Source organism: Fervidicoccaceae archaeon, from assembly GCA_038734945.1.
Classification (GTDB): Archaea; Thermoproteota; Thermoprotei_A; order Sulfolobales; family Fervidicoccaceae; genus ARK-14.
The window spans coordinates 1-42,358 of the sequence record JAVYOA010000004.1; the positions used below are offsets into that span (position 1 = coordinate 1).

43 protein-coding genes, 5 tRNA genes and 1 other RNA gene are annotated in these 42,358 nt (G+C 44.6%); 23 read left to right on the top strand and 26 right to left on the bottom strand.

Features of this window, described 5'->3' with window-relative positions:
- The 4 genes from QXR92_04040 to QXR92_04055 all read right to left on the bottom strand — a co-directional run.
- Positions 1–2,572 (bottom strand): DUF499 domain-containing protein (locus QXR92_04040; GenBank protein MEM0319174.1); only part of this gene is annotated, 2,572 nt, incomplete at its 3' end.
- A gap of 13 nt (positions 2,573–2,585) precedes the next feature.
- Positions 2,586–5,558, bottom strand: coding sequence for a DUF1156 domain-containing protein (locus QXR92_04045; GenBank protein ID MEM0319175.1), 2,973 nt, complete (start codon positions 5,556–5,558; stop codon positions 2,586–2,588).
- Between the two features lie 1,373 nt (positions 5,559–6,931).
- Positions 6,932–7,006: transfer RNA gene (locus QXR92_04050), tRNA-Arg, on the bottom strand.
- A 37-nt stretch (positions 7,007–7,043) separates the two neighbouring features.
- Positions 7,044–7,340 carry a hypothetical protein gene (locus tag QXR92_04055; protein ID MEM0319176.1) on the bottom strand — a complete coding sequence of 99 codons (297 nt, stop codon included), beginning with the start codon at positions 7,338–7,340 and terminating at the stop codon, positions 7,044–7,046.
- 121 nt (positions 7,341–7,461) lie between these two features.
- Between QXR92_04055 and QXR92_04060 the strand changes: the two genes are divergently transcribed.
- Positions 7,462–7,776, top strand: a complete 315-nt coding sequence (locus QXR92_04060) for an MGMT family protein (GenBank protein ID MEM0319177.1) — start codon at positions 7,462–7,464, stop codon at positions 7,774–7,776.
- On the opposite strand, the gene QXR92_04065 is transcribed toward QXR92_04060, so the two are convergent.
- On the bottom strand, positions 7,773–8,675 hold the full coding sequence (locus QXR92_04065) for a P-loop NTPase (GenBank protein MEM0319178.1): 903 nt from the start codon (positions 8,673–8,675) through the stop codon (positions 7,773–7,775). The two genes, QXR92_04060 and QXR92_04065, sit on opposite strands and share 4 nt — an antisense overlap.
- An 88-nt stretch (positions 8,676–8,763) precedes the next feature.
- Between QXR92_04065 and QXR92_04070 the strand changes: the two genes are divergently transcribed.
- Positions 8,764–9,579, top strand: a complete 816-nt coding sequence (locus QXR92_04070; protein ID MEM0319179.1) for a hypothetical protein — start codon at positions 8,764–8,766, stop codon at positions 9,577–9,579.
- Here the strand turns inward: QXR92_04070 and QXR92_04075 are convergent.
- Entirely contained in the window at positions 9,530–9,991 is a 462-nt protein-coding gene (locus QXR92_04075) for a DUF371 domain-containing protein (GenBank protein ID MEM0319180.1), read from the bottom strand. The two genes, QXR92_04070 and QXR92_04075, sit on opposite strands and share 50 nt — an antisense overlap.
- Before the next feature lie 42 nt (positions 9,992–10,033).
- Between QXR92_04075 and QXR92_04080 the strand changes: the two genes are divergently transcribed.
- The gene (locus QXR92_04080) at positions 10,034–10,723 is read left to right on the top strand and encodes a protein-L-isoaspartate(D-aspartate) O-methyltransferase (protein ID MEM0319181.1); all 690 of its coding nucleotides are present in this window, start codon (positions 10,034–10,036) and stop codon (positions 10,721–10,723) included.
- Positions 10,724–10,728: 5 nt separating this feature from the next.
- Here QXR92_04080 and fen read toward each other — a convergent pair whose 3' ends face one another.
- The 6 genes from fen to QXR92_04110 form a co-directional block, all read right to left on the bottom strand.
- Positions 10,729–11,772, bottom strand: a complete 1,044-nt coding sequence (gene fen / locus QXR92_04085; protein ID MEM0319182.1) for a flap endonuclease-1 — start codon at positions 11,770–11,772, stop codon at positions 10,729–10,731.
- Entirely contained in the window at positions 11,763–12,020 is a 258-nt protein-coding gene (locus QXR92_04090; protein MEM0319183.1) for a hypothetical protein, read from the bottom strand. Before QXR92_04090 ends, fen begins: the two co-directional genes overlap by 10 nt.
- A 25-nt stretch (positions 12,021–12,045) precedes the next feature.
- Positions 12,046–14,256 (bottom strand): CDC48 family AAA ATPase, encoded by a 2,211-nt coding sequence (locus QXR92_04095; protein MEM0319184.1) that lies wholly within the window; start codon positions 14,254–14,256, stop codon positions 12,046–12,048.
- 100 nt (positions 14,257–14,356) lie between these two features.
- Positions 14,357–14,432: transfer RNA gene (locus tag QXR92_04100), tRNA-Gly, on the bottom strand.
- Positions 14,433–14,470: 38 nt separating this feature from the next.
- Positions 14,471–15,025, bottom strand: coding sequence for a nitroreductase family protein (locus QXR92_04105; protein MEM0319185.1), 555 nt, complete (start codon positions 15,023–15,025; stop codon positions 14,471–14,473).
- Positions 15,026–15,134: 109 nt separating this feature from the next.
- Positions 15,135–16,046 carry a thiamine-phosphate synthase family protein gene (locus QXR92_04110; GenBank protein ID MEM0319186.1) on the bottom strand — a complete coding sequence of 304 codons (912 nt, stop codon included), beginning with the start codon at positions 16,044–16,046 and terminating at the stop codon, positions 15,135–15,137.
- 138 nt (positions 16,047–16,184) lie between these two features.
- Here QXR92_04110 and QXR92_04115 point away from each other — a divergent pair, with 138 nt between their 5' ends.
- From QXR92_04115 to QXR92_04130, 4 genes are all read left to right on the top strand, one after another.
- A complete protein-coding gene (locus QXR92_04115) occupies positions 16,185–17,873 on the top strand; it encodes a cation:proton antiporter (protein ID MEM0319187.1) in 1,689 nt (562 codons plus the stop codon).
- A gap of 321 nt (positions 17,874–18,194) precedes the next feature.
- Positions 18,195–19,175 (top strand): 2-hydroxyacid dehydrogenase, encoded by a 981-nt coding sequence (locus QXR92_04120; GenBank protein ID MEM0319188.1) that lies wholly within the window; start codon positions 18,195–18,197, stop codon positions 19,173–19,175.
- A 90-nt stretch (positions 19,176–19,265) separates the two neighbouring features.
- A complete protein-coding gene (locus tag QXR92_04125) occupies positions 19,266–19,931 on the top strand; it encodes a Snf7 family protein (protein MEM0319189.1) in 666 nt (221 codons plus the stop codon).
- Positions 19,932–20,033: 102 nt separating this feature from the next.
- Complete coding sequence (locus tag QXR92_04130; GenBank protein ID MEM0319190.1) at positions 20,034–21,005, top strand: hypothetical protein; 972 nt, start codon at positions 20,034–20,036, stop codon at positions 21,003–21,005.
- A 78-nt stretch (positions 21,006–21,083) separates the two neighbouring features.
- On the opposite strand, the gene eno is transcribed toward QXR92_04130, so the two are convergent.
- Positions 21,084–22,367, bottom strand: coding sequence for a phosphopyruvate hydratase (eno, locus tag QXR92_04135; protein ID MEM0319191.1), 1,284 nt, complete (start codon positions 22,365–22,367; stop codon positions 21,084–21,086).
- A 119-nt stretch (positions 22,368–22,486) separates the two neighbouring features.
- Between eno and QXR92_04140 the strand changes: the two genes are divergently transcribed.
- The gene (locus QXR92_04140; GenBank protein ID MEM0319192.1) at positions 22,487–22,798 is read left to right on the top strand and encodes a chromatin protein Cren7; all 312 of its coding nucleotides are present in this window, start codon (positions 22,487–22,489) and stop codon (positions 22,796–22,798) included.
- Positions 22,799–22,842: 44 nt separating this feature from the next.
- Positions 22,843–22,933: transfer RNA gene (locus tag QXR92_04145), tRNA-Thr, on the top strand.
- A gap of 542 nt (positions 22,934–23,475) precedes the next feature.
- Here QXR92_04145 and QXR92_04150 read toward each other — a convergent pair.
- Positions 23,476–23,628, bottom strand: a complete 153-nt coding sequence (locus QXR92_04150; GenBank protein ID MEM0319193.1) for a hypothetical protein — start codon at positions 23,626–23,628, stop codon at positions 23,476–23,478.
- A 76-nt stretch (positions 23,629–23,704) separates the two neighbouring features.
- Here QXR92_04150 and QXR92_04155 point away from each other — a divergent pair, with 76 nt between their 5' ends.
- Both QXR92_04155 and QXR92_04160 read left to right on the top strand, forming a co-directional pair.
- Positions 23,705–23,950 carry a hypothetical protein gene (locus tag QXR92_04155; protein ID MEM0319194.1) on the top strand — a complete coding sequence of 82 codons (246 nt, stop codon included), beginning with the start codon at positions 23,705–23,707 and terminating at the stop codon, positions 23,948–23,950.
- A 433-nt stretch (positions 23,951–24,383) separates the two neighbouring features.
- Positions 24,384–24,680 carry a hypothetical protein gene (locus QXR92_04160; GenBank protein MEM0319195.1) on the top strand — a complete coding sequence of 99 codons (297 nt, stop codon included), beginning with the start codon at positions 24,384–24,386 and terminating at the stop codon, positions 24,678–24,680.
- Positions 24,681–25,104: 424 nt separating this feature from the next.
- Here QXR92_04160 and QXR92_04165 read toward each other — a convergent pair whose 3' ends face one another.
- From QXR92_04165 to QXR92_04180, 4 genes are all read right to left on the bottom strand, one after another.
- Positions 25,105–26,373, bottom strand: coding sequence for a glycosyltransferase family 4 protein (locus tag QXR92_04165; GenBank protein MEM0319196.1), 1,269 nt, complete (start codon positions 26,371–26,373; stop codon positions 25,105–25,107).
- A gap of 788 nt (positions 26,374–27,161) precedes the next feature.
- Positions 27,162–27,464: a CRISPR system precrRNA processing endoribonuclease RAMP protein Cas6 gene (cas6, locus tag QXR92_04170; protein MEM0319197.1), complete on the bottom strand. Its 303-nt coding sequence runs from the start codon at positions 27,462–27,464 to the stop codon at positions 27,162–27,164.
- A gap of 245 nt (positions 27,465–27,709) precedes the next feature.
- The gene (mtnA, locus tag QXR92_04175; protein ID MEM0319198.1) at positions 27,710–28,795 is read right to left on the bottom strand and encodes an S-methyl-5-thioribose-1-phosphate isomerase; all 1,086 of its coding nucleotides are present in this window, start codon (positions 28,793–28,795) and stop codon (positions 27,710–27,712) included.
- Between the two features lie 8 nt (positions 28,796–28,803).
- The gene (locus QXR92_04180) at positions 28,804–29,820 is read right to left on the bottom strand and encodes a hypothetical protein (GenBank protein ID MEM0319199.1); all 1,017 of its coding nucleotides are present in this window, start codon (positions 29,818–29,820) and stop codon (positions 28,804–28,806) included.
- 154 nt (positions 29,821–29,974) lie between these two features.
- On the opposite strand from QXR92_04180, the gene QXR92_04185 reads away from it, so the two are divergent.
- The gene (locus tag QXR92_04185) at positions 29,975–31,177 is read left to right on the top strand and encodes an amidohydrolase family protein (GenBank protein MEM0319200.1); all 1,203 of its coding nucleotides are present in this window, start codon (positions 29,975–29,977) and stop codon (positions 31,175–31,177) included.
- On the opposite strand, the gene QXR92_04190 is transcribed toward QXR92_04185, so the two are convergent.
- Positions 31,170–31,427: a hypothetical protein gene (locus tag QXR92_04190; protein MEM0319201.1), complete on the bottom strand. Its 258-nt coding sequence runs from the start codon at positions 31,425–31,427 to the stop codon at positions 31,170–31,172. The two genes, QXR92_04185 and QXR92_04190, sit on opposite strands and share 8 nt — an antisense overlap.
- Before the next feature lie 63 nt (positions 31,428–31,490).
- Here QXR92_04190 and QXR92_04195 point away from each other — a divergent pair, with 63 nt between their 5' ends.
- Entirely contained in the window at positions 31,491–32,540 is a 1,050-nt protein-coding gene (locus tag QXR92_04195) for a TIGR00269 family protein (protein MEM0319202.1), read from the top strand.
- On the opposite strand, the gene QXR92_04200 is transcribed toward QXR92_04195, so the two are convergent.
- The 3 genes from QXR92_04200 to QXR92_04210 all read right to left on the bottom strand — a co-directional run bounded on the left by QXR92_04200 (position 32,467) and on the right by QXR92_04210 (position 34,210).
- On the bottom strand, positions 32,467–32,757 hold the full coding sequence (locus tag QXR92_04200) for a DUF211 domain-containing protein (GenBank protein ID MEM0319203.1): 291 nt from the start codon (positions 32,755–32,757) through the stop codon (positions 32,467–32,469). The two genes, QXR92_04195 and QXR92_04200, sit on opposite strands and share 74 nt — an antisense overlap.
- A gap of 25 nt (positions 32,758–32,782) precedes the next feature.
- Positions 32,783–33,823 (bottom strand): hypothetical protein, encoded by a 1,041-nt coding sequence (locus tag QXR92_04205; protein MEM0319204.1) that lies wholly within the window; start codon positions 33,821–33,823, stop codon positions 32,783–32,785.
- Positions 33,824–33,910: 87 nt separating this feature from the next.
- On the bottom strand, positions 33,911–34,210 hold the full coding sequence (locus QXR92_04210; protein ID MEM0319205.1) for a hypothetical protein: 300 nt from the start codon (positions 34,208–34,210) through the stop codon (positions 33,911–33,913).
- Positions 34,211–34,286: 76 nt separating this feature from the next.
- Between QXR92_04210 and QXR92_04215 the strand changes: the two genes are divergently transcribed.
- Positions 34,287–35,000: an alanyl-tRNA editing protein gene (locus tag QXR92_04215; GenBank protein ID MEM0319206.1), complete on the top strand. Its 714-nt coding sequence runs from the start codon at positions 34,287–34,289 to the stop codon at positions 34,998–35,000.
- 5 nt (positions 35,001–35,005) lie between these two features.
- Here the strand turns inward: QXR92_04215 and QXR92_04220 are convergent, their stop codons facing one another.
- Positions 35,006–35,923 carry a metallophosphoesterase family protein gene (locus tag QXR92_04220; GenBank protein ID MEM0319207.1) on the bottom strand — a complete coding sequence of 306 codons (918 nt, stop codon included), beginning with the start codon at positions 35,921–35,923 and terminating at the stop codon, positions 35,006–35,008.
- Entirely contained in the window at positions 35,920–36,894 is a 975-nt protein-coding gene (locus QXR92_04225) for a DHHA1 domain-containing protein (GenBank protein ID MEM0319208.1), read from the bottom strand. The genes QXR92_04220 and QXR92_04225 overlap by 4 nt, the downstream gene beginning before the upstream one ends.
- 182 nt (positions 36,895–37,076) lie before the next feature.
- Here QXR92_04225 and QXR92_04230 point away from each other — a divergent pair, with 182 nt between their 5' ends.
- Together QXR92_04230 and QXR92_04235 are read left to right on the top strand one after the other, a co-directional pair.
- Entirely contained in the window at positions 37,077–37,298 is a 222-nt protein-coding gene (locus tag QXR92_04230; protein ID MEM0319209.1) for a hypothetical protein, read from the top strand.
- A gap of 19 nt (positions 37,299–37,317) precedes the next feature.
- Positions 37,318–38,325, top strand: coding sequence for an FAD-dependent oxidoreductase (locus tag QXR92_04235; protein MEM0319210.1), 1,008 nt, complete (start codon positions 37,318–37,320; stop codon positions 38,323–38,325).
- A 25-nt stretch (positions 38,326–38,350) separates the two neighbouring features.
- Here the strand turns inward: QXR92_04235 and QXR92_04240 are convergent.
- Positions 38,351–38,427, bottom strand: a tRNA-Ala gene (locus tag QXR92_04240).
- 56 nt (positions 38,428–38,483) lie between these two features.
- On the opposite strand from QXR92_04240, the gene truD reads away from it, so the two are divergent.
- Positions 38,484–39,449, top strand: a complete 966-nt coding sequence (gene truD, locus QXR92_04245) for a tRNA pseudouridine(13) synthase TruD (protein ID MEM0319211.1) — start codon at positions 38,484–38,486, stop codon at positions 39,447–39,449.
- 134 nt (positions 39,450–39,583) lie between these two features.
- Positions 39,584–40,102 (top strand): transcription elongation factor NusA, encoded by a 519-nt coding sequence (locus QXR92_04250; GenBank protein ID MEM0319212.1) that lies wholly within the window; start codon positions 39,584–39,586, stop codon positions 40,100–40,102.
- Here QXR92_04250 and pth2 read toward each other — a convergent pair whose 3' ends face one another.
- Complete coding sequence (gene pth2, locus QXR92_04255; GenBank protein MEM0319213.1) at positions 40,103–40,462, bottom strand: peptidyl-tRNA hydrolase Pth2; 360 nt, start codon at positions 40,460–40,462, stop codon at positions 40,103–40,105.
- A gap of 90 nt (positions 40,463–40,552) precedes the next feature.
- Between pth2 and QXR92_04260 the strand changes: the two genes are divergently transcribed.
- The 5 genes from QXR92_04260 to QXR92_04280 all read left to right on the top strand — a co-directional run bounded on the left by QXR92_04260 (position 40,553) and on the right by QXR92_04280 (position 41,998).
- Positions 40,553–40,765, top strand: coding sequence for a zinc finger domain-containing protein (locus QXR92_04260; GenBank protein MEM0319214.1), 213 nt, complete (start codon positions 40,553–40,555; stop codon positions 40,763–40,765).
- Positions 40,766–40,778: 13 nt separating this feature from the next.
- Positions 40,779–41,057, top strand: a complete 279-nt coding sequence (locus tag QXR92_04265) for an elongation factor 1-beta (GenBank protein ID MEM0319215.1) — start codon at positions 40,779–40,781, stop codon at positions 41,055–41,057.
- A 47-nt stretch (positions 41,058–41,104) separates the two neighbouring features.
- An RNA gene (ffs, locus tag QXR92_04270) (signal recognition particle sRNA) lies at positions 41,105–41,409 on the top strand.
- A gap of 29 nt (positions 41,410–41,438) precedes the next feature.
- A complete protein-coding gene (locus tag QXR92_04275; GenBank protein ID MEM0319216.1) occupies positions 41,439–41,858 on the top strand; it encodes a CBS domain-containing protein in 420 nt (139 codons plus the stop codon).
- Positions 41,859–41,914: 56 nt separating this feature from the next.
- Positions 41,915–41,998, top strand: a tRNA-Ser gene (locus tag QXR92_04280).
- Positions 41,999–42,358: the final 360 nt, after the last annotated feature.

A 42,358-nucleotide genomic window follows, 5' to 3' on the forward strand; every position in this document is an offset into this window, starting at 1 on the left:
CTATTTTTTCGATCCTGCTTTCTTTTATTAAATCGTCTTTTAGAATTGTTGCAGCTATTTTGTATGGAAGAATTTCTGCATCGTCTTTGATTTTGGGGGGAATTTCCGCACCGTTATGGGGGTCTATTTGTTTCCAGTATAGTTTTCCATCCATCCAAATTCCAATATCGAAGTTTTCTATTCCTCTTTTTATTGATTGTTCAATAGCATTGCGTGTGGTGAGTGGGGCAGATGTTACTGTGTAAAATGTGTCTATTATGCTTCTGAACGTGTATCTGTTTGTTCCTTCGATTAGATCCCAGTTTTGGTTCATTTTTAGGAATTCAGCTAGGTCCCTGAAGCTTATGTCCGTTCTTAGTTTTGGGCCTGTAGCAGGATTCTTCAATCCGGTTTCTACCTGTGGTATTATTGCTGAAGCCGGAGATGTTGTGATCCATTTTATTCCGTCTTTCCCGCCCTCTTTTGTTGGGTATGCGATTCTAGTTAATGCTGAGAGAAGATGCTCGCTTAGCAGCCTTTCGTTGTCTTGCTTATAGTCTTTCAACTTTTTCTCTTGTAAGTTCCTTATGTCCTTATCTGTATAGTATTCTGTCAGGCTATCCATGACTTCTTTTGCAGATTTTATCTTTGCTGCGAAGGATAAAAGTGTATTAAAGTCAGCTTGTTTGTGTGGACATACTACAACTACTGTATTTCTGTAAGTTCTTCTACCTTCTTTGCCTTTCATTAGTATTATGTTTCTTACTTCATCTTCGTGTATTTCTGGTTTAACAAGGACTACTAATTTGGGAGATGGATTGTCATCTATTTTGATTTCTTGGAGGAAATCTCCATAGCCTATTACCGTGGTATTTTTCTCTTCGAAGACTTCGCCCTGTTCTTCTTCTCCTTTTTTTCCTTTTTTGGTGAGTAATTCTTTTGCGTATTCTGTTAAAGTTCCGTAAAGTTCAAGTTTTGGCTCATGTAGTTTCTCTTCGGCTTTTCTCTCTACATATTCTATTACGGATGGGTATGGTGTGAACCAATAGCGTCCATTTTCTGTTGTGAAGTGGGGCAGTTTGCTTGCCATTTCCTCCAGCATGTCTTTTATGTCTAATGGTGTCCATTTTTCAGTTGCGAATGTTTCTGGATCAAAAACCATTAGGGCAACTTCCTTTGTATCTGGAAAAACTTTTAAGGGTTCTTTGAAGGTTTCGTAAGTATAGGATTTTAGGAAAATTGCCGTTGCGATCTTGTATGCTAGTTCACTCTTTGAGCACTCTGATACTGAGCCTAGGTGTCCTTCTTCTGTGACTATGTCTCTTGAAACAACATCTCTGAATTCTCTGTATCTTTCTGTTAGTACTATATTTCTTATGTCGTTGTCTTTTAGGTCTATATGCCATGGCATAATGAAACTTGCTTCTTTTTTAATGCGCAGGAATTTTCGAATAACTTTTCTTGTTATTCTTATGGCGTCTCTTGTTTTTTGGAGGTCTCGGTTTCTTGTTACAAATTCCTGCAGGACTTCTATATATTTTGGGTGAAAGGGGTATGTGTCCATGGCTGAGGATTTTTGTCCAGTTTCTGTGGAATATTGCCAGTCTGATTCTACACCGAACAGTTCTGGATGTTCACGGTATTTTCTGTGGAGTTCGTCTTTTGCTTTCGATGCCTCCTCTTTCGGGATCTTTTTGAATATCCTTTTTTGAAGGACCTTTGCTACATCATCTGGTGAAACTGGAACGACTCTTTTTGTTGATTTTCTTTCTAGGCTTCCTAGGACTTTTTTTGCATAGTCCTTGAACATATCTTCTTCTATAAGTTCTTCCTGTTCTCCTCTCTTTCTGTATTCAGCCTGTATGGAAACAACTAACACTGTTTTTGGTGTATCTTCTATGGCTCTGGAGAGGTAATCTAGAAATAAAAGAACTTTACTTCCGTAGTCTTTAAGGCCTTTGGATTTGTCCACGTTTAATATATAATGAAGTATTTCGTCCATTAAAATCAGAATTGGCTCTTTTGTTTCAGCTAGTATGCTTTTTAGAAGAGTTACGTCTGGAGCTGGAGCATCTTCGTTGTCGAGATGTTTAACTTTGCTGTAGGCGCCGAGCTTGTAGGCTAGCATACCCCATATCGTTTTTATGGTGAAGTCTTCAGCTTTGTAAGGTTCTTTTGGGTGGGGAATTAGGTCTGCCCTGCTTCCATCCATGACTATTATTGTTGGTTTGCCAGCTTCGGCTATTTTTGCAGCCAATTGTGGGTTAATTTCTTTTAATGTATCTGGGTTGTTAAAGGCGTGGTATAGAGTTATTTGTGTGTGAGTTTTTCCTCCGCCAAATAATGAAGTTAGAAGGTATATGCTTCCACCTTTTTCATCTTGGAGGTCTTCAGCTATATCTTCTATCAGTTTTTTCATGTTTTCTGTTAAGTATGTTCTTGCGAAGAATTCCTTTGGATTTGCATATATTGGTTCTTCTTTGCCTTTGAGCAGATCGCCTAAGTCGGGAGCTGCTTTATCGTCTAGTCTTACATCGTTTATATCATCCCATACTTCCATTAAGCCGTTTTTAATGTAGTTTAATATTCCCATTTCTATTCACTTTTTATGGGAATAGAGTTTTATCTCTGGGTGACAAGTAGTCAATCATGCGATTACATAAGCTATATTCCGGGTCTTCTTTTGAAAGGGTTTTTACCAAGATTTTGGCTAATGTTAGAGCTTCTTCTACATATGTGGGGTAATCATTTTTTAATTGTTCTAATTTGCGCTTGAACTCTTCTCTTGAGAATGTTGCTACATAATATTCTAACATGTGAAGTGCGTCTATTGTGCATCTTATTTCCGGTTTTTCTGGGTTTATTCCCCTAATTTCTAGGATTTCGGCTAGGCTCGAGCGTTCCGTAGATGGAGGCTCAATTAGAGTGTATGTTTTGGATTTTGCCACTTTTGCCCCAGTTTCTTCTTTTCCTTTCAATATCTTCCATGTTTTTATTGCGGTGTTGAGGTCTAAGGATGTGCCTATGGAAAACAACCTCAGGTCTGTGCTTTCAAGGATCTTATTCTTTGCTCCTGGCAATATTGATTTTATTAGTAAGTAGAACATAGCGTCAGGATTTTTCACCCCCTCGTTTAGCTCAGCCTTTTTTGCTAGGGCTGTTGCCAAGCCTAGATAAGTTGCTGGGTAAACATAATTGTCAACAAGTGTTTTGATGTCTAATTTCCCCATGGCCTTTATTTCGCGGTATTTTGTGGCTGCGGCTAAAGAAGCGGCGAGGGTCCCAATAACAAGATCTCTACCAGTTACGCCGAGGTCCATTAACTCTCTTGCCCTTTTTGCTGATTCTTCAACCATTTGGTTGTAAAGCTCTGAGGCTTCGATTGAACCTTGACAGCCCTTCCTCCAAACAACAACTATACTTGTATCCATGGATAGCTTTTCTCTTTTGACTACACTTTGGGCTGACTCAGTTGTTATTGGAAAAGCATTTGTAACCATTAGACCCGTAGCTTCCCATCCTGCCTCTAGAAGAGCTTTCCAAGCGTCTGGATCTGTGTGGGCATAGTATGTAACTAGCAAACCGTTATCCTCAAGCCTAGAAGCCATAGTAATAAATGAAGAGTTGAGGAGGTTCTGGAAATGCTTAACACCATCTTCTTTCTTGGCATCTGCGCCAAGTCTAGGCGGGTTAAGGCTGACCTCACTTAGGGCATACTTCTCCCACTGTGTCGAAACCTCAACCCAACCATCACCAACTTTCTCAAAGAAGGCTTCTGGCAGGAAGCGGGGAACAAGCCTGCCGTTCTCAACATCGCTCAAAGCCCTCTTAAGCCAAACATAATAGAAATCACTAAGCTCAGCATAAGGAACATCATCATAATAAGGCGGATCGGAAACAATCAAGTCGAACTTTTCGTCCCCAAGCTTGCCGAGTACTGTGGCATCATCCAACACAACTTCAACATGACTAGGACTACCAGAAATAGCGTTGAAAAGGTATTGGATACTTTTCACAATAGTGCTTAGATTCGCGCTATAAGAGCCGGTAGTATTTGTCCAAGGTGAAAGCTCGGAAAAATTCCATTGCATGGCAATACCTCTAACAGCGAGCGTATGTTGTACTATTTCAAATCCTGGATTCCAAGCAGTCGAAACCGAATTAAAATCTACAAATTTGATGAGAGATGCTGCTAGGTATGTTGTTACTGCTTCTGCGTATTTGTATGCTTTCTGTTTGTCCCAGCCCTGCTCCAGCTTCTCCTCCTCTACTCTTCTACCGGCTTCGCGTATTAGCTTAACGAGTTTAGTAAGCGTTAGAAGCTGACGCGGATTAAACAGCTTATACCACTTGTCAAAACCATAAAAAATAACCCACATGCTTCTTGCTTCGTAGACAGGTAATGCTTCTCTTGGTACGTCTGGGTCGCCTTCTTGTAGCAATTTCTTCACTTCACTTCTTGCCAATTCAAGTTTTTCCTGGTCTTTTTCTGTACATGGCTCGAACTCCAGATTACCATTCTTCATTTTAACTTTTACAAGCAGTCTCTGTCTCGCTAAAACTTCTGTGCTCCCCCCTTCCATGCTTTGGTTATATGTTTTTATAGCATATTTCACGTAGCTCTCAAGTCTCTCCCTAACCTCTTTAGGTAAACTCTTTGTTTCAGTATAGTGCCTTCCATTCTGCAGATCCACTTTCATTATTGGTTGATGGCAGAATAAGCACACGGCCTTTTCACGTCGTGCTTCAATGTTGCTTTCTGGAACATAAAACTCTCTGCCATTGGTTTGAATTCTTAAACCAGAAACCTTTGCGCTTTTAACAGCCCTATTCCCTAACTCCCTATTCAAATCAACGACTCTAATCCTAACATTATCACCTTCTATAACTGGCTCCATCCAAGCAAGCCTTTCATAGCCATTATTGCTCTTGACCCTTGCAAGCCACCAGTTCCCAACAAGTGGAGTCCAACGCCCACAATGCGGGCACTTAATTTCCCAAGAACCAATGTAGACAGCTGTCTCTTTATCATACAACTCCTGAATAAGTGGATCCTCTTTAAGACGCTCAATAATCCACTTGCCCCACTTCTCTACATCACGCACAAGTCTTTCGCCATAATTGTTAGGATATTCCAAAACAGTCTTCAAAAAAATATAAGCCACAGGCAAAAGGTCCGTGGCAGTAACATTTAAACCTAACCTTAAACCCTCAAGCGGAATGGAGCCAAAACCCGCAAAAGGATCCAATAGCTTAACGCCCTCAAAACGGTAACGAGGCTTAACCCTATGAGGCGTTTCTTCAAATTTTATACGTCCATTAGCCTGCTTCTCCTTACGCCTAATGCCGATATTATGTAAAAATTCGTTAACATTTGTCTTCTCAGGCAATAAGCTACCTGCAGTAATAGCCCTAGCAGAAATCAAAGGTTTTCGAGTCCACCAAAAGACCATTTCCCAATGAGGAGGTCTCCCAGGGCCTTTCTCAACAGCAGAAGCCTCACTAATAACACTGAAGGGAAAATTAAAAGACTCAATAAAGCGCCTGTCTATCTTATTATCATTATCTTTAACTATCAACCAGCATCACATCCCAATAATATGATCCAGGACATTATATATAAACCTTAAAATATAGTTGATGACACGTAGTCGGCAAATCAATAAGTAAAGACATATCAAAATATCCAAGTTCTTAAGTGGCAGGAAGGGCAAACTATAAAGGGAAAACTTCTAACAAAAATGATTCTCCTTAAAACTTTAGAAACGAAAAAGCTACAGAAAAGCTTAGAACTGTAAAGAGAAAGATGATGAAATACTTATTAATAATTAACAATTTGATAGCTTATCAGCAACACAGTGAGTTAATAGATCTTTGAGTTTAAAACTAAGCTACTTCAATTTTCGCTAAAAATGACTTGATGAAAAAAGGAGCAGGATATTCAAGTATGTTTATTAAAAGTAACGTTATAATTGGAATTTTCCACTTATCCTCAAACATAACCTAATCCCGAGAAAGAACAAAATACAACAAAAAAAGCTCTCGATAAAACATACTATTATCCTTTCCTAGAGTCTATTAGTTGAACTTAATAAAAGCTTCTTTTCTCTGAAGATATCAAATTCTATTTTTCAAATAAAGGGATAATGCATACTGACAGATTATGGGAAAACTTTCAAAAAAATAATATTAGACATAGCTCGAGATAATTCGCTTGCCAGGTGATGAATTCAGCTAAAAATCCTTAAAAGCTATTATAGCACAAACTTTGGAAAAACTCCTTAGTAGCCCTCTCAATCTCCTCAGAACTTTCAAGGCTTATCAAAAATAGCATTAGAAGGGAATAGTCTGAGCAGAAGGCAGTGTCTTGGATTTGTAGTCCATTGTTGTGATCTTCTTCAGATTTGGCTTCTTCGTGCAATTTTTTGGTCATTTTGACTTTTCTTTGTCTATGAAGAATTATGGGTTATTTATGTTGGCTACTATGACGGAATTCACACGGCTTCATTGCTAATTAAGATCGTGTTCGTGTGGGAGCTTAATGCCGTTTATAATAGAAGCGAACTAAATCTATTCCTCGTAGAAATATTAGGATTTTTTGAACCATCCTCCTTAAAATCGGTTAATTGAGTTTGATGATCTTTTTTGGAACTAAAAAACACATACCAGAAACAATACCGAGTTATGGCATACACTTTATATTAGGCATATTCATCCAGATAAAAATTTCTCATGTGAATACTCATTTATGAAAAAAGGTTTGTCTTTTAGGGCAAAGGTAAGGTCAGTTTTATAGTGGGCAGAAGATAGCATCTTTCTATCCTGACTAGATCTTACTTAGGTTTAGACACCCGGACATCGTTAACTTTCAATCAAATCTAAAACGTTTCATGAACTTCTTTTCATAACAACGAAATGGCATTCATAAGTCATTAGATACTAGTAATTTAGGCGGGCCCGCGGGGATTTGAACCCCGGACCACCAGCTTAGGAGGCTGGCGCCCTATCCTGGCTGGGCTACGGGCCCCTATTTTTTAGCTCAACAACTCCCTTATTTTACTTTTCTATAGCAGTTCAATAGTTGCTTCATGGTGACTTAGCTTTTCCGAGAGCTGACTGAGAAAATCAAATGAGTCCTCAATTTCCTTGCACACAATTTTCAATACAAAACCCATTTCGCCAGATCCAGGAGATAGCGGCTTCCTGAATGATGGCTGAGAGATAATGAGGCACCCCTTCTGGCTAATTCCTACAATTGCTCCGCCTATGCTGGCTCTTTTTGAAAGCAGCTCAGAAATGCTGCTAGAAACAGCCATCATTTTCTGAGCTTCATATATTCTAATGAAGAGCTTCAGCTCCATCAATTTTCATCACTTTCCATAATGAGCAAATGAAGATAAAAAACTTCTATTTTTTATAGAGCCATTTCAAAGAATAAAAATCCATGTATTTCAGAACTTCCTGAAAAAGAGGCTCCTGCATATGAAAAAAGGAGTAGATAGAATGGAAATTCTCAGCATTTTTCTTCAGATTATTCCCCCCGGAAAGGTGACAACTTACGCCTCACTGGCAAGGCTGCTGGGGACCTCTCCAAGAGCTGTAGGCAAATTGCTTTCAAAAAATAGATCTCCAATAATTGTGCCATGCCACAGAGTTGTGAAATCCAGCGGAGACATAGGAGGCTACTCTCTCGGTGCTAACATGAAAAAGAAGCTCCTTGCCCTTGAAGGCGTAAAAATCAATGGCAATAAGATCAGCAAGGATAGCATTTTCCTCCTAGACGAATTTCTCCACTAAATTTGGGAATTCGAAAGACCTACCTTGACAGCAACATTTTTTGCTAGCTTTTCAAGCTCCTCATGAACTGCTGTTCCATTACCAATCTCGTAAATCGGGGATCCCTCGTCATGTGCCCTTCTCACTGCCTCATTTAGAGGGATTCTAGCTAGGATCTCCAAGCCATAGTCTCTCGCTATGGCTTCTGCTGAGCTTTTTCCCAAAATCTCAATTTTTTCTCCGTTAGAGCAAACATAGTAGCTCATGTTTTCCACAATGCCAAGAATTGGTATATCGAGCTTTCTGGAGAAGTTCACTGCCTTTCTCACTATCCCCTCTGAAAGCTTTCCAGGTATTGTAACTATGATTGAGTGCCTTGGAGGTGGAACATATTGGGCAACAGTTATTGATTCATCTCCTGTTCCTGGAGGAAGGTCTATGATCATTATATGCGGATCATCCCACCTAGTAAGTGCCAAAGTCTGCAAAATGAATTTTGTCCTCAGCGAGCCCTGCCAGATCAGAGGAGTGGACTTATCAGTTAAAAGGGGCTCAACGCTCATTATCTGAATCCCTTCATCGGTGAGATAGGGAATCAGCTCCCCTGTTTCCTCATCCATATATATCTCTGCCTTTCTCTCACCAAGGAAAAAGGGAACAGATGCTCCTGTCTCATCAGCATCATAGAGGGCAACTCTGAACCCAATTCTTCGAAGGTACTGGGCGAGCGATACAGCAATGAACGTTTTTCCAACGCCACCCTTTCCGCTCATTACCATTATCTTAGCAGGAATTTGGGACAGCCTTTCTCTTGCCTTCTCAATGTACTCGTCAATTTCGCTCTTTCCTTCCTGCTTCTGTGGTGACCCAGGTGCTGAAATTCCCCCCCTTATTCTGAGATCCTTCTTTGCCTGCGACATATCAACCTACAGCTCCAGATAACACAATGTTTAATTCTCGAGCTAATAAAAAAAATTTCGCAGCCTGCTCAAATGGGGAGATGATTCGTTGCGCGAGAGCGGAAAATGCAGGGAAATCGATAGAAGATCTTTTCTCGTGGTGGGAGACATAGCTATAGTGAACATCTCCAGCGAGGAAGAAATTGAAAATGCGAGAGAGCTCGCAAAATGCATTTCTGAAGAATCACCATACATAAAGGCTGTTTTCGCAAAGCAGTCCACAGAGGGAGAGTTTAGAATAGCAAAGCTCATCCACTTGCATGGAGAGAGAAGAACAGAAACCATAGCTAAGGAATATGGGCTGAGATTTGCCGTTGATATTGGAAGGGCCTACTACAATCCAAGGCTCACTGAAGAGCACAGAAGGATAGCAATGAGCTGCAGTGATGATGAAATAATTCTGGATCTATTTTCCGGCATTGGGGGCTTCTCACTGCACATAGCCAGCTTGAAAAGAGCATTTATCTTTGCCAACGATTGGAACAAGGAAGCCATTTCTCTCCTCCTCAAATCAGTTCTTCTGAACAAGAAGAAGCTGAAGGGATCAATATATGCTACAGCCATGGACGCTCTGAATCTAATTCAGGAAATCGAGGGAAAAATATCCTTTGATAGAATAATTATGAACAGCCCAACGAATTCCATTCTCTATCTTGAGCCAGCAATCAGAGCGGCAAAAAGAGGGGGGATCATACATCTCTACACCCTTCAGCAGAAGGATTTCAATAGCTCTGAGCTGATCAGCTTCTTGGGAAATAAAGTAGCTCTTGAAAATGCCGTAGAGGTGCTGGAGTACTCACCATCCAAGAGCATATTCAGACTGGATCTGAGGGTTGTTGGCCCTCATCAAGACCAAGCAGAATAACGAGGAGCTCCTCACCGCTCGAGAGCTTTGATATCAGCTCTCTGCTCAAGCTGGATGCGGACTTGTCTGCCTCTATGCACAGAGTCGACTCATCAATGTAAGAGCTTCTCCTTATTATCATCTTCCTCTCGCTCGATAGGGGAAGCCTCTCATCCCCCCTGCAGTGAACAGAATCAACAGCACCACCAGCCATGAACAGAACAACAATCTCTTTTCCTTTCCTTATGAATTCCTTTGCCCCATCTCTCAGCCCAGACAGGCCAGCACTTGACATTATGCCTATTATGCAGTCTCCCCTCTCTGTCAGAAAATCATCTCTCGTGACTTCTATCGTGGTTCTATGAGTTGCCCTGACGTTCCTGTGTCCGCGAGCCCTAATTATGTCAAGAGGAACAATTCTGCAGTTTCCCAATCTAACCCCCAGATTTTTTATTATTTGAAATAAAATAACTTAATGGGAACACAGTTGATATCTTTCTATGAAAGGAGGAAAAGCTTGGTAGAGAGGCTTAGGGCAGAGGGAATTCTGAAATCAGAGAAGGTCGAGAGAGCCTTTCTAAGAGTTCCTAGGGAGAAGTTCGTCCCTCCAGAGTACAGGGAGTATGCATACTTCGATGAGCCCCTTCCAATAGGCCTTGGACAGACAATCAGCGCACCCCACATGGTTGCAATAATGACCGAGGAGCTCAATGCTGAAGCCGGATGGCGTGTTCTTGAAATTGGAACGGGCAGCGGATATCAGGCAGCAATCTTGGCTGAAATTGTTGCACCAAGCGATGAGAGGAGGGAAAAGTGGGGTCACGTCTTCACTATTGAGAGATTGGAGATGCTTGCTGAGCAGGCAAGAAAGAATATAGCATCATCAGGCTACGAGGATAGAATCACAGTCATAGTTGGAGATGGAAGCCTTGGATATGAGAAGGAGGCTCCATACGATGGCATCCTAGTAAGCGCTGCTGCCCCAAAAATTCCTAGGCCATTGATTGAGCAGCTTAAGGATGGGGGGAGAATGGTAATCCCAGTTGGGCACAGATACGTTCAGAGGCTTCATGTTGTGGAAAAGACTGGAGAAAGCATCAAAGTGAACGTAAAGGAACCCTGCGTGTTTGTCCCTCTAATAGGAAAAGAGGGCTTCAGCGAGTAGCATGTCTATTTGAACCAGGCATCAAGCCCCTTCTGCTTAGACCTGGATGCTGACTTTGCCTTCGTGAGTCTCTCAATTGCTGAGCTAACCCTATCCGGGCTGAAATCGTGCTCCTCTATCAATATCCTCTTTATTTCCTCCTCCTTTGGCTCTCTCCATTCAATAGCATACTCCTTTGTTACCTCAGGAGATAGAAAATAATCATATATTTTTCTGTAGTCCACATCTCCGCTCGGAGGAAGGCTGTTCAGAGCCTCCTCTGCAGTTTCATAGCTCTTGACTATCTTCAGAGCCGTCTTCACTCCAACGCCCTTTATTCCATCTGGATTGTAGTCTGTACCGAGCATTATTCCTATTACTATCAGCTTCTTCCTGTCTATGCCGAGCTCCCTGTACAGCACTGATGCCTCAATTACCTCTGGCTTTATCTCTACATAGGCATCCTTCCTAGGGAGCTTTCTCTTCCCAGTTATGCCGAGATTCCTAACGAGCCTCGGCGAGCCGAAAAGAAGGCTGTCGTAGTCCTGGCTTCCAGCTGACCACGCATCCCCCCTACTTGCTATGTATGCAGCCTGTGCTTCCCCCTCTGCTGGTGCCTGAATTATGGGAATGCCCATGGCTCTGAGGAGCCTCTTCCCATCCTCTACCATCTCATCTGTTAGCCTGGTTGCCATTTGGGCATATATCCTTGCCTCCTCAATTCTGCTCTCTCTTATAGCTTCCCTGTACTTTTCCTCAGCCTCCTCCTTCCTCCTCTTCCTGCTCTGAAGCTCTTTTTCCTTCAAGCTTGGAGGCTTTCCATCAAAAACATAGACTGGCTTAATGCCAGCCTCAATTAGATTTATTGTTCTGTAGAAAAGACCGCTCAGGTGGCTTGTAACTCTTCCCCTGCTATCCATTAGCGGAGTGCCATCTGGCTGTCTTATGGCTGTTAGAAACTGGTAGAGCATGTTGTATGCATCTATTGCAATTGTCCTGTCTCTGAGCTCAGTGAGCTCTACTTCCCTTTTTGCGCTTTCCGGTATAAGCTCTCTCAGCTCTACTCCCAATTCTGCTCAGCTCTATCCCTTATGAGCTCCACCAATAGCTGATCCTCCTTTATTGAGGATACCCTGATGAGACCATTGAGCTCGAGCTTCATGAGAACCTTCAGAAATTCTGGATAGCTGAGCTCTGTAGCAGCGCTCACGGCCTCGTAAAGCTCCCTGTCTATGATCGATCCTCCCTTCAGGTTGAGCATTCTATATATGATTTCCTGAACTGGGAGGTTTCTCCAGGTCGTTCTCAACTCCTTCATCCCCCCATTCTTTAAAAGCTCTTTTCTACGTGTAAGGCGCCGTCTCTACTGCCCTCCTCCTTATGTTCTGCCTCGACTGCTCGAACCACTTTATGTAGAACTCCACCATCTGCTTGTTTATGGACGGCTTCACTACCTGCAGAGCATCCTCGAAGTGCCTCATTGTAATTTCCTTCGTATATATGTCCTCTCTAAGCGCCCTGAGCCCTGCCTCCCTCACCAAAGCCTCTATGTCAGCCCCCGTATATCCTTCCGTTATCTCGGCAAGCTTGACTAGATCGACGTCCTTTGCAAGGGGCATGTTCTTCGTATGTATGCGGAATATCTCTATTCTCTCATCCTTATTTGGCGGAGGAATGTATATCAGCTTCTCTATTCTTCCTGGCCTTATCAGAGCTGGATCCACTATGTCAGGTCTATTAGTAGCTGCTAGCACTATAACGTTGTCCAGGCTTTCTATTCCATCAAGCTCAGTTAGCAGCTGACTCACTACCCTCTCCGTTACATAGGCATCAGAAGACACCCCTCTTATTGGCGTGAGGGCATCAAGTTCATCGAAGAAGACAATGACTGGAGAGTACTGCCTTGCCCTCCTGAATATCTCCCTTATTGCCTTCTCGCTCTCTCCAACCCACTTGCTCAATATTTCTGGACCTCTAACTGCTATGAAGTTGGCCTCACTCTCAGTTGCTGCTGCCTTGGCAAGCATTGTCTTCCCAGTTCCAGGAGGACCGAACAGGAGGATCCCCTTCGGCGGCCTGATTCCCAGCCTCCTGAATGACTCCGGATACTTGAGGGGCCACTCAACTGCCTCCCTAAGCTGCTGCTTCGCTTCCTCCAGCCCTCCTATATCGCTCCATCTCACGTTTGGCACTTCAACATATATCTCTCTGAATCCGCTCGGCACTATCTCCTTGAAGGCTTCCATGAAGTCGCTCATCTTCACTACCATGCTGTTGAGAACTTCTTCCGGAATCTTCTCACTGCTGAAATCTATCTGCGGCATGTATCTCCTGAGGGCATGCATTGCTGCTTCTCTGGCCAGAGCTGCAAGGTCAGCTCCAGTGTAGCCATGGGTTATGTCAGCGAGCTTCTCGAGATCAACCTTCTCTCTGGGATCGCTGGACTCGAGCGGCATATTCCTTGTATGTATTTGAAGTATCTCCAGCCTTCCCTGCCTGTCAGGCAGAGGAATCTCTATTTCTCTGTCAAATCTTCCCGGCCTTCTGAGAGCAGGATCAACTGCATTTGGCCTATTTGTAGCTGCTATTACTACAACATCTCCTCTTGCCTCCAGACCATCCATGAGCGCAAGGAGCTGGGCAACAACCCTCCTCTCAACCTCCCCAACAACCTCATCTCTCTTTGGAGCTATAGCATCGATCTCGTCTATGAATATTATTGTTGGTGCATGCTTCTTTGCCTCCTCAAAAATCTCCCTAAGCCTCTGCTCGCTCTCTCCATAGAACTTGCTCATTATCTCAGGACCGTTTATTGAAATGAAGTAGGACTGCGTTTCGTTGGCAACTGCCTTTGCAAGCAGGGTCTTTCCGGTGCCCGGTGGACCATATAGGAGGACACCCTTAGGTGGATCTATTCCCAGCCTCTTGAACACCTCAGGATACTTGAGAGGAAGCTCTATCAGCTCTCTTACCCTCTGTATTACGTTCTTGAGCCCTCCAATATCCTCATAGGTAACTCTGGGCATTCTCCCAGGCTCGATCGGCTTATCAAGCACCTTCACATCTGTTTCAGCAGTAACTATCACGACACCAAGCGGCTTTGTCTGAACAACAGTGAATGGAATTGCCTGCCCCAGGACGGGAATCAGAATCGTATCCTCCTCAACAAGTGGATAATCAACCAGCCTCCTCTTCACATAGCTGACAAAGCTCTCCTCTATCTGAATATTGAAGCTGCTCGGAGCAAGCTTCACGGATTGAGCAGGCTTTGGATTTGCCTTTCTGACTATTACCTTGTCTCCTATACCAACTCCAGCGTTCTTTCTGACAAGGCCATCCATCCTTATTATATCCATGCCTTGATCCTCAGTGTAGTTTGGCCAGGCAACTGCTGCAGTCTTTCTCTTCCCCTCGATTTCCACAATGTCTCCAGGCTCCACCCCAATCGACTTAAGCAGTCCAAGATCTATTCTCACTTTTCCCCTGCCAACATCCTTCTGTTTAGCCTCAGCAACTCTGAGAACAAGCTCCTTTCTCTCGCTGCCCTCACTCATTTGCAAAATTCACCTTCTAGAAATATGTGCACTATATTCCTTTTTCATATTTTTCCCCAAGTTAATATGATTTCTCAAAATATTTCCTCATTTCTTTAGGTGCGGCGGCCGGGATTTGAACCCGGGATCACCGGCTTGGAAGGCCGACGTCCTAGTCCAGGCTAGACGACCGCCGCTCGCAGTGAATAATAAAACTACTCCCTTATAATTTTTGCTACACTTTTTTATTCTCTCCTCCCATCCTCTCTCCATATCTGTTGAGAAATACCAATTCATCCAGGCTCTTTCTAGGCCTGGGTTTTGGAGTTTCAGCAGGATAACCCATTGCAACTATCGCAATTGGGATGATATCAGGAGGCAGAGATAGCAGCTCTGAGATCTTCTCAATATCCCTAAGAGCCTGTATCCAAACGGTCCCTATACCATAGGCATGAGCAGCAAGCATCAAGTAAATTGTGGCGTTTGCACAATCAAGCATATACGAGGTTGGAGACAGCCTTTTATCGCATGCTACTGCTATTCCAAGAGGGGCTTCCCTCAATGGATATGCATAGGGATGAATTCGGGAGAGCTCTTCCTTCAGAGACTTCTCCCTCACAACTATGAATATCCATGGCTGCGAATTCCTCGCGCTCGGTGCATATCTTGCTGCATAGAGTATTTTCTCTATCAGCTCATCATCTATATTCTCCTGAGTGAACCTCCTCACGCTCCTCCTTGAAATTAGAAACTCTATTTTTTCCTCTGCTTCATTGGGAAAAGCTTTCACTTTTGCCACCAGAATAAAAATTCATGAGAGCTTCCTTTGAAGCCCAATCTCTTCCTTTTGCTTTTATAATATTATATTTATGCTTCAACAGAAAGCATGATAGGGAAAATCATCTCGATGATAGGCAGATGAGGGCCTTCCTCACAGCATCAACTGCTGAGCTGGAGAATATGTACAGAACTGGCTCAATCCCATATCCTCCCAGGTCAGCTATAGCATCGGGTGGGGTGCCCATCCTATTCAGAGCACTTTCGAAATCCTTGAGAAGCGAAATGAGATCAGAGTGCGGCCCTACTTCAAAAACAGCATAATTTTCCCTTTTCATAGCTTCAATGCATTCTCTGCTGTATTTTGCTACGAATGCTGCTGAGACCGATGGAAATTTTCTTTTTGCAAGCAGAAGTATGCTTCCTGTATGTCTGCTCCCTCCCCTCACAGGTTCCCCAAGGGCCTCAACCCTTCCACCAGCATTGACGAGCTTTCCCGAATATCCCACAACTTCCTCCACAGCTGTTGCTGAGAAGCTAGCTGCCACTATATTCGAGCCGACTTCAGGAATTATATCCGAAGCGTTTGGAACAGATCTAAGCAGCTCGAACGCAGCCTTTATCTCTTCCACAATTGGATCACTTTCAACTAGGAATATTTTCATGCATATGTCGCAGCTTGCTGGAACATCCCGAGAGATCCTCTTATGAAAACTGCAGAGCTGCCCTGTTCTCAAAATAAAATTGAAATAGGAGCTCATCATGCTGAGGTACTCATCCCTTTTCCCCTCATACAGCTTGCTGGATGCCAGCTCGACTATTCTCCTGACATCCTCTTTCTTCAAGCCAATATTCTCCAGATCTTCATAGTAATCCTCCTCTGGCTTGCTCAGCAGCTTGTTTATCATTGGCTGGGATAGGCCCATGAGCTTTGCTGTTCTGAATTGCCCAACCCCCTTTTCAACAAGATTTTTTGCAATAAGCCCCCTGACTTCTGGAGCTACATGCTTGCTGACTAACTCATGGGGAAGCATTTCAGACATCTCATTTCCATTATCAAATAATTATTATCATAACTCGGTTATTACTATTTCCCTATATGCTGAGGAAAAAAGCTGCTGTATAAAAGCATTTAAATCGAATGCTTTTCTTTTAATTTAGGGAAAAAAGCAATGGATCCAATGCTATCCCTCATAGTTTTGCTGACATTCACCGGGATATTTGCTTCCCTCTTTCAGAGAATTGGGATAAATAGGGTAATCGGCTACCTATTCGGAGGAATAGTCGTCTATGCATTGAATCAATTTGGAAAAATATCGATAGACCTTCAGTACACAGAGCCGCTCAAGCAAATAGGGCTGATCCTCTTTTTCTTCGAAGTAGGCTCAATGTTCAAGATTTCAGAGATGAAGCAGAATTTTACCAGGGTTCTCTCAGCAGAGCTCGTCGCTCTAACTGTCTATTGGATCAGCGCGAGCTTCCTCTCTTTTCTTCTCTTCTCCTCCGAGCTCGAAAAGCTCGTTCTATTCCTCCTTCTAACAAACTGCTCTACTGCATCCATTGTTGCTCTCCTGTCGAAAAGAGAATTTGAGAGCCTCATACCAATAGCTGCATTCCAAACATCGCTGGAGGACATGATTCAGTTCTTCCTCTTCTCCATGATTTTGACAGTTGGCTCCTCTCCTCTCACGCTTCAAGATGTGGTTCTCTCCTTGATTAAGCTCTCCGGCTCTGCCCTCTTTCTCTACTTTCTCAGCACGAGAGCGCTTAGAAGGCTTCAAGGAAGCTCATTCCTAGGCAATCCAACCAACAAGTTTCTCCTAGCTCTGTTGATGGCTCTCCTATTCTCAACAATATCGGATGCGATGGGGCTCCCCTCCTTCTTCGGAGCATTCATAGCAGGTCTATCCTTCAATGCCTCAATAGGAAAGCAGGGAATAGGGGAAATGACTGAGGGGCTGTGGGAGCTTGGGCTTCTTTTCTATTTCTCCTCCATAGGCTCAGAGTTGGTCAGCATTCTATCCATGGAGAGCTGGATGTTCATGATAGGTGCTGGAATAGCTTTCGGCATCATGTCCTTTGTAATAAGATCTGTGGCACTATCTGTGGGAGAAATGATGGGAGGAGTGCCTCTGGAGAGCTCAGTGAAAATTTCATTTATACTCTCAACCCTGAGCGAGAATGGAATCATTTTCACTGAAATGCTTGGCACGAAAGGAATAATTTCTCCATCCCTCACAGGAATTTCAATTACAGCAGTAATATCATCGCTTCTCCTTCAATCTCAGATACTCAGCAGAACGGAAGCTCTATCATCTTTGGCTATCAGAGCTGTTCCAGGACCCCTTCTTGAGAAGATGGCCCACATCTCGAAGCTGTACTATCTCAGTGTTGATTCAGCACTTCGAATATTCACCATAACCTCCTATTTCTTCGCCTCTCTGCTTGCTATAACTTACTCAATAGATGCTCTGCAGGCTGTGCTCCAGAGAATAGAGCCAGGCAGCCTCGGCAAAAACGCCATATTAATAGCATCTCTTCTGAGGAGTGCAGGTATTGTTGCTGTACTGATAATTTTCTTCTTCTCAATGAGATCCCTGTACAGGCTTAATCTGGAGGGAAGAGCGATTGGTGAGGAATCCTTGAGAAAGCTCAAAGGAGCAATAGGGATTCTCGCCTCAGCTATAGCAATTGCTGTACAGGCAAACATACTTAAGGACGTGCTGTCCAATTTTGGAATGCAGATAATTGGGCCGCTTGAGCTCATCATAGTATTCCTCTCCATTGCTGCTATTGCCCTCAATATATTCCTTGCCTGGAAATATAGGCCAAGAAATTCGGATGCAGAAAAGCTTAAATGACCTTTTGAGCAGAAAAATATACGAAGCCGGGTAGTCTAGCGGCCAAGGATGCGGGGCTCTGGTCCTCCTCCTCAACCCCCAAGCTCCTACTTGAAGTTTATCTGAGCTCCATCCCTTGAGAGATCTCAATGCATTGAAGTGCAATGAGCTGAGGAGGAAAATTACAGCATAACCTTTTTCTTAAAAGCATCCTAGATTCTCAGCAGCACATGCTTTCATAGCATTACTAAAAAAGAATCATTTTCTATTTTTCAGGGAAAAAAGCAATCAACGGAAAACTTTTTTAAAAAAATAGAACAACAATGCCTTGAGGTGCTTTTGTTGGCAAGGGTCCTTGTGACATTCAAGCTGAATGAGGAATTCAAGGAGATTCTTGAGAGAAGCGGTGAGTCCTTTTCAATTTACTCTGGCTCTGAACCTTTTGAATCCTGGTTCGAGAGGGAAAGCAGGGATGCAGTAGTAGCAATAGTCTTTCCTGGGCAGCCCTTTGGTGAGAAGGAAATCCTTCAATCTCCCAAGCTCAAGCTGATAATTGTTCATGGATCTGGATTGGATAAAGTTGACATAAGGGCAGCATCATCCAGAGGTGTATGCGTAGCCAATGCTCCAGACGAGATAGCTGTGGCTGTTGCTGAGCACTCTCTTGCACTAACCATGGCTGCCTTGAGAAAAATAACTGTTGGAGACTCCATAATTAGAGAGGGGAAATGGGTTAGGGGAATACAGTCATCTCTCACTGGGAGAAGCATAAAAGCACTCCAGGTAGGAGTGGTCGGGCTGGGAAGAATAGGTTCAGAGGCTGCCAGAATATTCTCCAGCTTGGGAAGCAGAGTGGTCTACTGGGACAGAAGGAGGAAGCCTGAGATAGAGCATGCGCTGGGAATAACATATGCAGGCCTTGAAGATCTTTTCAAAACATCCGATGTCATCATAGTTTCCATTGCCCTCACAGAGCAGACGAGAAGGATAATTGGAGAGAGGGAAATAAACAGCATGAAAAGAGGGGCACTGCTGGTCAATGTCTCCAGAGGCCAAGTCATAGATGAAAGGGCCCTCATAGAGAGGCTCAAAAAGGAAGAAATATATGCAGCTCTCGACGTCTTTGAGGAGGAGCCAATTGGAAAAGATCACCCGCTTTCCCAGCTAAGGAACACAGTTCTCACTCCCCATGTCGCTGGTTTCACATATGAGGCTCTAAACGGCACAAGTAAGATGGTTATTGAATGGTCCATTGACTTTCTCAGGAAAGGCAAGCTGCCTTATACAGTTGTGAATCTGGAAAGCTGCTCGTCTAGGCTCTGATTTTAAAAAGATCTCATGAACTCGAGGTCATCCTTTGTTCCACCTCTTTTAAACCTAGTGAAGACCATATTTCCTATCAGGGACCAAAAAATGTCAGCAATTGATAAGTTCGGCAAGAAGTGGAGTCCACAGGAATCGGAAAACATATTTGATAAGGTGAAGGCAAGGATTGCTCCTCCCCCACCTGTTAGATACAGGATCACAATGGCCCTGTTCAAAATAAAGGTTCAGAAGAACAGACTTGAGTACACTCTGAATAAGCTTCAGGAGAGATCCAATTCACTCTTCGAAAAGGTAGTGGATGCACAAGTAAAGAAGGACATGGACAGAGCAGCTATGTACGCCTCCGAAGTTGCTGAAGTGAGAAAGGTAGCTAAGACAATACTCAGCTCAATATTTGCTCTTGAGAGAATAGGGCTGAGGCTTGAGACTGTTAGAGATGTTGGAGATCTCGTTTCCGCAATGGGCCCAGTCGTTGGCGTGGTAAAGGAAGTAAAGCAGAACCTGATGGGAATAATGCCCGAAGTGGCATTCGAGCTAGGAGAAGTAGACGAGATACTGCAGTCCACAGTCACAGAGCTAGGAGAGTTCACCGGAATACAGATGAGCAACATCTACGTCTCAGAGGAAGCCAAGAAGGTAATGGAGGAAGCATCTGCAATCGCGGAGCAGAGAATGAAGGAGCAGTTCCCAGAGCTGCCAACTGGAGGCTCTTTGAACCTTCCAGCCCCTCCATCTGCCAATACCAACAAGTAAAACAACATACATGCAGTAAAAAGGGAGCATCAAACAAAATTTTTACATTTTTTGGATAAATTTATATATTTTTAACCAAATATTTTTTCGATGATTGAAATGATGAGCACATCTCAGTCCATACATTCTCCAGCGAAGGGGGAGGATGAAAAGGAGGCCATAATTCTAGGACACTGCATTCTGAACATGAACACAAGGGCACCTGGGATTGCTGTCTGGGAAGGAGGAATTGTTCCAGTATTGAGAGCGCTGAAGCGCTATTATGGTGAAAAGCATCAATACCCCTGTCTCGAAGCATCTGTTGTTGGCATGAGGAGATGGTGGCATGTAAAGGAGCAGTACAATACTTTCACCTTCAGATTTCTCTCTCAGAGGCTTTCCCAGATGTATTCCCATCATTTTCTGAGAAACGGCATAACCAAAGTTAAAGTCCTCGGCTTGGGCCTCAGTCCAACATGCGGCCTCAGATACACACAGAGCGATCCAACATATGGGGGAAGGCCCAGAGAGATAGATCCCTCAAGAATAATAAAGAGGGGAAAGGGCGTTCTCATTGAGGAGATGGACAGCGAGTTCAAGAGGGCTGGACTAGATGCGAGCATCCTCGACGTCTCCCCCTCTTTAATTTATCCAGAATATGAAGAAAGAATATCGAATGCAGGAGAATACCCAGCAACACCATATGAGGCGCTTGAAGAGATAGAGTCATTCCTAGAAGTCAAGTTAGCATTCAGGGATGAGGAAATATCCCGCATAAGCTCACTGAAAGAGGACATTCGCTCCAAGAGGACACTGGTCATTCCAAGAAAGCTCCTCGATACACACATTGACGCTCTCATTGGATATGCAGAGAGAGGAGTAGGCATAACATTGATAGAGGACATATACGGGAATGAGGAGGAAAGGGAGCTTCTATCGTTCATATATGCATCCATGCTGGCAAACATGGTCCTTGCTGATCACAGCATAAGAATAGCTGTTGGAAATGGAGAATCCGATGAGCTTGTTGAGAGCATCATGGAGAAGCTGGAGGAGTCCAGGATTCTGCAAAAAATCAGCATTAGAAAGATATAGATATTTGAAGCATTTCAGCCTGGTTTTCATATCATCGCCAGCGGCTCATCGCTTTTAACCATCATCATCAGCACAAGATCAAATGAACAGGGATCTCCCTGCATATCTTGCCTCTCCATCGAGCTCCCACTCAACTTCGAGCAGCCTGTTGTACTTGCTTGTCCTCTCTCCTCTTGCCGGCGCTCCCGTCTTTATTCCCTCAGACTCAATCGCTATGGAAAGATCGGCTATGAAGGAGTCATCCGTATCTCCGCTCCTGTGGCTCACTACTCTCTTAAGACCGCTCTCCAGAGCTAGAACTGAAAAATCAACGGTCTCGCTTACAGTTCCAACCTGGTTCGGCTTTATTAGAACTGCAGACACAGCCCTTCTCTCAAGAGCCATTCTAAGCCTCTTAACATTAGTAGTTAGAAGATCATCTCCAACAATTATTGTCTTTCTCCTCCTCATCTCCTCAGTTATGGCTGCGAACATAGAGAAATCATCCTCTGCGAAGGGATCCTCAATCAGCTTAACTGGATAGGAATCAACTAGCTTAATATATATCTCCATCAGCTCTCCAGCATCTATTTTCTTCCCGCTTACCCTGTACATCTTCTCCTCTTCGCTGAAGAAGCTTGAGGCAGCAGCATCAATACCAAGGGAGAAGTCCTCCTCCATCCTGTAGCCAGCAGCCTGCACTGATTCAGAGATCAGCTTCAGAGCATCTTCAGGCTCACTTATTGGAGGAGCAAATCCCCCCTCATCCCCAACCGAGGTGAATATGCTTCCATACTTCTCCTTTACTCTATCCTTCAGTGAAAAGTACACCTCAACAGATGCCCAGAGAGCATCGGAGAACCTTGAGAAGCCATGGGGTATCAATAGAAACTCCTGAAAGCTGAGGGGATTTCCAGCATGCTTACCCCCATTTATTATGTTCAGAAGAGGAGTTGGGATTCTCCTCCTCAGAGCTCCCCCGAGCACAGCATAGAGAGGCACTTCCTTCACATAGGAGAGGAGCCTGGCTGCAGCCATGCTTACTCCTATTATAGCATTCCCACCAATCTTTGACTTGTTCTCCGTTCCATCGATTGAAATGAGAAGATCATCAATTTTCCTAATGTTTTCAATGTCCTCCCCAACAATTGCCTGGGCAACAACATCTGTTATGTTTGCTGCAGCCCTTCTCACCCCCCTTCCCCTAACCCTTCTCTCCCCATCTCTCAGCTCAAAGGCCTCATTCTTTCCAGTGCTTGCTCCTGATGGGACAGAGGCGCATGCTGTCTTTCCACAGGCCTGCAGGCAGACCTTAAGTGTAGGATTTCCCCTTGAATCGAGTATCTCGATAGCACTTACCTTATCGATTACACATCTGTTCATGCTCCAAGACACCTCCAGGGAAATTGAGCTCAATTACACAGAGGGCTCCCAATTTAATATAGGATAACGATCAAATATAATATTCTAGTGCATTAAGCATTTCCATGAGTTGATTCATCATGCCCAAGGCCCAGAAAAAAGCTAATGTCTGTCCAATCTGCGGAACAGAGGTATCCTCTCCAGACAAAACCTGGAACCTCATCTCACCATTACCAGATGAGATGGGAAGGATAACAGTGACACTTATGGGATCCTTCACCTGCCCAAACTGCGGTTATAAATGGAAGGGCGTCATCTCAAAGATAAAGGTCGGGGGAAGCGAGGTCGAAGTTGAGGCAGGCGGAAAGAAGAAGAGCATAAAGGGTAAGGCAGAGGAGGAGAGCAGAAAAGAGGTAATCATTGTAAACCTAGATGAGAATGAGGAGGAGTAAAGGAGAAATTTTTAAGGGACATTTTCAGAAAAAAGGAGAAGTGAGCCGCCGTAGCTCAGCGGGTAGGCCTCATGGGCCCTCAGCGCCAGCCTTGTAAGCTGGTGGTCGCGGGTTCGAGTCCCGCCGGCGGCTCCACACTCTGTTTGTGATGATTTGCAAGCAATTGTTTCAGACTGCTTTCATATGTTATGAGACGATTTAAGTAATATTGCTGATACTAGGAAAAAACTTTAGGAATAGATTGTGAAGCTTTGGCACGATGTGCTGAACTTCTTGGATTTGTACAAGATGATAGAACCATTCACATGCTTCTGCCTTATGGTTTAGCTGGCTCCAAAGAACAAGCTTTACAAAGAAGATCTCTGCCATGAAAAAACAACCATGGATCAGTTTCTAGAGGTCAATGAAAATATTTTAGTGCAACGTTACTGTCATGATTGTATTTCTCACCTGTAATAAGGAACGATATTGAATCCACCCTGTACTTGACAACCAGGAACCTTTCTGAAAAGTAGAAAAATTCCTCAACTCCTCCAAACCATAAACGACCAAGTTGCCTGGAGACCTGCCCTGATAGAGAATGAGAGCAATAAAATGATAGCTGAAGAACAACTGAAGAAGGAAGTTGTAATGAATTTCGGAGGATCCGTTTGTTCGCTTTAAGGTCTTCAACTTTATCAGCATTTGGCAGGTATGTCTCTGTCTTTTCCCTTTAGCTTCCTAAGACCCTTGATATCATATATCGAAACAATTTTACCAACAACATCTCCAGTTAAAATCAGATTTTGGTTGAAAGCGACTTCATGACAGTCTACTTGCCCCTTTTCCACTACTTCAAGTCCTGCAGACAGTTAATAGTACCAAGCAGAATGACACAATAATTGAGAGAGACCCTCTAGTGCCTGGATGCGGGTCACAGAAAAGGTCTTTCAATACATCAGGAAGCTAGTTGGTGAATCGCCGTATAAAGCATATAAGGATGTAGATTCGGCGTTAAACCAGGTTTACTTCATAAAAATCAAGGAAAAACGAGTAGATGGAAAGCTAGTGATAACAAACCCACACAAGCCTGAGCAGAAAAAGAAGGTCAAGCAAATAGAAGCTTTAGTCGAGCCAGACCATATATATCCACTAATCAGATGGAGTGGGTAAAGATATGTCGGTCTTTGTAGAAATACGAACGTTGTAAGTTACTGCTGTTGTGCAGTAAAATCGCTTTTCAAAAGAAGGCTAAGGAGTTCAAATTTTTCAGCTTACATGTATGATAGAATCTTAATACTCCTAAGAGTTGGAGTTGATCGACAAAATACCCAATGGGACGAGCTCTTGGAAGTGGGTAGCAACATCAGTTTTGAGGAAATCAAGCTCCTTCTTCAGCGAAGAAAAGTGAAGATAGTATTATAGGATTTGCAGTAACACAGCTCAGGGATGCGAGGGCGATGAGGTCATCGTGGCCGATGATTTAACGGTTCTTATACCAGAGGTGCTTCAAGGTGTTAATAAAATAGCAATACCTGACTATATTAAGAGAAGTACCCCATGTACCTAGGAAACCCTACAGAGGAGGAGAACTAAGAAGTACCAGATGATCAGTTGGAACTTCAAGTGGGAGGACTGCGTCATGGTGGATATACCTAGGGAATCACAGACAGATTCGTTTACGAATTTAAAACAAACAGGAACCCGTTTCTATAGAACACCGTCAAGCCTGGGGCATTCACACAAGCAGATTTCTAAAGGTATTTATCTAGAGAAACTAGAATATGGATGGAAAAGTCTGTGGGAGAAATGCGATGGAGACGCTGAAAAAATTAAAAAAGTGAATGCCGGAGTCAAACTTCGCGCTCTAACAAGTGGAAGTGCTGAGCTTGTGAATTCATAGAAAGATGTTCAAGAGAAATTGTTTGGGATGCTTCAATGAGCCTCAGATAATATAGGTGAAGGGAAAGGGATGAATGTATATGAAATACACAAAATTCGATTTTATCTCGAGCATACCTCAACATACAAAAACCTCTTTTACTAACTCTGAGAACTATGGTATAGGCTGATAGTATGGAATTCATTACCACCTACTACGATATTCAAGGGCAACAGCAGCTCAACGTAGTACCAGGCTTCATGCTGCGCGTTGCGATTGCTTACACACTCCACTGCGTCTCCGCTCCATCGAAGTCTACAAGTTTCATACCCAAATTTGGATAGACAAATGAGTCCCTCAATGATCTTTATCGTCCCCATTGTCCCAACTTTTCCAATTATTGGGGAGCTCTTTACATTGAAGGTACGGGTGAGAGAAAAACAAATCATTTCTTGAGCATGACCCTTTTTATTAAGTTGGTTTCTTCCTGCATAATTTCATTCCAACTCCTTAATTTAGGCGGCTCGACCTCTACCCTTTTCGAGCTAATGGTATTCAGAGCCTCAGCAACTAACGCCTCTATGTCACCTTCCTTTACGAGCCTTACTCCAGAACATCCACCATAGTATAGTTTCAGTGCAGGTATATTGTATGCTACCACAGGCGTGCCCAAATAGAGTGACTCCAATATGGAGTAGGGGAATGAATCTACATGACTTGGATAGAGCATTAAATTAGCATTAGCCACGATTCTAAATCTTTCGGCCCTAGGAATATTCCCGGTTAGAACAATTCTATCTTCAAGTCCAAGCCTTCTCACAAACTTCTCCACTCGTACTCTTAGCCTATTGCCAATATACCCTGTTATAACGAGCTTTAGCAATGAATTCCTTCTACTAATTTCTCTGAATGCATACAATGCTTCTACAAATCCTTTTAAGGCATCCACGCGCCCACCAAATACCATGTAGTTACCTTTTTCTCTAAAGTTCTCCTTTATTTTCGACATCAGCTTTTCATCCTCTTCATTAAGCGAGACACCCGGATCCATGACGTAGAACCTGTCTAATGGTTTTCCACCCATCTCAATAAAAACAGCCTTACTTACTGCTATTAACACATCATAACTTTTGAGAAGTTCATTAGTTAATCTAGAGTGTGCCAACAGCAACTCCAGTCTTGTCCTTAGTTCCCTAACAAACTTACCTACATAACTGTCTCTATATAGTTCATTGAACCAGAGCCTAAAGGCATTTGTGATGGCCTCCCTCCTCCTCTTGTCGCTATAGAAGAGTGGAAGTTGAATCATTGCAAGAGAAGGGACATTAAACTCCTCCTTTAGTAGCTTACCTATACTTAGGAAGTTGCTTGGCTCGTTTAAGACAACGATCGCTTTAGGTCTTGCCTTTAACTTATCAATTCTCAGCAACATTCTTAAAACTTTAGGTGGGATGGCAATGTATGTAAAAGCAAGCCTACTATCGTTCAGGAACTTCAATTTCGCTTCAACTGGATTAACATCTTGCACTCCTAAATCATTCTTTAATAGCTGTAGCTCATAGCTCGTAAACTTATACCTAGGCTGTATTACTAGATTGACATAGAAGTGCTTGGTGTACTCCTTGATAGAACGTGTAGACCTTAAGACCCCCCCAGTTAGTACGACGTTTGGCAATCCTACGTCAGCTACTACTAGAACATTGCTTTTCTCCAATATCACCACCAACCACGATTCCCAAAGACCCCTATATATTTTTCCAATATCCCTTACAGCTTTAGGTGTCATCGCAATAATAAGCTTGTATTATGTTAACATAAAAAAGTGGGAATAAGAAGACGTTCACTCCCCCAGTATACAGCCTGTCGATTATAGTAACGAATCCACCTACATCTCTAGACTCAACTAGCACACTTTACCAGTGCAGTACGGTAAAGCAACTGGGTTCCTATCCACCATCCAGAGTCCTGCTTATGAGCAGTCTGCTTACTGATCATCACAGCCGCGGACTTAGTCCAGTTTGTTCAGAGTTTTTTTATGTTGTGAATCAACAGAAAAAACTAAAGACTCTTCATCAATGAACTTCAATGACAATTACCTATAAATTCTCTTGCTTTGGAGAATTACTTTCTTCTTTCAAAAAGAGAAAAGTTAGAACGCAAGCAGATTTTTGAATGTTCCTTGGTGCTTTAATATTTGATGATAAGTTTGTGAGTAGTAGGTATGCTAGTGTTCAAACTTTCATTCCTGGGAGTGGTACTCTTCTCCATCCCAATGTTTCTGTAGTTTTCCCTGGAATGGTTCATCGAACTTCTTAGACCCCACAGTCAGCTGTAGGTCCAGAAAAACCTATGGTTAACGAAATATTCATAGATGCAGAGCTTATAATTGTTGGTGCATTCCCAGTCGTGCTAAGAGCTTCGAGCATCATAAAAAGACCTACATCACACTAAGATAGAGAAGCTCAAGGAAAGGCTGCATCTACATCAGCACTTATTTCTTTGTTATTTTGCAGTATTTGCTTTTGTTTCTATGGTTATTGTCCCAAAGCCGTTGGCTCTGCTTGCCCCTATCCCGTAGATCCTTGCTGTTTGCAGTGTTCTCTTGACTATCTCCTCGCACTTATTCTCGCTTGCTATAACAATGTATTTTGCTTTTGCTGTTAGTGCCGGCTCTCTGTTGTTGTCGTAGTTTATGAACACAGTCCTCTGCTTAGTAGAGTAGTGCTCAGCTAGACAGGACTCGAGCTCTATTAAGGCTTGGAATATTTTTTGGGGTTCGAGGCTGAGAATCCCCTGGGTAATCATGTAAGGAACCCAGAAGAACACGCTTGGGCTTGTGGTAAACCTCCTGACATGCTGTGTTGGGGTTAGCGGGTTTGAAAGTAGCGCGCTTTCTCACCAAAACTCTTATAAAACTCTGGTAAGAAAAGAAAAAGCAAGCAAAAAACACCCGAAAAACATCACACAAAATAACAAAGAACTAAAAGCCAGTGTGGAGAAGGCAGTTGATGAACCTAACGATTACGAAATAACAAAGAACTAAAAGAAAATCACATCAACATTTCTTCTAGAGCCCTGGCAAGATCCCCAGAAGCTATTCCTCTCTCAGTAATTATCGCGCTGATCAGCTCAGGAGGGGTTAAATCAAATGCAGGATTTAGAGCTCTGGCTCCCTCAGGAGCTATTCTCAGCTTTCCAAGAATGCTTGTGACCTCTTCCTCGGATCTGTACTCAATTTTCTCTCCCGATACTTCGCTTTTTCTATCTATCGTTGATGTAGGAGCTGCCACATAGAATGGAACTTTGTGGAAATTTGCGGAAATTGCTATCGTATATGTTCCTATCTTATTGATAACGTGGCCGCTCCTGAATATCCTATCTGCCCCAACTATTGCCTTATTCGCAAGGCGATTTGCGAAGACATAGCCTACCATGCCATCTGTAATGAGCCTAAATGGTATCCCCTCTTTCTTCAGCTCCCATGCTGTAAGCCTTGCTCCCTGAAGGAGGGGCCTCGTCTCTGTTGCTATAACCGAGATCCTCTTTCCCTTTCTCCATGCAGTCTTTATTATTCCCAGGGCAGTTCCATGGCCTCCAGTTGCCAGGGAACCTGTATTGCAGTGGGTCAGAATAGCATCACCATCTTCTATGAGAGATTCCCCTATTTCCCCCATTTTCAGATTTCCCTCGATGTCCTCAACCTGTATCTGAAGAGCCTCGCTAAGAAGAGCCTCTCTCAGCTCATCGGCAGATGCATTGGATAGCTCATCGATCTTTTTCCTCATTCTCTCAATGGCCCAGAAGAGATTAACAGCAGTTGGCCTAGTCCTGGAAAGCTTCTCAGCAGCTTCCAGTGAGGCCCTTTTAACATCATCTGCCCCACCCCTTGCATTGTATGCTGCCATGGCAATTCCGAGGGCAGCTGCAATTCCAATGGCTGGAGCTCCCCTGATCTCCAGGCTTCTTATTGCATTGGCTAGCTCATCTATCCTATTGCTCTCAACATATTCCTCCCTCCAAGGTATCTGCGCCACGTTCAGCCATACAACCTTTCCATCGTTCCATTGAACAGGAATTACATCTACCTTTCTCTTTAGCTCCTCCACTCTTTTTATCAGATCATCAAGCCTTCCCATGCCAAGATTCACCTCACAAAGCGACATGAGCGTGTAAGTATATGCTTTATCCTTTCCAAATTATAATTTTCCCTGAGCTTAATTATTACAATGTTCCCATGTCCCCCCACGTCCGAGGAAAAGCCCTCAGCAATGAGCTCATCAGCTATGAGCTTTGCTGCATTGTTCCTCGTCCTTATCACAAGGATCTCTCCTCCCTTTATTGATGCAAGAAGAGCTACCGGGCACCTCAGCTTTCTCGACAGCCTTGTTGCAAGGCTCGATACACCCCTTCTCTTCCACCTCTTTCTTGCATCAATGAATCTGAAGCATCCCAGCTTCTGTGCCCCTATCGAGAGATCCTCAACAGCCCTATCAAGCTCCTCATCCCTCTTCTTCGCCTCCTCATTCACTCTCTTCAGAACCTCCATATCGCTCTTGCTCATTGGTATTGGGATTGGGTTTGACATCCACTTTACCATCTTGTTCCAGAAGTTGCTGTCCTTCCCCAGCTTCAGTGCCCTAGCTATTGAGGCTACAAGCGAAACAACATTCATCATCTCATCTGCAGGCCTCCTCCCCATCTCAATGTACCCTATTGACTTCGCAAAGACTTCCAGCCTCTCAGGAAGGGGCTTTCCAAGCTCATGTGCCAGCTCAACTAGAAGCAGGCTTGTTGGCTTGCTCCCTCCTATTCTGTGCTTTGAGAGGAGAGGCCTCAGCTCCCTCATGTGCTCCAGAGTGGAGAAGTGGTGATCTATGTACACAATTTCAGATGAGGGGCACCTTTCCTTGAATGACTTAAGGGCCTCACTTATCTCTGGAATATATGCTATGTCGAGCAGTGCAACGTATGATGGACATCCGACAATTCCTTTCAGTATCCTTTCCACATCCCTCGGTCCAGAGGGAATGAGATTCATGTTGACCTTTCTTCTAGCAGGAAATATTTCCGAGGACTGAAGATAGAGCAGTATTGCTGCGGAAACTGCTCCATCAGCATCCCAATCAGCTAGGACCAAGGCATCATCTTCTGTAAGCAGCATGATCACACTTCCTCTGAAATTTTCAGCCCTTATCCTCAAGCAGCTTTCCATTTGCATTTAAGAAAAAAGCTATAAAATAACTATTAATATTTTCGCATTCCTGCGGCGAATATTTTTATATTTTTTCTAAAAAATAATAACTAAGGTGCCAGCAATGGAAATTTATGATCTAGTAATAAGAAATGCAAGAACAAGGGAGAACCCTGGATCCCTCGTGGATATAGCTATAAGCGAGGGAAAGATTTCCGATATAAGGGAAAAAATTGAGGCGAGAGGAGAGAGGGAGATTGATGCAGAGGGAAAGCTGGTTTCTCCGCCCTTCATAGATCCCCATCTCCACATGTGCAAGGTCTACACTTTCCTCATGATAGGGGAGGAGGCTGTCAAGCACTATCACGAAAGCAATATGGGAACTTCTGAGCTTGCAATACTTCTCGCCTCAAAGATTAAGGAAAAGTACAATGAGAGCTGGATATATGAGAATGCGAGGAAGGCTGCATTAGAAGCAATAGAGCACGGAACTCTCTTCATAAGGGCCTTTGTGGACACTGATACCAAGGCCAGGCTGGAGGGAATAAAGGCTCTGCTCAGAGTTAAAGAGGAGCTCAAGGACAAGATCACAATACAGGTGGTTGCTTTCCCGCAGGACGGAGTTGCAAGGGATCCAGGTGCTGAGGAGTACATAAGGAAGGCTGTTGAGCTTGGAGCAGATGTTGTGGGCGGCATACCATGGATAGAGCTCACATCAGAGGAGGAGGACTACCACATAGAGAAAATGTTCGAGATAGCCAAGGAGTTCAACAGAGATGTTGCCATGCTGACCGATGATACGGGAGATCCAAATCTGAGAACGACTGAGAAGCTGGCAAAGAAGGCAATAAAGGAGAATTGGATAGGAAGGGTTACTGCAAATCATGCAAGGGCTGCCAGCATGTACACTCTCCCATATCTAACAAAGCTTGCCCAGCTCCTTAAGAAGGCTGATATGAGCCTGGTCACAGATCCCCACACAGGCCCCCTTCACATTCCAGTGAAGTTCTTCCTCTCTCAGGGAGTGAATGTTGCTCTCGGTCAGGATGATATAGCTGATGCATACTATCCCTATGGAAACAACAACATGCTTGAAATAGCCTTCCTGAACTCCCACATTCTCTGGATGACAACTCTGAGAGACATGGAAACACTGTTCGACATGATAACCTACAATGCAGCGAAAGCAATGGGCATACGCAGCTATGGAATAAAGGTTGGAAACCCTGCTGATCTCCTTATTCTCAATGCCTCCTCAGTCTATGAAGCAATATGGAGGCACGAGAAGCCTCTCAGGATAATCAAGGGAGGCAAAATGCTCAAGTAGTTTTTTCCGAATTCTTCCCCCTCTCCTCATATATTTTTGCAAAAAACTGATATCCGCTCACCAGAACTGCAAAAAGATTCAGGGCAGAGAAAACTAGATCTTTCTGAGCAAAAGCATATATGAAGAGCATCAGGCTTCCAAGCGAATAAAGGCCGCTGAGAGTTGCCGGAGGCTTGTTCTTTATCGATGAGACCCATCCCAAGGATATCAGGATCAAACCAATTAACCCTAAATAGCTTACTGCTGACATATTAGCCCCCAAGAACCTAGAAAAAATTGTTGATTATAAAATTAATTGTTGCGGTGCTCCTGAATGCCAAAGTGCGACAGATGCAATGAGAGAGAGGCAGCATACTATCAGCACTTCACTGGCCTCAAGCTGTGCGGCAGGTGCCTGATAGAGGATGTGAAAAGCAGGGTGAAAAGAGAAATAGACAGGTTCTCCCTAATAAAGAGCAGCGACACAGTCCTCCTAGCTCTGAGCGGAGGAAAGGACAGCTTCGTCCTCCTCGATGCTCTTTCCAGCATCGTTGACAGCAGCAGGCTAATAGGATTCTCAATCGTTGAAGGAATTCCAAACTACAACAGGGAAGAGTACATTGCTAGGCTGAAAAAATATGCTTCAGATAGAGGAGTCGATCTAGTTGTATCGAGCCTGAAGGAAATGTTCGGCTATTCTCTGCATGATATAGTGAGCAGGGCAAGGGCAGTGAGTCTTGAGATCTCCCCATGCACTTTCTGCGGGGCAATGAGGAGGAGGGGGATAAATTTAGCAGCGAGGATGCTTGGTGCAAGCAAAACGGCCACAGCCCACAACCTCGACGATGAGGTTCAGACTCTCTTCATGAACATCCTGAGGGGGGATCCGGAGAGGCTTATAAGGCAGCACCCACTGGCACCAAGGCTTAGCAGCCTCCTTGTTCAGAGGATAAAGCCCCTCAGAAAAATCTATGAGAGGGAGGCAACAGCATATGCTTTTGAGCTCGGCTTCAAATTTCAGGAGACGGAATGCCCCTACATAACATTTCAGCCTACCCTCAGAGCAAGAATAAGGCATTGGCTTTACATGCTCGAGAGGGAGAGGCCTGGAGCAATGCTCTCCATTTTGGAGAAATTCGACTCGCTCCTCATAAGAAAAATAGCTGAGAGCAAATACAGCGATCTCCCAACTTGCAGAATATGCGGGGAGCCTACAAGCATAGGAAGAACAATATGCAAGCTATGCGAGCTAATGCAGGCAATGGGGATTGAGAATGGCGAAAATGCTGTGCAATTGAAAGCGCAGCTTTCTAGAACTCGTAGAAGTAGTCAGGTATCTCAGCAATCCTCCTTCCAGCAACAACCTGATCTATCCCATGTATAGCAACTCCAAACCTATCGAGAACGCTCTTCAGCTCTAGCATGTCTATGTTCTCCCCCTCAACTACTACGAGCAGGGTCTGGGTGCTCACATCGAATTCCTTCACTGTTATGTTCACTGACTCAACTCCCTCTACCTTTTCAATGCTCAGAGCAAGCTCATCTATGCCCAGCCCCCTTATGGGCATCAGTATATCAAGAACAACCCTCCTTATTCCCAAGCTCATGCACCTCCTAGCTAGGAAATCACTCCTTCTCCCTGAACCTCTTCTCTATGAACTTAACCTCTCCGTCAGCATTCCATATAAGCCTTAGAACAAGAGACCTGGCATCCTTTGGAAGCTTAACTGAAATTGTTTTCCTTACCTCCTCTCCTTCCTTGAGCTCTCCAAGCAGCTCTCTGTGGACAACGCTTCCAAGCGATAATGCAATGAGCGATGCTTTTTTCACAGGTGCGCTCCCAACATTCCTAACTATGCATTCCACTACAACTTCATCCTTAGCAGCTCTCTTTACATGGGCATCAACATCCATCTCCCTCTCCTCCTCTGCTGAGGCCGCTATGCTGAAAGATGAGAGAACTGTGCATGCCTTTTTCCTCCCGAGGACATCCCTCATTCTCCTCAGTCCAATGCTCTTCATCCCGCTTCCAGCTAGGAAAAGCTCAATGTCCTCAGCCTGCCTGTTTAAATCAATCAATCTAGAAATCTTTCCATCAACTAGAACTTCGAGCGAGTGGGGAGGATCAACTGCATAGAGAAATGCCCCCATGGCAACTCTGCTGAACTCTCCTCCCATCGAAACATCTATTTTCTCTCCTTCATGAAGAGAAGCACCGCCGCTCTTGTAAATTACTCTCTTCTCCTTCCCCTCCCCCACCAAAGTGAAGAGGGAAGCATGGGTTACAGTGAATGGGGCAGATCCGGAATTTATTATAATTACCCTGCTCCTGCTCCTTGCATTTGCCCTCTTCAGAATTGGAAGGACATCTATCAATACTGTTGAGAACTTGAGATCCTTCAGATCCAATACGTAGTTTGGACGAAACTCCTTCACCAGGGAGACTCCATCCATCCAAATCCTCAGCCTAAGCTGCTCGGAGGAGCGGGAAGCTATTCCAATATCGAGCAGCCCGTTCTTCAGGAGATCCCTAGAAGAAACATCGAAGCTGATAGCTGCCTTGTTGTTATTGTAGAGACCCCCAACAGTTTTTCCGAGGGAGACCATCATGTGCCTTACTCTTCCTTTCGTCCACATATCCAGCATAAAGGGAAGTTCCTGACTCAATCCTAAGCACCATTCTCTGAACTCTAAAACAATTTCTGTAATACGTTATATAAAGATACCTAGCAGATCTGTTGAAAACAGGAGCTCTCATGCTTCCATGCTCTGAAGCTCAAAAGACGGAGTGCTGTGAGCACTTTTTCCTGCTTCAGCCATCTGTGAGAGGAGGAGCTCCTCGAGGCAGGCATCAAGGCATGGCAGCTCCACAGCCCTATCCTCATTCACTTTCACAAGCGGGTGGAAGTTCTCCACGATCTCTGGAAGCGTTATTGTGAGAAGATCTATCTGCAGAGAGTACTTCCTTGAAATATCAATTAGGGCTTCCTTCACCCTCCTCTCAGCAATTCTGCTCTCCCTTCCCAGATCACCATAGAGCACTACTCTTATCATGATGCTCCCCAGAGAGATCTGATGTTCTATCAATGTTTAAAAGATATGAGATGCATAGACTTATTGCTGATGCATCATGAGGACTGCGCTCCTTTACCTGGATGATTCCTATCTCAAGGAAGCTGAGGTCACAGTTCTCGAGAGCTCCTCCAACAGGGTAATCCTAGATAGAACAGTCATTCATCCTAGAGCTGGGGGGCTGATATCGGATTCTGGAGCTCTGACAATAAATGGAAGGGAATATCGCATAGCAGAGGCAGTCGAAGAGGGAGATGAAGTCGTTCACCTGCTCTCAGAGCAGGCATCTCTATCTCCAGGAGATAGGGGAGTACTGAGGCTTGACTGGGAGAAAAGATACAGGATAATGAGGGCCCACACAGCTCTGCATGTGCTAATCTCGGTCTTCAACAGATATTCTGGAGCTCTAGTCACTGGAAACCAAGTAACTGAGGATGTCTCGAGGGTGGATCTTAACTTGGAAAAGCCAGACAGGGATCTCGTTATCTCAGCAATAGCTGAAGCGAACAGGATATTGGCTGAGGGGCATCCTGTCAAGATATACTACATGAGGAGGGAGGATGCCCTCAAATTGGAAGGAATTGTAAAGCTGGCAAAGGCCCTTCCCCCAAACGTGGAGAGGCTGAGGATAGTTGAAATAGAGGGAGTAGACATTCAGGCAGATGGAGGCCCCCATGTCTCAAACACTAGGGAATCTGGAGAGATAGTCTTTCTGAAGCTCGAGAACAAGGGAAAGAACAACAGGAGAATATACTTCAAGCTAAAGCCGTAGAGAAATCAGCTTATGAACTGAATGGAGGAAAGGACATTTCTCCTCCACTCCTCATTAGAGAGATCTAGAACAGCTATTGCTGCTGATCTATTGAAATATGGAGGGCCCATCCTGCTGAAGAGAGTGAGAACCGTGCCATTGTGCTGGAGCTTGTAGCCGTAATCGCTTGGCTCGTGCCCCCTCACAATGAGCCCTATGCTGAAGCTCTTCTTTGCCCAATCTGTAACCAGGGTTCCCCAGAGATAGCCTGCTCCTCTGGGAGAGGGGAGCCTGACTATGGGATCATCAATTGGATCATTCCATAGAAGCTCAACTGCTAAATCGAAGAAATCCTGATCTCCATGGCCAATCAGAAACTCCTCCAGGCTTTCAGCCCTCATGTAGTTCTTCGTTGGAAGCCCTCCATGAACTCCTATTATTTCCGAGTTGAGAATGAAGACAAATGGGAGGGAGTCGAAGAGCTGCCTCGCTGCATTGTATATCTCGCTCCCCCTCTCGTATCCAAACCTCATGTTCAGCTCAGCTGGAAAGTCGTGGGGATATGGAGTAACGCTGGGAAGGGGCTCGTGATTTCCCCTCAGAGCAACAGTGCTTTTCGGAAAGTGGGAAATGAGCTCAAGCACTGAAAAGAGGCACTCCAGCTGATTTGGGCCTCTATCTATGTAGTCTCCCAGGAAGAAAATCTGCGTTTCCCCGGAATCGAGGAGACTTGCATCAATTCTCGACAGGATCTTGCTCAAGCTATCCAGATCTCCATGTATGTCTCCAACGAAGACAGCAGTTCCTCTGTGCTCCCTCCTCACAATTCTCTCTCTATAGCTTTCCTTGATGAAAGAAGCATATTCCTCAAGGGCTCTGGAAATTCTCGATGGAGAGCTCAACTCTCTCTCCATATTTTCTCTTGCTATCTCCCAGGCATTCACCTGGAAATCGCCTCTGAGATGAGCTCGAAGAACTCAGCCATCCTTCCAATTGGAATCCTGGCCCCGCAAGCTAGGGGGTGCCCCCCAGCATTTCCTCCAAGCCTGGGAGCAATCTTCATGGCAATCTCGTTGATTTTCATTGAAGCATCAACAGCCCTGAGGCTCATGACTGCCATATCCTTCCTCCTCTCAACAGCTGCACCTACCGGCATTCCAGAAATGGCTCTAGCATATGTTGCTGCCCTTGGAATGCTGCCTGGAGGATCCTCAACATAGGCTATCTTTCCAGCACTCTTCAGATTCCTCGAGACGAACTCTATTAGAAGCTTCTCATTCCTGCTCATGAAAATGCTGTTAACAACTATCTCGCTTATTGAGCTCGGATCCCTTCCGGAGGCAAGGCTCTTCACTATCTCCCTCTTAAGATCGTGATACTTCCTCATGCCCTCTAGGCCCTGCGAAAGTACTCCAGCCTCATAGTATATGTATCTCTTGTCCCAATTGTTCAGAGCTCTCTGAGCCCAATCAGAGCTGTCTAAATAGTCGCTTATCGCTCCATACAGGGCAATCTTCTCAAGCTCCCTCTCTTCTACAGAAACAACCTTGAACCTCCTGCTAAGATATTTGTAGCTTAGCTCTGAGGCTGAGCAGCACTCATCATGCACAAATGCTCCCGGAACTGACCTCTCATCCAGCTCTGGGGGGAGGGGATGGTGATCTATGTAGATTATATCTCCACCATCATCATGAATCCTCCTTAGCTCCGATATGACCTTCCTCTCATCTCCTGAGGAGAGGGCTATATCTACTATTAGAACGCTCTCTCCGCGCTCAACAACAGAGAGATCCTCCTTCAGACCAGCAGGATGGCTGAAGTATATGTTCCTCACATCCCTCAGAGCAAGGAGCCCTATAGCAGCGCTCGATATTCCATCACCATCCCCATGAGCTATTATCCACCATCTGCTCATATTGGAAGCACCTTTTTCATAAATGCCTTGAAAGAAAACTCTAACTTCAAAAATAAATATGTATCCCCTAAATTTCCCAAGCTTGAAAAAGATAATATTGCATTTCTCTGAAGTTATGTTATTATACAACCAATGAACAATTTTTAAGTGAACTTAACATTTCCCCAAAAGTTGATGGGCCCATGGGAGTAAAGGCTGGAGTGAAGGAGCAGAGAGTGGAGTTCTATGAGGGCTACAAGCTCACATTTCTTTCCTCTGAGAGCGGGGATGTTCTCGGAGTAATAATTGAGGGGCCCAAGCTTTCCAGACCTCTCTATCTTCCCAAGACCCCCGGGGCGCGCCTATCTGTGAAGATTCCAGAGCGCGTTAGAAAATACCTTATAAAGGAGGGCTTCATTTTATAGGAAAAAGGGTGCAGTTTGATTGCGTTTCCTGAAGTGCGATCTTTCTAGGCTTCCTCCTCTAAATGGAAAGAGAGTTGCAGTAATAGGACTTGGACCAGCAGGACTTGGAGCAGTAGGCTCTCTAATATGCAGGGGCTACGAGATAATAGCATATGATGCGCATCCAGAGCCGGGAGGCCTCCTCATGTTTGGAATTCCAGAGTTCAGAATAAGCAAGAGCAGTGTTAGGGAAGGAGTTAGAGAGCTAACAATGAGCGGGAGAGTGAGCTTTGTCAGCGGAAAGATGATAGGAAGGGACATTGAGCTGGACGAGGCTGTTGAGGGAAGCGATGCAGCCCTGATAGCGACTGGAACAATAGCTACGAAGAAAATAGGAATAAACTGCGAGGACTCTCCAGATGTTCTCCCCTCAGTCGAGTGGCTCATAGACTATCACAGACTGAAGCTCGGATACTCTCCAATGTACGGCTACACTAGCTCATCTCTTAAGGAGCCAGTCGGCATAATAGGAGGAGGGCTGACAGCAGCAGATGCAGCCCAGGTCTCAGGCTTCGAGCTGAAGCTAAAAACAAAGATAATCTACAGAAGAAGCAAGGATGTGGCCCCAATGGGAAAGAATGAGGCATTGAGGCTGGAAAGAGGAGGGGTTGAGTTCCTGGAAAATCTCGCTCCAAAGGAATTCCTCTGTGATTCGGAAAAGAGCCTAAAGGGAGGGATTTTCTACAGAACACAGATCATTGGAAAGGGGAGGGAGGGAAAGCTTGTATATGGAGAGGAGGCTTTCGTAGACTTCTTTACAGCAATAAATGCAATAGGAGCCAAGCCCACTCCTCCCGAGAACATTGAAAAGCACGGCCTGAAGTTGAAGGAGGATGGAACAATATATGTCGATGAGAGGGGAATGACAACAAGGGAGAAAATTTTTGCAGCTGGAGACGTTGTAAACGGCCCCTCCAAGATAGGTGTAGCACTGAAGAGCGGAATGGATGCTGCTCTAAGCATAGATAGATATCTTTCACAAAAATAGAAAGCAAAATCTTTCATGGGAAAGATGGTGGACCGGCCGGGACTTGAACCCGGGACCTCTCGGATGCCAACCGAGCGCTCTTCCAGGCTGAGCTACCGGCCCCCAGAATATTCACTTAATACTCCAGGTTTTAAAACTTAATTCTTTGGTAATATAAAATGCTCTACAACGAAATAGGAGTGGAGAAATTTCTCACAGCAACAAGAGCAGCTCTTGTTGAGGACTTCATGAGCAGCTGTTCGGATTTCATCGTTGTGGAGAGATCCCTTGTTCCAGTGAGCAGAGAGGGGAAACTTCATGCTTACTTTCTAATTAAAGCAGGGATGTCAACGCAGAGAGCTTTCGAAATTCTGAGGGAAAAGAAATATGCAGGAGAAATCGGATACTATGGCCTGAAGGACAGCAATTCCCTCTCAGTGCAGAGAATAGTTCTCTCCAAGAGCCTGGGAGACAGCTTCTGCTTGAATGGAAAGGCTCTGCTGAAATACATTGGAAAAACTAGCTTCTTTCCAAGGAGGGGAGGCTTCGATGGAAACATCTTTGCCATAAGGCTCCCAGGCAGTGAGCAATCCCTTTCAACATTGAAGGAGCTTCAAAGAACATCGCACTTCCCAAACTTCTTTGGCCATCAGAGATTTGGAACAAGGAAACCCCTGAATCATGAAATTGCCATAGATCTTCTGCAGAAGGGGAAGCTAGATCCTAGAAGATCCTGGAAGCACAGAATCATAGCAGAATCCCTCCAGGCTTTTATCTTCAACAGATGCCTCTCGAGGCTCAGAGATTCCTCTAATCTCAGCAGATTCGGCCTCCTCATTGGGAAGGAATTTGAAAAATATGAGAGAAGGGAAGGCGTTTCTGGTGAGCACTTCATCTGCGCTTTGAGGGAAGCAGAATCCCTCGGAATTCTAGAAGCAGTTAGCAAAATGAGCTTTCCAAAAGCTCAGCTGAGGCAGCTCTACATACAGAATCCCCTCACAAGGTACTACAGCTTGAATGGAAAAATTTTTGCAGTTCTCAAAATGCCTCCAGGAAGCTATGCCTCTCTAGTAATAAGAGAAATCTTCAAGGAGAACGAGGACTGGATTTTCAGAAAGTGCTCCTTCCCAAGAATATGCTCTTAGCTGATCTTCAACAGAAATTTTTCTCAAGCAAAACAGCAGATCACTAATTTATATTAGTCCTTTTAGGAATTGATTAATTGAAGCTGCATTTAACTGAATGAGCAGAGCTTATCTGCGATCTCCAGAAGGAGGAGGTGTCGAAAATAGTAAAGATACCGCTTGACTACATCTGCGTCAAGACAGGGATCCTCTGCCCCCGCTGCCACAGGCTCGTGGAGAGCGGAAAGGTGCTGCAGGAGGAAATACCGGTGATGAAGGCATTAATAGAGCTTGAGGAAGACAAGGACTTCAAGCAGCTCAAGGACATAACATATGTGAGGACAATTGCATCGAGAGATCTCACCGTAATAATTGTGAAGAGCGGAGGGGTGGAGCAGCTTCTTCTGAAGAGAGCTGCTAAGGCGCTGAGCGACATGCTTGGAAGGAGGGTGCAGATAGTTGAGCAGACAGGCGATCTGAAGAAACTTGCATCGGAGCTGCTGAGTCCTGTCAGAATAAATGGAGTGAACACTGTTTGGCTCCCAGATGGAAGCACAGAGTACATAGTTAGGATAAGCCGATATGAGCTCAGATCCCTCCCCTCAAAGCTCGAGGTTCTAGAGGAGATCCTTTCAAAGATGCTTGGATCCCCAGCTAGAATAAGAGCAGAATAGCTAGTAGAGCTTAAGATCTCCAGTTATTCTATCCACAGCATCGTCTGGAGCTGGCCCTATTCCAACAGCTGTTGCAGTTCCAGGCTCAAGCTGGGTCAATCCTGCATCGCTTATGAATGATGCCGGAAGCCCCATGCTTAAAGCCCTCTCATAGAGAATGCCAAGCTCCTTCTGACTGCTTACCTTCACAACAATCTTCTTCTGCCCCTCCTTAACCCATGCCCTCAGCCACTCATTCCAAGCCTCATTTTTAGATTCTATTATGAGAAGAATGCATGAAACGCTTGCATGGGCAACCTGGACAGCGAGCTTTCCAGCCCCCATCCTCAGATCCTTTCTCGCAGCAATTACCTGCTTCATTCAGCAATACCACCAATGCCTATTGCTTAAATATTTATTAACGATTTTGCTGAGAGCGATCTGAGGAACTGCTTAAGAGGAAGATCCAGCATGCAAACAAGCTATCCATCAACGAGGATAAGCCTGCATGATACAGTTAAGACAAGGACATGCACGAGCTGCAGGAAAACAATTCCTCCTGATGAGAAGCCAGTTATATTTCTCTGCCCCAACTGCGGAAAGGTGGAAATAATAAGGTGCAACATGTGCAGAAAGCAGGGAGTGAAGTACACTTGCCCAGTGTGCGGATTCACTGGTCCATGAGGAGGTAATTGAGATGGCAAGAGTTCTGGCATCGGTAAGAGTATATCCAAGCGACAGCATCAGCGATAGGGGAAAGCTGCTTGACGAGATAAGGAAGGTGCTTCCAGAGGAATACCACATACTGAAGGCCTCTGAGGAGCCCATAGCATTCGGCTACAAAGCTCTAAAGCTCTACATAACCTTCCCCGAGGATACTGAGGGGGGGACAGAGAAGCTTGAGGAGCTGCTCCGCTCAATCAGCGGAATTGATGACCTGGAAATAGAGAGCGTATCCAGGCTCAGCAGCTTCTGAGCACTTTTCAGAAAAACGTATTTTAATATTTAAACAACATAATAAGAAGTGCGGGTAGGGCCGGGGGCTCGCCCTCCCCATTTCCGAGGTGGGCGCAAGGCGGGGCCAGTAATCCCATGGAGGGGGCCGAGGCTGGGGATGAATCCCTGGATAGTGATGAGCTCCGCCCTGTGGGGTCGTGGGAGGAGGCTGGTTGGCTGGAGGGCCAGCCAGACCTCCCTGACCGAGGGAAACTGGCCAGGCCCGGAAGGGAGCAACCTGTCCTCGGATCACGGCGTTCACAGGTCACCGGAGGGAGCAATTCCAGGGGAAGTTCGCCTCAGCGCAGGCTTCCTCCATGGGAAGCCGCATCAGTTTAGAACCTAAAAAAAGGTGGGAGAGTTGAGCAAGTCTAGCAAGGGAACAGTTGAATCTATAATGAGCAAGCCGCCGATAACTGTGCATAAGAACGATAGCGTGCAGGATGCAGCAAAGCTCATGTTCAACAACAGGATTGGTAGCGTCCTGGTTGTGGATGATGATGGAAGGCTGATAGGAATACTGACTGAGAGGGATCTCGTATATTTGGTATCAACTGGAAAGTCGCAGCTGCTGAATGAATATCCTGTCTGGCAGCTCATGACAGAGAATCCAGTCACTGCGAAGCCAACAGATACTATAGAGGAGGCGCTTGCAAGGATGAAGGAGATAAATGTGAGGCATCTGCCTGTGGTGGATGATGATGGCAAGCCTGTTGGAGTCCTCTCAATAAGGGACATAATAGACTTCATGCTGAGAATGATAAGGCTCATTCACGGATGATTTTTAAAGAGAATCTAAAACATTTATAAATTTCCCAACTGATCATTTGTGGATGAGCCGGGGTCGCCTAGCCTGGTAGGGCGCCGGCCTGCTAAGCCGGTGGGGGAAACCCCGCGCGGGTTCAAATCCCGCCCCCGGCGCCTAGTCAGCTTTTCAGAAAGATATAGCTAAATGAGTTTGATTGCCCTTTTCTTAATTATCTCTGTATAGCTTGGACAAAAGTACATTGCAAAAGACATTTAACATCTCAGTTCAAGACTCTCCAGGTTGGCTAAGGAGGGCATTATTAGAAGTGCAGCCACCCTGCTAGCAAGCTCCGCATTCCTAAAAGCGAAGTTGAGAAGTTGTGGAGAAGTTAAAAGCTACAAGAACCAAGGAAAAGCTGAAGCACAAGACATTAAGACAGTGCTCATAGATAATGCTTAGCAGGAAAAAGGTGGCTGTTAAGATTTATAACTGCATATATTAGGATATAGCTGGGGTTACCCCCTTGGGTAACT

Bases quoted from the DNA above. Each gene is read 5' to 3' on its own strand.
- cas6 (MEM0319197.1), bottom strand. From the start codon at position 27,464: ATGATTACCCAGGGGATTCTCAGCCTCGAACCCCAAAAAATATTCCAA.
- truD (MEM0319211.1), top strand. From the start codon at position 38,484: ATGCTCTACAACGAAATAGGAGTGGAGAAATTTCTCACAGCAACAAGA.
- QXR92_04155 (MEM0319194.1), top strand. From the start codon at position 23,705: ATGCGGGTCACAGAAAAGGTCTTTCAATACATCAGGAAGCTAGTTGGT.
- QXR92_04080 (MEM0319181.1), top strand. From the start codon at position 10,034: ATGGGAACACAGTTGATATCTTTCTATGAAAGGAGGAAAAGCTTGGTA.
- pth2 (MEM0319213.1), bottom strand. From the start codon at position 40,462: ATGAAGCAGGTAATTGCTGCGAGAAAGGATCTGAGGATGGGGGCTGGA.
- QXR92_04190 (MEM0319201.1), bottom strand. From the start codon at position 31,427: ATGTCAGCAGTAAGCTATTTAGGGTTAATTGGTTTGATCCTGATATCC.
- eno (MEM0319191.1), bottom strand. From the start codon at position 22,367: ATGAACAGATGTGTAATCGATAAGGTAAGTGCTATCGAGATACTCGAT.
- QXR92_04090 (MEM0319183.1), bottom strand. From the start codon at position 12,020: ATGAAGGAGTTGAGAACGACCTGGAGAAACCTCCCAGTTCAGGAAATC.
- QXR92_04060 (MEM0319177.1), top strand. From the start codon at position 7,462: ATGAAAAAAGGAGTAGATAGAATGGAAATTCTCAGCATTTTTCTTCAG.
- QXR92_04140 (MEM0319192.1), top strand. From the start codon at position 22,487: ATGCCCAAGGCCCAGAAAAAAGCTAATGTCTGTCCAATCTGCGGAACA.
- QXR92_04260 (MEM0319214.1), top strand. From the start codon at position 40,553: ATGCAAACAAGCTATCCATCAACGAGGATAAGCCTGCATGATACAGTT.
- QXR92_04130 (MEM0319190.1), top strand. From the start codon at position 20,034: ATGAGCACATCTCAGTCCATACATTCTCCAGCGAAGGGGGAGGATGAA.
- QXR92_04185 (MEM0319200.1), top strand. From the start codon at position 29,975: ATGGAAATTTATGATCTAGTAATAAGAAATGCAAGAACAAGGGAGAAC.
- QXR92_04160 (MEM0319195.1), top strand. From the start codon at position 24,384: ATGATCAGTTGGAACTTCAAGTGGGAGGACTGCGTCATGGTGGATATA.
- QXR92_04115 (MEM0319187.1), top strand. From the start codon at position 16,185: ATGGATCCAATGCTATCCCTCATAGTTTTGCTGACATTCACCGGGATA.
- QXR92_04225 (MEM0319208.1), bottom strand. From the start codon at position 36,894: ATGAGCAGATGGTGGATAATAGCTCATGGGGATGGTGATGGAATATCG.
- QXR92_04195 (MEM0319202.1), top strand. From the start codon at position 31,491: ATGCCAAAGTGCGACAGATGCAATGAGAGAGAGGCAGCATACTATCAG.
- QXR92_04065 (MEM0319178.1), bottom strand. From the start codon at position 8,675: ATGTCGCAGGCAAAGAAGGATCTCAGAATAAGGGGGGGAATTTCAGCA.
- QXR92_04210 (MEM0319205.1), bottom strand. From the start codon at position 34,210: ATGATAAGAGTAGTGCTCTATGGTGATCTGGGAAGGGAGAGCAGAATT.
- QXR92_04265 (MEM0319215.1), top strand. From the start codon at position 40,779: ATGGCAAGAGTTCTGGCATCGGTAAGAGTATATCCAAGCGACAGCATC.
- mtnA (MEM0319198.1), bottom strand. From the start codon at position 28,795: ATGGGAAGGCTTGATGATCTGATAAAAAGAGTGGAGGAGCTAAAGAGA.
- QXR92_04215 (MEM0319206.1), top strand. From the start codon at position 34,287: ATGAGGACTGCGCTCCTTTACCTGGATGATTCCTATCTCAAGGAAGCT.
- QXR92_04125 (MEM0319189.1), top strand. From the start codon at position 19,266: ATGTCAGCAATTGATAAGTTCGGCAAGAAGTGGAGTCCACAGGAATCG.
- QXR92_04055 (MEM0319176.1), bottom strand. From the start codon at position 7,340: ATGGAGCTGAAGCTCTTCATTAGAATATATGAAGCTCAGAAAATGATG.
- QXR92_04110 (MEM0319186.1), bottom strand. From the start codon at position 16,046: ATGCTTCCCCATGAGTTAGTCAGCAAGCATGTAGCTCCAGAAGTCAGG.
- QXR92_04230 (MEM0319209.1), top strand. From the start codon at position 37,077: ATGGGAGTAAAGGCTGGAGTGAAGGAGCAGAGAGTGGAGTTCTATGAG.
- QXR92_04095 (MEM0319184.1), bottom strand. From the start codon at position 14,256: ATGAGTGAGGGCAGCGAGAGAAAGGAGCTTGTTCTCAGAGTTGCTGAG.
- QXR92_04180 (MEM0319199.1), bottom strand. From the start codon at position 29,820: ATGCTGCTTACAGAAGATGATGCCTTGGTCCTAGCTGATTGGGATGCT.